This window comes from Nocardia sp. CY41 (assembly GCF_009829325.1).
GTDB lineage: Bacteria > Actinomycetota > Actinomycetes > Mycobacteriales > Mycobacteriaceae > Nocardia.
Genome location: NZ_VUOS01000001.1, coordinates 57672 through 113404, shown reverse-complemented (window position 1 = coordinate 113404; position 55733 = coordinate 57672). Strand labels below are relative to the sequence as shown.

General features: G+C 69.2%; 57 protein-coding genes and 1 pseudogene (2 of these 58 cut by a window edge). 38 read left to right on the top strand and 20 right to left on the bottom strand.

Annotated elements, in window-relative coordinates:
• From GVY64_RS00510 to GVY64_RS00470, 9 genes are all read left to right on the top strand, one after another.
• On the top strand, window positions 1–984 hold the 3' portion of the coding sequence (locus GVY64_RS00510; protein WP_159837605.1) for a zinc-dependent alcohol dehydrogenase. 36 nt of this gene lie to the left of the window's left edge; 984 of the gene's 1020 nt are visible here — the last part of the coding sequence; its start codon lies beyond the left edge, outside the window; it ends in the stop codon at window positions 982–984.
• A 294-nt stretch (window positions 985–1278) separates the two neighbouring features.
• Complete coding sequence (locus GVY64_RS00505) at window positions 1279–2088, top strand: helix-turn-helix transcriptional regulator (RefSeq protein WP_159837603.1); 810 nt, start codon at window positions 1279–1281, stop codon at window positions 2086–2088.
• Window positions 2085–3521, top strand: a complete 1437-nt coding sequence (sufB, locus tag GVY64_RS00500) for a Fe-S cluster assembly protein SufB (RefSeq protein ID WP_043727016.1) — start codon at window positions 2085–2087, stop codon at window positions 3519–3521. Before GVY64_RS00505 ends, sufB begins: the two co-directional genes overlap by 4 nt.
• Window positions 3521–4699 carry a Fe-S cluster assembly protein SufD gene (sufD, locus tag GVY64_RS00495; protein ID WP_159837601.1) on the top strand — a complete coding sequence of 393 codons (1179 nt, stop codon included), beginning with the start codon at window positions 3521–3523 and terminating at the stop codon, window positions 4697–4699. Before sufB ends, sufD begins: the two co-directional genes overlap by 1 nt.
• A 38-nt stretch (window positions 4700–4737) precedes the next feature.
• Window positions 4738–5514, top strand: a complete 777-nt coding sequence (sufC, locus tag GVY64_RS00490; protein ID WP_159837599.1) for a Fe-S cluster assembly ATPase SufC — start codon at window positions 4738–4740, stop codon at window positions 5512–5514.
• A 1-nt stretch (window position 5515) separates the two neighbouring features.
• Window positions 5516–6769, top strand: a complete 1254-nt coding sequence (locus tag GVY64_RS00485) for a cysteine desulfurase (RefSeq protein WP_159837597.1) — start codon at window positions 5516–5518, stop codon at window positions 6767–6769.
• 3 nt (window positions 6770–6772) lie between these two features.
• Window positions 6773–7240, top strand: coding sequence for a Fe-S cluster assembly sulfur transfer protein SufU (gene sufU / locus GVY64_RS00480; protein ID WP_159837595.1), 468 nt, complete (start codon window positions 6773–6775; stop codon window positions 7238–7240).
• 28 nt (window positions 7241–7268) lie between these two features.
• Window positions 7269–7661 carry a metal-sulfur cluster assembly factor gene (locus GVY64_RS00475; protein WP_159837593.1) on the top strand — a complete coding sequence of 131 codons (393 nt, stop codon included), beginning with the start codon at window positions 7269–7271 and terminating at the stop codon, window positions 7659–7661.
• Window positions 7662–7951: 290 nt separating this feature from the next.
• Window positions 7952–8380, top strand: coding sequence for a DUF4189 domain-containing protein (locus GVY64_RS00470; RefSeq protein WP_159837591.1), 429 nt, complete (start codon window positions 7952–7954; stop codon window positions 8378–8380).
• A gap of 1 nt (window position 8381) precedes the next feature.
• Here GVY64_RS00470 and GVY64_RS00465 read toward each other — a convergent pair.
• The 3 genes and pseudogenes from GVY64_RS00465 to GVY64_RS00455 form a co-directional block, all read right to left on the bottom strand.
• Window positions 8382–8534: pseudogene (locus GVY64_RS00465) on the bottom strand (ABC transporter permease); the annotation flags it as partial.
• Between the two features lie 179 nt (window positions 8535–8713).
• Window positions 8714–9298 (bottom strand): hemerythrin domain-containing protein, encoded by a 585-nt coding sequence (locus GVY64_RS00460; RefSeq protein WP_159837589.1) that lies wholly within the window; start codon window positions 9296–9298, stop codon window positions 8714–8716.
• Between the two features lie 118 nt (window positions 9299–9416).
• Window positions 9417–9602, bottom strand: coding sequence for a DUF2795 domain-containing protein (locus GVY64_RS00455; protein WP_159837587.1), 186 nt, complete (start codon window positions 9600–9602; stop codon window positions 9417–9419).
• Window positions 9603–9792: 190 nt separating this feature from the next.
• Here GVY64_RS00455 and GVY64_RS00450 point away from each other — a divergent pair, with 190 nt between their 5' ends.
• The 4 genes from GVY64_RS00450 to GVY64_RS00435 all read left to right on the top strand — a co-directional run bounded on the left by GVY64_RS00450 (window position 9793) and on the right by GVY64_RS00435 (window position 13192).
• Window positions 9793–11121 carry an NAD(P)/FAD-dependent oxidoreductase gene (locus GVY64_RS00450; RefSeq protein ID WP_236566513.1) on the top strand — a complete coding sequence of 443 codons (1329 nt, stop codon included), beginning with the start codon at window positions 9793–9795 and terminating at the stop codon, window positions 11119–11121.
• Between the two features lie 349 nt (window positions 11122–11470).
• Window positions 11471–11593, top strand: a complete 123-nt coding sequence (locus GVY64_RS38595; RefSeq protein ID WP_268895571.1) for a hypothetical protein — start codon at window positions 11471–11473, stop codon at window positions 11591–11593.
• A gap of 29 nt (window positions 11594–11622) precedes the next feature.
• Window positions 11623–12435, top strand: coding sequence for an SDR family NAD(P)-dependent oxidoreductase (locus GVY64_RS00440; protein WP_159837585.1), 813 nt, complete (start codon window positions 11623–11625; stop codon window positions 12433–12435).
• A gap of 145 nt (window positions 12436–12580) precedes the next feature.
• On the top strand, window positions 12581–13192 hold the full coding sequence (locus GVY64_RS00435) for a hypothetical protein (RefSeq protein ID WP_236566512.1): 612 nt from the start codon (window positions 12581–12583) through the stop codon (window positions 13190–13192).
• 35 nt (window positions 13193–13227) lie between these two features.
• On the opposite strand, the gene ku is transcribed toward GVY64_RS00435, so the two are convergent.
• Window positions 13228–14208 carry a non-homologous end joining protein Ku gene (gene ku / locus GVY64_RS00430; protein ID WP_159837581.1) on the bottom strand — a complete coding sequence of 327 codons (981 nt, stop codon included), beginning with the start codon at window positions 14206–14208 and terminating at the stop codon, window positions 13228–13230.
• Entirely contained in the window at window positions 14205–15374 is a 1170-nt protein-coding gene (locus tag GVY64_RS00425) for a lycopene cyclase family protein (protein ID WP_159837579.1), read from the bottom strand. The genes ku and GVY64_RS00425 overlap by 4 nt, the downstream gene beginning before the upstream one ends.
• A 448-nt stretch (window positions 15375–15822) precedes the next feature.
• Here GVY64_RS00425 and GVY64_RS00420 point away from each other — a divergent pair, with 448 nt between their 5' ends.
• Together GVY64_RS00420 and GVY64_RS00415 are read left to right on the top strand one after the other, a co-directional pair.
• On the top strand, window positions 15823–18033 hold the full coding sequence (locus GVY64_RS00420) for an MMPL family transporter (RefSeq protein ID WP_159837577.1): 2211 nt from the start codon (window positions 15823–15825) through the stop codon (window positions 18031–18033).
• A 102-nt stretch (window positions 18034–18135) separates the two neighbouring features.
• A complete protein-coding gene (locus GVY64_RS00415) occupies window positions 18136–18933 on the top strand; it encodes a hypothetical protein (RefSeq protein ID WP_159837575.1) in 798 nt (265 codons plus the stop codon).
• 16 nt (window positions 18934–18949) lie between these two features.
• Here the strand turns inward: GVY64_RS00415 and GVY64_RS00410 are convergent, their stop codons facing one another.
• Window positions 18950–19714 (bottom strand): SDR family oxidoreductase, encoded by a 765-nt coding sequence (locus GVY64_RS00410; protein WP_159837573.1) that lies wholly within the window; start codon window positions 19712–19714, stop codon window positions 18950–18952.
• 167 nt (window positions 19715–19881) lie between these two features.
• On the opposite strand from GVY64_RS00410, the gene GVY64_RS00405 reads away from it, so the two are divergent.
• Together GVY64_RS00405 and GVY64_RS00400 are read left to right on the top strand one after the other, a co-directional pair.
• Entirely contained in the window at window positions 19882–21513 is a 1632-nt protein-coding gene (locus tag GVY64_RS00405; RefSeq protein ID WP_159837571.1) for an ABC-F family ATP-binding cassette domain-containing protein, read from the top strand.
• Between the two features lie 81 nt (window positions 21514–21594).
• Window positions 21595–21825 (top strand): helix-turn-helix domain-containing protein, encoded by a 231-nt coding sequence (locus GVY64_RS00400; protein ID WP_159837569.1) that lies wholly within the window; start codon window positions 21595–21597, stop codon window positions 21823–21825.
• A 321-nt stretch (window positions 21826–22146) separates the two neighbouring features.
• Here GVY64_RS00400 and GVY64_RS00395 read toward each other — a convergent pair whose 3' ends face one another.
• The 3 genes from GVY64_RS00395 to GVY64_RS00385 form a co-directional block, all read right to left on the bottom strand.
• Window positions 22147–23076 (bottom strand): hypothetical protein, encoded by a 930-nt coding sequence (locus GVY64_RS00395; RefSeq protein ID WP_236566511.1) that lies wholly within the window; start codon window positions 23074–23076, stop codon window positions 22147–22149.
• A 44-nt stretch (window positions 23077–23120) separates the two neighbouring features.
• Entirely contained in the window at window positions 23121–23504 is a 384-nt protein-coding gene (locus GVY64_RS00390; protein WP_236566510.1) for a hypothetical protein, read from the bottom strand.
• Between the two features lie 445 nt (window positions 23505–23949).
• Entirely contained in the window at window positions 23950–24453 is a 504-nt protein-coding gene (locus tag GVY64_RS00385) for a cupin domain-containing protein (protein ID WP_159837563.1), read from the bottom strand.
• A gap of 70 nt (window positions 24454–24523) precedes the next feature.
• Between GVY64_RS00385 and GVY64_RS00380 the strand changes: the two genes are divergently transcribed.
• Together GVY64_RS00380 and GVY64_RS00375 are read left to right on the top strand one after the other, a co-directional pair.
• The gene (locus GVY64_RS00380) at window positions 24524–25030 is read left to right on the top strand and encodes a MarR family winged helix-turn-helix transcriptional regulator (protein WP_201297844.1); all 507 of its coding nucleotides are present in this window, start codon (window positions 24524–24526) and stop codon (window positions 25028–25030) included.
• Between the two features lie 161 nt (window positions 25031–25191).
• The gene (locus GVY64_RS00375) at window positions 25192–25986 is read left to right on the top strand and encodes a hypothetical protein (RefSeq protein WP_159837561.1); all 795 of its coding nucleotides are present in this window, start codon (window positions 25192–25194) and stop codon (window positions 25984–25986) included.
• Between the two features lies 1 nt (window position 25987).
• On the opposite strand, the gene GVY64_RS00370 is transcribed toward GVY64_RS00375, so the two are convergent.
• Both GVY64_RS00370 and GVY64_RS00365 read right to left on the bottom strand, forming a co-directional pair.
• Window positions 25988–26554, bottom strand: coding sequence for a TetR/AcrR family transcriptional regulator (locus GVY64_RS00370; protein ID WP_067801764.1), 567 nt, complete (start codon window positions 26552–26554; stop codon window positions 25988–25990).
• A gap of 113 nt (window positions 26555–26667) precedes the next feature.
• Entirely contained in the window at window positions 26668–29487 is a 2820-nt protein-coding gene (locus GVY64_RS00365) for an aconitate hydratase (RefSeq protein WP_159837559.1), read from the bottom strand.
• 286 nt (window positions 29488–29773) lie between these two features.
• On the opposite strand from GVY64_RS00365, the gene GVY64_RS00360 reads away from it, so the two are divergent.
• From GVY64_RS00360 to GVY64_RS37120, 9 genes are all read left to right on the top strand, one after another.
• A complete protein-coding gene (locus GVY64_RS00360; RefSeq protein ID WP_236566509.1) occupies window positions 29774–30367 on the top strand; it encodes an Rv1476 family membrane protein in 594 nt (197 codons plus the stop codon).
• Between the two features lie 423 nt (window positions 30368–30790).
• Window positions 30791–32209, top strand: a complete 1419-nt coding sequence (locus GVY64_RS00355) for an NlpC/P60 family protein (protein WP_159837557.1) — start codon at window positions 30791–30793, stop codon at window positions 32207–32209.
• A gap of 134 nt (window positions 32210–32343) precedes the next feature.
• Window positions 32344–33528: an AAA family ATPase gene (locus tag GVY64_RS00350; RefSeq protein ID WP_159837555.1), complete on the top strand. Its 1185-nt coding sequence runs from the start codon at window positions 32344–32346 to the stop codon at window positions 33526–33528.
• A gap of 32 nt (window positions 33529–33560) precedes the next feature.
• Window positions 33561–34514: a DUF58 domain-containing protein gene (locus tag GVY64_RS00345; protein ID WP_159838222.1), complete on the top strand. Its 954-nt coding sequence runs from the start codon at window positions 33561–33563 to the stop codon at window positions 34512–34514.
• Window positions 34511–35512, top strand: a complete 1002-nt coding sequence (locus GVY64_RS00340) for a VWA domain-containing protein (protein ID WP_159837553.1) — start codon at window positions 34511–34513, stop codon at window positions 35510–35512. The genes GVY64_RS00345 and GVY64_RS00340 overlap by 4 nt, the downstream gene beginning before the upstream one ends.
• A 191-nt stretch (window positions 35513–35703) precedes the next feature.
• On the top strand, window positions 35704–36420 hold the full coding sequence (fabG1, locus tag GVY64_RS00335; RefSeq protein ID WP_159837551.1) for a 3-oxoacyl-ACP reductase FabG1: 717 nt from the start codon (window positions 35704–35706) through the stop codon (window positions 36418–36420).
• An 80-nt stretch (window positions 36421–36500) separates the two neighbouring features.
• Window positions 36501–37337, top strand: coding sequence for an NADH-dependent enoyl-ACP reductase InhA (inhA, locus tag GVY64_RS00330; RefSeq protein WP_159837549.1), 837 nt, complete (start codon window positions 36501–36503; stop codon window positions 37335–37337).
• Between the two features lie 9 nt (window positions 37338–37346).
• Window positions 37347–38420 carry a ferrochelatase gene (locus GVY64_RS00325; protein WP_159837547.1) on the top strand — a complete coding sequence of 358 codons (1074 nt, stop codon included), beginning with the start codon at window positions 37347–37349 and terminating at the stop codon, window positions 38418–38420.
• 70 nt (window positions 38421–38490) lie between these two features.
• Entirely contained in the window at window positions 38491–38922 is a 432-nt protein-coding gene (locus tag GVY64_RS37120) for a hypothetical protein (RefSeq protein WP_201297843.1), read from the top strand.
• 19 nt (window positions 38923–38941) lie between these two features.
• Here GVY64_RS37120 and GVY64_RS00315 read toward each other — a convergent pair whose 3' ends face one another.
• The 3 genes from GVY64_RS00315 to GVY64_RS00305 form a co-directional block, all read right to left on the bottom strand.
• The gene (locus tag GVY64_RS00315; protein WP_159837545.1) at window positions 38942–39688 is read right to left on the bottom strand and encodes a S1 family peptidase; all 747 of its coding nucleotides are present in this window, start codon (window positions 39686–39688) and stop codon (window positions 38942–38944) included.
• Window positions 39689–39710: 22 nt separating this feature from the next.
• Window positions 39711–40526: a hypothetical protein gene (locus GVY64_RS00310; RefSeq protein WP_159837543.1), complete on the bottom strand. Its 816-nt coding sequence runs from the start codon at window positions 40524–40526 to the stop codon at window positions 39711–39713.
• Window positions 40527–40655: 129 nt separating this feature from the next.
• Window positions 40656–41501 carry a DUF3097 domain-containing protein gene (locus tag GVY64_RS00305; protein ID WP_159837541.1) on the bottom strand — a complete coding sequence of 282 codons (846 nt, stop codon included), beginning with the start codon at window positions 41499–41501 and terminating at the stop codon, window positions 40656–40658.
• A gap of 130 nt (window positions 41502–41631) precedes the next feature.
• Here GVY64_RS00305 and GVY64_RS00300 point away from each other — a divergent pair, with 130 nt between their 5' ends.
• Window positions 41632–42063: an NfeD family protein gene (locus GVY64_RS00300; protein ID WP_159837539.1), complete on the top strand. Its 432-nt coding sequence runs from the start codon at window positions 41632–41634 to the stop codon at window positions 42061–42063.
• A complete protein-coding gene (locus tag GVY64_RS00295; protein WP_159837537.1) occupies window positions 42063–43343 on the top strand; it encodes an SPFH domain-containing protein in 1281 nt (426 codons plus the stop codon). The genes GVY64_RS00300 and GVY64_RS00295 overlap by 1 nt, the downstream gene beginning before the upstream one ends.
• Window positions 43344–43409: 66 nt before the next feature.
• On the opposite strand, the gene GVY64_RS00290 is transcribed toward GVY64_RS00295, so the two are convergent.
• Window positions 43410–44252 (bottom strand): SGNH/GDSL hydrolase family protein, encoded by an 843-nt coding sequence (locus tag GVY64_RS00290; RefSeq protein ID WP_159837535.1) that lies wholly within the window; start codon window positions 44250–44252, stop codon window positions 43410–43412.
• 116 nt (window positions 44253–44368) lie between these two features.
• Between GVY64_RS00290 and GVY64_RS00285 the strand changes: the two genes are divergently transcribed.
• The gene (locus GVY64_RS00285; RefSeq protein WP_159837533.1) at window positions 44369–45046 is read left to right on the top strand and encodes an O-methyltransferase; all 678 of its coding nucleotides are present in this window, start codon (window positions 44369–44371) and stop codon (window positions 45044–45046) included.
• 10 nt (window positions 45047–45056) lie between these two features.
• On the opposite strand, the gene GVY64_RS00280 is transcribed toward GVY64_RS00285, so the two are convergent.
• Together GVY64_RS00280 and GVY64_RS00275 are read right to left on the bottom strand one after the other, a co-directional pair.
• Window positions 45057–46049, bottom strand: a complete 993-nt coding sequence (locus tag GVY64_RS00280; RefSeq protein ID WP_159837531.1) for a zinc-binding dehydrogenase — start codon at window positions 46047–46049, stop codon at window positions 45057–45059.
• 47 nt (window positions 46050–46096) lie between these two features.
• Window positions 46097–46771, bottom strand: a complete 675-nt coding sequence (locus GVY64_RS00275) for a TetR/AcrR family transcriptional regulator (RefSeq protein ID WP_159837529.1) — start codon at window positions 46769–46771, stop codon at window positions 46097–46099.
• 60 nt (window positions 46772–46831) lie between these two features.
• Between GVY64_RS00275 and GVY64_RS00270 the strand changes: the two genes are divergently transcribed.
• Window positions 46832–48304 (top strand): MFS transporter, encoded by a 1473-nt coding sequence (locus GVY64_RS00270; protein WP_159837527.1) that lies wholly within the window; start codon window positions 46832–46834, stop codon window positions 48302–48304.
• A gap of 12 nt (window positions 48305–48316) precedes the next feature.
• Here GVY64_RS00270 and GVY64_RS00265 read toward each other — a convergent pair whose 3' ends face one another.
• Complete coding sequence (locus GVY64_RS00265; RefSeq protein WP_159837525.1) at window positions 48317–49045, bottom strand: hypothetical protein; 729 nt, start codon at window positions 49043–49045, stop codon at window positions 48317–48319.
• Between the two features lie 166 nt (window positions 49046–49211).
• On the opposite strand from GVY64_RS00265, the gene GVY64_RS00260 reads away from it, so the two are divergent.
• From GVY64_RS00260 to GVY64_RS00240, 5 genes are read left to right on the top strand one after another with little or no spacing between them, the layout of a single operon-like run.
• Window positions 49212–49655 (top strand): hypothetical protein, encoded by a 444-nt coding sequence (locus tag GVY64_RS00260; RefSeq protein WP_159837523.1) that lies wholly within the window; start codon window positions 49212–49214, stop codon window positions 49653–49655.
• A gap of 49 nt (window positions 49656–49704) precedes the next feature.
• Window positions 49705–50574, top strand: coding sequence for an SDR family NAD(P)-dependent oxidoreductase (locus GVY64_RS00255; protein WP_442939490.1), 870 nt, complete (start codon window positions 49705–49707; stop codon window positions 50572–50574).
• A gap of 51 nt (window positions 50575–50625) precedes the next feature.
• Window positions 50626–51291 carry an urease accessory protein UreF gene (locus GVY64_RS00250; protein WP_159837521.1) on the top strand — a complete coding sequence of 222 codons (666 nt, stop codon included), beginning with the start codon at window positions 50626–50628 and terminating at the stop codon, window positions 51289–51291.
• 25 nt (window positions 51292–51316) lie between these two features.
• Window positions 51317–52030 carry an urease accessory protein UreG gene (gene ureG, locus GVY64_RS00245; protein ID WP_159837519.1) on the top strand — a complete coding sequence of 238 codons (714 nt, stop codon included), beginning with the start codon at window positions 51317–51319 and terminating at the stop codon, window positions 52028–52030.
• Between the two features lie 9 nt (window positions 52031–52039).
• Window positions 52040–52720: an urease accessory protein UreD gene (locus GVY64_RS00240; RefSeq protein WP_159837517.1), complete on the top strand. Its 681-nt coding sequence runs from the start codon at window positions 52040–52042 to the stop codon at window positions 52718–52720.
• Between the two features lie 211 nt (window positions 52721–52931).
• Here the strand turns inward: GVY64_RS00240 and GVY64_RS00235 are convergent, their stop codons facing one another.
• The gene (locus GVY64_RS00235; protein WP_236566508.1) at window positions 52932–53786 is read right to left on the bottom strand and encodes a hypothetical protein; all 855 of its coding nucleotides are present in this window, start codon (window positions 53784–53786) and stop codon (window positions 52932–52934) included.
• Between the two features lie 100 nt (window positions 53787–53886).
• The gene (locus GVY64_RS00230; RefSeq protein WP_159837515.1) at window positions 53887–55320 is read right to left on the bottom strand and encodes an NAD(P)/FAD-dependent oxidoreductase; all 1434 of its coding nucleotides are present in this window, start codon (window positions 55318–55320) and stop codon (window positions 53887–53889) included.
• 229 nt (window positions 55321–55549) lie between these two features.
• Between GVY64_RS00230 and GVY64_RS00225 the strand changes: the two genes are divergently transcribed.
• Window positions 55550–55733, top strand: partial view of a cytochrome P450 gene (locus tag GVY64_RS00225; protein WP_159837513.1) — the 5' portion only. The gene runs 1313 nt beyond the window's last position; only the first 184 of its 1497 coding nucleotides appear in the window; the start codon lies at window positions 55550–55552; the stop codon falls past the right edge of the window.

The following is a 55733-nucleotide window of genomic DNA, read 5'->3' as shown; positions in this document are numbered from 1 at the left end:
CGCTGGGAAGAACATCCCGAACCCGCGCTGAGTGGGCCCGGTCAGGCGCTGGTGCGACCGGTCGCGTTGGCCACCTGCGACCTCGACCCGGCCGTCCTGCGCGGCGCGTTCCCACTGCCCGGGCCGTATCCGTTCGGGCACGAGGGAGTCGCCGAAGTGGTCGAGGCCGGGCCGGAGGTCCGCGGCGTCGCGGTGGGCGACCTGGTGGTGGTGCCGTTCCAGATCTCCTGCGGCGTGTGCCCGTCCTGTGCGCGTGGGCGGACCGGGAACTGCGCGAGCCATCCGCGCCTGTCCAGTTTCGGTCTCGGCCCCATGGGCGGGTTGGATTGGGGCGGGCTGTGGGCCGACCTGGCGCTGGTGCCACACGCCGACGCCATGCTGGTGCGGTTGCCCTCCGGCGTCGACCCGGCCGCGGTAGCCAGTGCCAGCGACAACATTCCGGACGCCTATCGCTCGGTGGCGCCGCAGTTGGCCGCCGATCCCGGCGCCGAAGTGCTGGTGATCGGCGGTCCTGCCGCACCGTCCATCGGTTTGTACGCCGCCGGGCTCGCGGTCGCGCTCGGCTCCGCCCGCGTCGTCTATCTCGACGACTCCGTCGAGCGGCTGAACATCGCGAAATCTTTCGGCGCGGAGGCGATCGAAGGTCCGCGCGATGCGCGGGTCGGGCGTTTCCGGATCGTGGTGGAGGCGGCGGGTGAGCCGAAGGCGCTGCGCGCGGCCATCGATGCCACGGCATACGACGGCTGGTGCACGAGCGTCAGCGTCCAGTTGCAGGACGTGGCCCTGCCGATCCTGGACATGTACACCCGGTGCTGCACCTTCCACACCGGTCGCGCGCACGTGCGCCCCGTCATCCCCGAGGTGCTCGAACTCGTCGCGGCAGGTCGCTTCGATCCGTCGCTGGTCACCACCGCGACGGCGGTGTGGGACGAGGCGGTGGACGCGCTGCTGGAGACGCCGATGAAACTGGTCGCGGTGCGCTGAGCGCCTGTGACGAACAGCACTGCGGGTCGTCGCCGTCCTGCGACGACCGCGCCGCGGATGTGGTGGCGGGAGCCGGAGCTTTCCCGAATGCCCGGCGATCGATTCCGATCGACGTTTTCTCTGCGCAGGTCAGCCGGGGGAGATGGGCGCGGAGTGGGCGTTTCCACGGGTGGACACTTGTCCGGGCCTGCGCGCGCGCCTGTCCGCTGTGCCGGAATACCCGCAGGTCGGTCGGGCCGCTGACTCAGGGCACCCTTATTAGATTTCGGGAACGAATTCCGCCACACTGATGTTGTGAAAACCGTGGGTTTGCGGAGGAACGACGAAGGGGCCGGCCGCCGGGCCGGTGCCGGGTCGGCTGCTGCCCCCGCGACGGTCGGCGGCGAAGGACACACCCGAGCGGCCATCGTCCAGCTGCTGCTGGAGGAAGGACCGATCACCGCCACCGCGATCGGGAACAGGCTCGGCCTGGCACCGGCGGGTGTGCGCAGGCATTTGGACGCCCTGATCGACTCCGGTCAGGCACGAGCCGGCCGATCGGCGCCCTGGCAGCAGAAAGGCCGGGGCCGCCCGGCCAAGCAGTACCAGCTCACCGCCGCCGGGCGAGGCCAGCTCGGTCACGCCTACGACGATCTGGCGGGGGCCGCGATCCGGCAGCTCGGGGAGATCGGCGGCGAACAGGCCATCACCGAGTTCGCCCGCAAACGAGCACGCACTATCGTGGCCGGGATCGAACCGGTCGGCGAGCACACCACGGAACAGACCGAGGCCAAAGCCGAGGAGATCGCCGAGGCGTTCACCGACGCGGGGTTCGCCGCCACCACCCGCAAGGTGGGCGCGGGTGTGCAGATCTGCCAGCACCACTGCCCCGTGGCGCACGTCGCCGAGGAGTTCCCGCAGCTGTGCGCGGCGGAACTCGAGGCGTTCCGGGAGCTGCTCGGCACCCACGTGCAGCGGCTGGCCACGATCGCCAACGGCGACTGCGCGTGCACCACGCACGTGCCGCTGCTCGTGCTGCCCCCCGACCGCACCAGAACGTCAGCACCAACCGCTGCACAGCCCGCAGCGGTACGAACGAACGACTCCGGAAGGAGTGCCGAATGACGACGACCACCGACCAGGTGCAACCGCTCACCCAGGAAGAGGCCATCGCCTCACTGGGCAAATACGGTTACGGCTGGGCCGATTCGGATGTGGCCGGCGCCAGCGCGCAACGAGGTCTGTCCGAGGCGGTTGTCCGCGACATCTCGGCGAAGAAGAACGAGCCGGAATGGATGCTCGAACAGCGGCTGAAGGCCCTGCGCATCTTCGATCGCAAGCCGATGCCGCTGTGGGGCTCCAACCTCGATGGCATCGACTTCGACAACATCAAGTACTTCGTCCGCTCCACCGAGAAGCAGGCCGCTTCCTGGGACGAGCTGCCCGAGGACATCAAGAACACCTACGACAAGCTGGGCATCCCCGAGGCGGAGAAGCAGCGGCTGGTCGCCGGTGTGGCCGCGCAGTACGAGTCCGAGGTGGTGTACCACCAGATCCGCGAGGACCTGGAGGCCCAGGGCGTGATCTTCCTGGACACCGACACCGGGCTCAAAGAGCACCCGGAGATCTTCCAGCAGTACTTCGGCTCGGTCATCCCCGCGGGCGACAACAAGTTCTCCGCGCTGAACACCGCCGTGTGGTCGGGCGGCTCGTTCATCTACGTGCCGCCGGGCGTGCACGTGGATATCCCGCTGCAGGCCTACTTCCGGATCAACACCGAGAACATGGGCCAGTTCGAGCGGACCCTGATCATCGTCGACGAGGGCGCGTACGTGCACTACGTCGAGGGCTGCACCGCGCCGATCTACAAGTCCGACTCGCTGCACTCCGCGGTGGTGGAGATCATCGTGAAGAAGGGCGGCCGCTGCCGCTACACCACCATCCAGAACTGGTCGAACAACGTCTACAACCTGGTCACCAAGCGGGCCAAGGCCGAGGCGGGCGCGACCATGGAGTGGATCGACGGCAACATCGGCTCCAAGGTCACCATGAAGTACCCCGCGGTCTGGATGACCGGCGAGTACGCCAAGGGCGAGGTGCTCTCGGTGGCGTTCGCCGGCGAGGGCCAGCACCAGGACACCGGCGCCAAGATGCTGCACCTCGCGCCGCACACCTCCTCGACCATCGTGTCGAAGTCGGTGGCGCGCGGCGGCGGCCGGGCCTCCTACCGCGGCCTGGTCCAGGTGAACAAGGGCGCGCACGGCTCGAAGTCGACGGTGAAGTGCGACGCGCTGCTGGTGGACACGATCAGCCGCTCGGACACCTATCCCTACGTGGACATCCGCGAGGACGACGTGACCATGGGGCACGAGGCGACCGTCTCGAAGGTCTCCGAGGATCAGCTGTTCTACCTGATGAGCCGCGGCCTCACCGAGGACGAGGCGATGGCGATGGTGGTGCGCGGCTTCGTCGAGCCGATCGCCAAGGAACTGCCGATGGAGTACGCCCTCGAACTGAACCGCCTGATCGAACTGCAGATGGAAGGAGCCGTCGGCTGATGGCCGTGGACAACGTCGCCGAAGCCGCCGAGGCTCGTACCCCCGCGATCAACAAGGGCGAGGTCTTCACCTCGTTCGACGTCAACGCCTTCGAGGTGCCGTCCGCCAAGGACGAGGCGTGGCGGTTCACCCCGTTGCGCCGCCTGCGCGGCCTGCAGGACGGCACCGCGGTCCGCGACGGCCGCGCGACCGTCGAGGTCGCCGTGTCCGAGGGCGTGACGCTTGAGACGGTCGACCGCTCCGACGCGCGGCTCGGCGCGGGCGGCGTGCCGTCCGATCGTGTCGCCGCGCAGGCCTACTCGGGCTTCGAGCAGGCCACCGTCGTGTCGGTGGGCAAGGAGGTCGAGGTCGCCGAGCCGGTGACCGTCACGATCACCGGCCCCGGCGAAGGCAAGACCGCCTACGGCCACTTGCAGATCCGGCTGGACCGCTTCGCCAAGGCGACCGTGGTCATCGACCAGCGCGGCAGCGGAATCTACGCCGAGAACGTCGAATTCGTGCTCGGCGATTCGGCCTCGCTGACCGTCGTCGCCGTCCAGGACTGGGCCGACGACGCCGTACACGCCACCGCCCATCACGCGAAGCTCGGTCGCGATGCCACCCTGCGGCACACCTCGGTCACCCTCGGCGGCGACCTGGTGCGCCTGACCGGCAACGTCCGCTACGACGGCCCCGGCGGCGACGCCGAACTGCTCGGCCTCTACTTCGCCGACGCGGGTCAGCATTTCGAGCAGCGCCTGCTGGTCGACCACGCGGTGCCGAACTGCAAGTCGAACGTGCTGTACAAGGGTGCGCTGCAAGGCGACCCGAACTCGTCGAAGGGCGACGCTCGCACCGTGTGGGTCGGCGACGTGCTCATCCGCGCCGCCGCCGAGGGCACCGACACCTTCGAGGTGAACCGCAACCTGGTGCTCACCGACGGCGCGCGGGCGGACTCGGTGCCGAACCTGGAGATCGAGACCGGCGAGATCGTCGGAGCCGGACACGCTTCCGCGACCGGCAGGTTCGACGACGAGCAGCTGTTCTACCTGCGTGCCCGCGGCATCCCGGAGGATGCCGCCCGCCGCCTGGTGGTGCGCGGTTTCTTCCACGAGATCATCCAGAAGATCGCGGTGCCCGAGGTCCGGGAGCGGCTGGAGGCGGCCATCGAGGCCGAACTCGCCGCCATCGGCGCCTGATCAACGACCCCCATACCTGGCAAAGGAATCCGAATTCGATGACCACCCTGGAAATCAAGGACCTGCACGTCGAGGTCGCCAACCCCGACGAGTCCGGCGAGCCCATCAAGATCCTCAAGGGCGTGAACCTCACGGTGAAATCCGGTGAGACGCACGCCATCATGGGCCCGAACGGCTCCGGCAAATCGACGCTGTCCTACGCGATCGCCGGTCACCCGAAGTACACGGTGACCTCCGGCACGATCACCCTGGACGGCGAGGACGTGCTGGCGATGTCGGTGGACGAGCGTGCGCGTGCGGGCCTGTTCCTCGCCATGCAGTACCCGGTCGAGGTTCCCGGCGTCTCGATGTCGAACTTCCTGCGCACCGCCGCCACCGCCGTGCGCGGCGAGGCCCCCAAGCTGCGGCACTGGGTCAAGGAGGTGAAGGAGTCGATGAGCGAGCTGGAGATCGACGCCGCCTTCGCCGAGCGCAGCGTGAACGAGGGCTTCTCCGGCGGCGAGAAGAAGCGCCACGAGATCCTCCAGCTGGGCCTGCTCAAGCCGAAGATCGCCATCCTGGACGAGACCGACTCCGGCTTGGACGTCGACGCGCTGCGCATCGTCTCCGAGGGGGTCAACCGCTACAAGGAGCGCGAGAACGGCGGTGTCCTGCTGATCACGCACTACACCCGCATCCTGCGCTACATCCAGCCGCAGTTCGTGCACGTCTTCGTCGGTGGCCGCATCGTCGCCGAGGGCGGCCCCGAGCTCGCCGAGGAACTCGACGCCAACGGCTACGTCCGCTTCACTCAGACCGCTACCGCTGGAGCCTGATATGACCGCTACGGTCCGCACCCTCGACGTCGCCCGCATCCGGGCCGACTTCCCGATCCTGAACCGCACGGTCCGGGACGGGAAACCGTTGGTGTACCTGGACTCCGGCGCGACCGCGCAGCGGCCGATCGAGGTGCTCGAAGCCGAACGCGACTTCCTGATCACCAGCAACTCGGCGGTGCATCGCGGCGCGCACCAGCTGGCCGAGGAGGCGACCGACGCCTACGAGGGCGCGCGGGCCGACATCGCGCGGTTCGTCGGCGTCGACGCGGGCGAGATCGTGTTCACCAAGAACGCCACCGAGTCGTTGAATCTGGTGACCTACGCGTTCGCCGACGACCGGTTCCCCCACCACGTGGGCCCGGGCGACGAGATCGTCGTCACCGAGCTGGAGCATCACGCGAATCTGGTGCCCTGGCAGGAGCTGGCCCGCCGCACCGGCGCCACGCTGAAGTGGTACGGCGTGACCGACGACGGCCGGATCGACCTGGACTCGCTGGAATTGTCGCCCGCCACCAAGGTGATCGCTTTCACCCACCAGTCCAACGTCACCGGCGCCGTGTCTCCGGTCGAGGAACTGGTCCGCCGGGCGAAGGCGGTGGGCGCGCTGGTCGTGCTCGACGCCTGCCAGTCGGTGCCGCACATGCCGGTCGACTTCCGTTCCCTCGGTGTGGATTTCGCCGCGTTCTCCGGTCACAAGATGCTCGGTCCCTCCGGCGTCGGCGTGCTCTTCGGCCGCCGCGCGCTGCTGGAGGACATGCCGCCGTTCATCACCGGTGGTTCCATGATCGAGACGGTCTTCATGGACCACAGCACCTACGCGCCGCCGCCGCAGCGCTTCGAGGCCGGTGTGCCGATGACCTCGCAGGTGGTCGGATTGGGCGCGGCCGTGCGGTATCTCGAAGAGATCGGCATGGACGCCGTCGCGGCGCACGAGCACACGTTGGTGGGCGCGGCGCTGGAAGGACTGGCCGGGATCGACGGCGTGCGGGTGATCGGGCCCACCGAGAACCTCGATCGCGGCGGTGCGGTCGCGTTCGTCGTCGACGGCATCCACGCCCATGACGTCGGGCAGATCCTGGACGACGAGGGCGTCGCCATCCGGGTGGGCCACCACTGCGCGTGGCCGCTGCACCGGCGTTTCGGCGTCGCCGCCACCGCGCGCGCCTCCTTCGCGGTCTACAACACCCTGGCCGAGGTGGACGCGCTGGTCGCCGCCGTGCGGAAGGCACAGAGCTTCTTCGGAGTTGCATAAGACATGCGCATGGAGCAGATGTACCAGGAAGTGATCCTGGACCACTACAAGCACCCGCATCACCGGGGGCTGCGCGAGCCGTTCGGGGCCGAGGTACACCACGTGAACCCGACCTGCGGCGACGAGGTGACCTTGCGCGTGCAGTTGAACGACAACGGTGACATCGCCGATGTCTCCTACGACGGCCAGGGCTGCTCGATCAGCCAGGCCGCCACCTCGATCCTCACCGACCAGGTCATCGGGCTGCCGGTGCAACAGGCGCTGAAGGTGGTCGACTCCTACAGTGAGATGATCTCCAGCCGCGGCACCGTCGAGGGCGACGAGGACGTGATCGGCGACGGCGTCGCCTTGGCGGGTGTCTCGAAATACCCCGCGCGGGTGAAGTGCGCGCTGCTCGGGTGGATGGCGTTCAAGGACGCCGTCCTCAGGATCGGCCCCGCGCAGCCCGCCGGCGCCGCGGAAGAGAACTGACACCGTCCGATGGGAAACGGGGAAGCGCATGAGTGACACACCGGCCACCGACACGACCGAACCGGCCGCGCCGGCCGCCGAACCGGCCGAGCTGTCCGCGGAGGACATCAAGCTGCTCGAGGACATCGAAGAGGCGATGCGCGACGTCGTCGACCCGGAACTGGGCATCAATGTGGTCGATCTCGGCCTGGTCTACGGGTTGCGCGTCGAGGAGGAGAACATCGCGGTCCTCGACATGACGCTGACCTCGGCGGCCTGCCCGTTGACCGACGTCATCGAGGACCAGTCCCGCAACGCGCTGGTGCGCAGCGGGCTGGTGGAAGACCTGAAGATCAACTGGGTCTGGATGCCGCCGTGGGGGCCGGACAAGATCACCGAGGACGGCCGCGAGCAGCTGCGCGCCCTCGGGTTCACGGTGTAATAGCCGGAGTCGGAAACAGCCGCCGGACAGCGCCCGAACAAGGTGCTCCGGCGGCTGAGTCATATCCGCCGCGTGCAGTGGTGGTGGGTGCCGGTCACCAGCGGCCCTTCCGGTCACTACCCATCCGCACGGCCGCATCGCCCGGTACTCGGCGCGAAGGGCTCTCGTCAGGCGAGCGCCTACCGCGCCGGTATCACGGACCCGCCCACGGTGGGAAGCCCGCTTTGGACAAAGCGTACGAGTCCGGCGATGATCTGACCCCACAGACGAGAGACGGGGAGGATCCGCACATGTCGGTGCCGCACAAGGCTGCCCTCGGGCTCGCGGCGGTGTCGGCCGCCACCTGCGCCGTGGTCGGCGCTCCTGCGGGTGAAGCGCGTGCGGCGACCTATTATGGCGCGCTGGCGTTTTCCTCCAGCACGGGTGCCGTCACTTCGGCGGTGGACTATGCGAGCGCCGCCGCCGCGGACACCGCGGCTCGCGCTCAATGCGGTGTTGCCGACTGCCGGACGGTGGTGCAGTTCTGGAACGCCTGCGGGTCCGTGGTGCGCGGCGCCGACGGCAGGCACGGATGGGCGTGGGGCGCCACCCGAGCCGAAGCCGAACGCCGGGCCATCGAGGTCCTCGGTCCCAGCGCTCCGCCGTTCCCCGACCTCGGCAGCGCGATTCCCCGTGCTGCGAGCGTGCGATTGACCGCCTGCACCTCGACCGCTGGATAGCTCAGCGGCGCAATACTTTCCGGTCCGGCCAGTTGCCGGAGAACTGGATGCACTGCACGCCCGCGATGATGATCAGCGTCGCGACGAGCGTGACCCGCCAGGCGAAGCGCTGGTAGCCGTAGACCAAGGCGAAGTCGCCGAGACCACCGCCGCCGGCCCCTGCTCGCCCATCCGGAGGTCGAGGCCGCGGTGCGCGCGGAAGCCGGTTCCCAGGGGATCTTCAAGACCGATCTGCGAGCGACGCTCGCCGAACTGGAGTCCCGGTTCCGGAAATAAGCGTGCCGAGTCGCCGCGACCGCCGGTCGCGGGCACGTCGGCGCTTTTGCGCCGGGGTCAGGACGGGGGCGCGGTCGGCGGGTAGTGGGAGCGCCTGCCGCTGATCAGGTCGCGGGCCTTGTCCACGAGCGCGGATACCATGCCCACGGTCTTCAGATATCCGGGGCTCGACGGGGCGCTCGGATGCGGCCGGGTCGGCGCCATGGCCTTGGCCGCGGCCATTTTGCGCCCCAGTTCGTTGGACGTCTCCGGTGGTATCGCGTCCGAGAACGCGGGCCATACCTCGGACTGCTCGAACTCGATGTGGGCGCGCGCGGCGGGAATGAACTCGGTCAGCGCCCGCTCGAATTCCGAGCTGCCCGCCTGCGAGTTCTTCAACTGCTGAAGCAATTTCTTGGCCCTGTCCTCCTGGCCGATCGCCCGATCGGCGAGTTCGTCGCCGTCCGGGACCGTCCGACGGACTTCGGGCCAGAAGAACTGCTCCTCGATCGCCTCGTGCTGCGATTCCGCGATCACCAGGGTGGTCACCAGATCGCCGCGAGCGCGAACCTCTGCGTCGCCGCTGCCCCGGCCACGTTCGAGGGACTCGAGAATCCCGAGTACGCCTTCGTGGTCGGTGCGCAGAAATGTCAATGCGTCCACAGCGTTCCTCCTTCCGAGTGCCCGGCTGTGCGGGTCCGCAGCGGGCTCAGGGGTCGTGCGAGCGACCACGGGTCCGGCACGGCCTGAGTCAGTGGTCCGGGCCCGTGGTCGCGGCGGTTCACGAGACGGCTTGGCTGACCGCGTTCGGGCCGTCGTAGGTCCGGTCGGGAATTCCCTCGAGCGCGTCGATGATGTCTCTGTCCGCTCCGTTGTCCCGGGCTGCCGAGACAATGCCCTCGCGGTCGCACGGATAGTCGACGCCGGAGAGGTACTTCTGTACCTGGATCGGATTGACCTGGCCCATGCTGTGCTCCTTTCGCGCAATCGCCGATTCGAGCAACTGACACCGACGCACTACCACCCCCTCGGACCGCCAAACCATCGGTGGCTCTCGTGTCCCGGCGGAGTCCGCCGGGACACGAGAGGCCGGTGGCGCGGTTTCGGGCGGATCTGGGCGGGAATCGCGTCGGGGAGCTGACGCCGAGGAGGTCTCCGTGCCGGAACGGAATACTGTGAGCCCGCAGCGGGTCGTGATCGTCGGAAGCGGGTTCTCCGGGTTCACCTGCGCCCAGAAGCTCTGCCGCATCGTGGCGAAGGCGAACCGGGACGTCGAAATCGTGCTGGTCACCCCGAACGACTACATGCTCTACACCCCGCTGCTGCCGGATGTGGCGGGCGGACTGATCGACCCCCGGTTCGTCGCCATCTCACTGGCCGATTCGCTGCCGCAGGTCCGGCTCGTGGTCGCGCACGTCCGGTCGGTGGACCTGCAGAACAAGACGATCACGGTGGCCGGTGAGCAGTACCCGCCGCGGCAGTTGTCGTGGGATCGGTTGGTGCTCACACCCGGATCGGTCACCCGGCTGTTCGACATACCGGGATTGGCGGAGCACGCGCGCGGGCTCAAGACCGTCGCCGAGGCGCTGTACCTGCGCGAGCAGTTGCTGCGCCAACTCGAACTCGCCGACGACGAAGAGGACGACGACGTCCGGCGGGCTCGCCGCACAGTGGTCGTCGTGGGGGCGTCGTACGCGGGTACCGAGCTGATCGCGCAGTTGCGCGCCCTCGCCGACGCCTACGCCGCGCGTCGCGGATTCGACCCCGCCGAAGTGCGTTTCCTGCTGCTCGACATGGCGCCCAGGGTGATGCCCGAAGTCGGCGAGCGGCTCAGCGACAAGGTGCTGAAGGTGCTGCGCAAACGGGGGATCGAGATCCGGTTGGAGACCTCGCTGAAGAAACTCGACGAGAACTCGGTGGTGCTCACCGACGGCACGGTGGTCCCGACGCACACCGTCGCCTGGGTGACCGGTGTGACCGGCGCGCCGGTGCTCGGCACGCTCGGCCTGCCGTTGGAGAAGGGTCGCTTGGTCGTCGACGCGAAACTGACCGTGCCCGGTCACCCCGACGTCTTCGCGGGCGGGGACGCGGCGGCCGTGCCCGACCTCACCAAGCCGGGGCGGATCACGCCGCCCACCGCACAGCACGCCTCGCGGCAGGGCAAGACGCTGGCCAGGAACGTCGCCGCCAGCCTCGGCATCGGCACCGCCGCCGACTACAAGCATCGCGACCTCGGTCTGGTCGTCGACCTCGGGCCGGGCTTCGCCGTCGCCAACCCGATGGGCATTCGCCTCTCCGGTCTGCCCGCCAAGGCGGTGACGCGCGCCTATCACACTTTCGCCGTGCCGAGAGCCGTCAACCGCTGGGCGATCACGGTCTCCTACCTGACCATCGCGGTGACCCCCCGGCCGCTGGCGTTGCTCGGACTCGTCAGCCACGAGGAAGCCAGCTTCGGCAGCAGCGAAGGCATCACCCGGCCCTCCTGACCATCACGACGCCTTCACGCCGGCTTCCACGCCCGCGTCCGCGTTGCCGGAGGGACACCCCTGTGGCGGTGGGGCCCGTGATGCCGATCTGGTGTGAACCGGGGGCCTTGAGCTCGCGCCTGAAGCCGCCGAAGGGCAGCATCCGCGGCGCTGATGGACAAGCGCGCGTCAGTCGCCGCCGCAGTTTCGATCGAAGTTCGCCGTGGCTTGGTCCAGCCTGTGTCGACCGCGCGAGCATTGCGCAACAAGAGGTTGCGGATTGTCAGGACCTTCGGTTAGGATGATACGCAACCAATGGTTGCGTATCGGTCCTGAGGTTGCAGAGCTACGCCACTTCCGTGGTGCCGCGATGACCGTTGCGGTCGCCGACGAGATCTGGTCGGCGAAGGGGGACCCGATCAGGCGCCGTCTGCTCGACCTGCTCGTGGAACGGGTCGGCACGCTGACCAGCTCGAGCCATCGGCTTGCGTAACCATCGGAAATCGATCACCCGGAGGACACATGAGTGGATTGCTGCTCGAGGACAAGAACGCTGTGATCTATGGCGGCGGGGGCGCTATCGGCGGCGCGATCGCACGGGTATTCGCCCGAGAAGGCGCGAGGGTGTTCCTCGCCGGGCGAACGCAGGCGAAGCTCGACGCCGTGGCGCATGACATCGCCGCCACGGGCGGGACAGTCGAGACCGCGCGCGTCGACGTTCTCGATCAACAGGCGGTCGAAAAGCATGCCAACGCGATCGCGGTGGCGGTCGGGAGCATCGACATCGCCCTCAACGCCGTGAGCGTCATGCACGACCAGGGGACGGTGCTGGCGGACCTCTCTCTGGCGGAGTTCATGCGGCCGATCGACGGCTTTCTGCGGACGCTGTTCATCACGAGCAAGGCTGTGGCACCGCACATGGGTCGCGAGCGTCCTGGCGTCATTCTGACCTTGTCCGAGCCAGGCGCCAAACTGGCTGCGGGCGGCATCCTGGGGCACGCCGTGAGCGCGGCAGGCAAGGAAGCCTTTGCGCGGGGGCTGGCCGCGGAACTGGCACCCCGCAACATCCGGGTCATCGACATCCGTCCACACGCTGTCGTCGACGCCCCGGCGGCGGGGTCCTACACCAAGGATCTCTTCATCCAGATCGCGGCAGCGGCGGGGGAATCGGTCCAGGAGTTGCTCGAAGGCGGGGCGATGGCGCAGGGGACGCTCCTGAAAAGGCTGCCCACGCTCTCCGAAGTCGCGGAGACGGCCGCGTTCCTTGCTTCGGATCGCGCTGGAGTCATGACCGGAACCGTTGTCAATCTGTCGGGCGGTGCACTTGTCGACTGAGGCCACTGTGTCCTGCGGGAAGGCGGGTCGCTAGGTGAGGCGTTCCCCGGTCGGCATCCGGTAGTGATGGGCGAAGCCGGGCGCCACCCGTCGGAAATGCCTGCGCGAGGCCTGGGACAGCGGAGATGATGCGGAGGTGGACGAGGTGACGTATCGGCGATCGCGCGTCGGGTTGCACGCGGTCGCGGAGTTGTTGATCGCTGGGCCGCAGTTCCGGGAGTTCGGCACTATCCGCTTGGGTGTCGTGCGGGGAGGCTTCGGGGGCGTGCGGTGGCCGGTCTCGGTTGTCGGAGAGGAATTGGTCTGGCCGGAAGGGCGGGTCCGGCTGGAGGGGACCTATCGAGAGGTCGCCATGGCTGCGGGTTTCGAACCGGGGCCGCCGGAGGGTGTGTACACGGACACCACGGGTGTAGACCCCGATGCGGCGATCGAGGTGGACTCCTCGGCGGCCGGGTTGATCGAAGACTGGCTCGCGGTAGGGGACAAGGCGTTGCGCTGCCTGGCTTCCAGCGTGACGCCGGTGCTGTGGCCGGAGCATTTCGATCTGTCGAGCACGCTCGACGAAGTGAACTACGGGGTTTCACCGGGAGACGACGCACATCCCGGCCCGTACGCCTATATCGGGCCGTGGACCCCACGAACCGGCGATTTCTGGAACGCGCCGTTCGGCGCGCTCAGGCCACGTGGCGCGGTGAACACCGTCGCGGCCCTGCTGGAGTTCTTCGAGGAGGGCAGGCAACTCGCGGCCCAGGGCTGACCTGCCGCCGCCCTGCGGTTCCGAGACCCCGGTTGTCAGGCGCCTTTGCGCGTCGGGGCCTTCTTGGCCGCCTTCTTCGCAGGCGTCTTCTTCGCCGCGCTCTTGGCGGCCGCGCTCTTGGACGCGCTGCTCTTGGACGCGGTGCTCTTGGCTGCGCTCTTGCCCCCGGCGCTCTTGGCCGCGGTCTTCTTCGCGGTCTTCTTCGGCTCGGCGCCGTCGCCACCCGCGGTCCGGCGTCCGCTCGCCTCCAGGCTGCGCTGCAGCGCGGCGACCAGGTCGACCACCTCGGCGTCCATCCCGCTGGGCGCGAGCTCCGGCTGCTCGGGCACTTTGCCGGTGCCGCTGGCGATCGCCTCGTCGAGCAGGCGCTTCAATTCGATCTGGTACTCGTCGGTGAACTGCTCCGGATCGAAGTCGTCGGACATGGCCTCGACCAGCGTCTCGGCCATCTTGATCTCCTGCGGCCTGGGGTCGGCGACCCCGTCGAGGGACTCGAAGTCGACCGAGCGGACTTCGTCCGGCCACAGCAGCGTCTGGACCACCAGAACGCCCTCACGGACGCGCAGCGCGGCCAGCCGCGTCTTCTGCCGCAGAGTGAAATACACCAGGGCGGTGCGCTCGATCTTCTCCAGGGTCCGCGCCAGCAGGACGTAAGCCTTCGGCGTGCTCGAATCAGGTTCCAGGTAGTAGCTCTTCTCGAACAGGATCGGGTCGATCTGCTCGGACGGGACGAACTGGAGCACCGGAATCTCATGCTTCTCGGCCACCGGCAGTTTCGCGAAGTCCTCGTCACTGAGGACGATCTTGTCGCCGTCCGGGGACTCGTAGGCCTTGTCGATCTCGGTGTACTGGACGGATTCACCGCACACGGTGCACACGCGCTCGTATTTGATCCGGCCTCCATCCTTGGCGTGCACCTGATGGAACCGGATGTCGTGGTCCTCGGTGGCGGTGTACACCTTCACCGGAACGTTCACCAGCCCGAATGCGATCGAGCCCTTCCAGATCGATCTCATACACCCATCATGGCCGAAGCCCCTCGACCTCGCGAGGGAACCGGAACCCCGAGTGTCGCGGCCACGACACGCCGCCGCAGCCGCCCCGGCAACGCCACGAAGAGCGCGCTCATCGCCGCGGCCGTGCCCGCGAGGTCGGTGCGGCCCGACAGATACGCGCGTTGCGTCGCCGGGGGCAGCGCGAAGAAGGTGTCGAAGAACAGCGGGAGATCCTCGGGCGGCAGCGCGAGCAGGGCGCGCAACCCGGCACCGCGCAGCCGGTGGACGACGCGTGCCGCGGCAGGCCAGACGTCTTGTCCCGCCGCCACGGCATCGGCCGAGGCCAGCGCGGCGCCGATGCTGTACCCGGTCGCCTGGTGCAGGAACCCGCCCGCCGCCCCGAACCTCCGCGGACCGGGACGGCCGCCCTGCACCGGGAATCGGACGTGTTCCACGGGCTCCTCGCCGGTGTATCGGATGCCCCTGGCGTCGAGCCGGTGCCGCAAGCGTGCGCGCAGTTGCGCACCGGTCAACGCAGGACGGCCGGCCAGACAGGTTTCCTCGAGCAGCATCCGCCTGTCGTCCAACGGGACGGCGTAGAGGAACGAGCGCGGCGCGCCGGGTGCGGCGCCGTTGTCCGGCCGCCAGTCCATGAACAGCGGGTCGAGTCCACCGCAGCGTTCCGCGTCCACGATGACGCCGTAGGCGGTCTGCTCGGCCCGGGCGGGCGAGCGAGCGAGTCCGCGCGCGTCGATCACCCTGGCGCCGGTGATCGACGCACCGGAAGCCAAGGTCACCCGTTCGGGAGCGATGTGGGCGGCGCGGTCGGTGAGGACGTTCGCGTCGGCCGGCGTCAGCGCGGTCTGCAATCGACCGGTGTCCAGCACGACGTACGGGCGGTCCACCTGGTACGCGCGCGTTCCCCATGCCAGCGGCCGGGGCACCGTGGCCGCGACGACCCCCGGCGCCAGCCACTCCGGCAGTTCGTCGGCCCACATCGCGTAGGTGGCCGTCCACCTGCGCTCCGGCGCGGGATCCACCACGGTGACCGTGAGTCCGCGCGCCACGGCGCGGTGTGCGAGGGCGCGACCGGCCGGGCCGAGACCGCAAACGACCAAGTCGGGTGTCACGTCACGGGCCCGAGATTTTGCGGGGATGCGATGCGAGGCATGGTGGGAGCCTCTCATCTGCGCACTCGACGCGGGTACCGCCCACACCGAAGGCGCGGAGGATCCGGCTTCGCGGTGCTCCCGAGTGCCGAGCTCGCGTGCCGGACCGTGACCGGCGCGGACCGGTGTCCAGACCGCAGCCGGTGACCACGAAGAGGGGGCGACTTCGACGCGCCCCGCGCGGCCGGTCGGTGTGGGCCGAGCCTCCCCGGTGGGGCAGTCGCGCCTCGGCAGCTCCGGTCGCGTCCAGGCCGTGTGCCGATGGAATGTGTTCGGGCTCACCGTAGTTTGTCGCGCGTTGCTAGGATGCCGGGGCGCTGGCGCACGCATCCGGCTCCGGTGCCGAGTGTCAGGTGTCGGCGCACCCGGTGCGCCGCGGATGGCGCGCCGGGCAGGTTGCCGACCGGCGACCGCTGGCGTCCGAGAGCGAAAGCGGCACGACCGGAACGAGTTAGGGGTAGACGGAGTGTTCGAACTGACCAGGCGGCGCAGCCGGTGGATCCTCGCCGTGTTCGTGGTGCTCGCACTGGCGATGGGCACGCTGAGCGCGACGCTGTTCGACAAAGTGCAGGGCGGCGGCTACATCGACCCCGACAGCGAATCGAGCCGGGCGGCCGCGGTGCTGCGCGACACCTTCGGCGAGGCCACCCCGAACTTCGTGCTGCTGGTGCAGACTCGCCGCTCGGTCGACGACGACGCCGCGGCCACCGCGGCGACGAACCTCGCCACCGAGCTGAAGTCGCAGACCGGCGTCGCGGGCGTCACGTCCTACTGGACCGACAAATCGCCCGCGCTGCGCAGCACCGACGGCACCAAGGGGCTGATCGTGGCCAGCATCCTCGGCGAGGAGGCCGAGGTGGACAAGCGGGTGGGCGACCTCGCCGACCGGTTCGGCGGCACGCACGGCCCGCTCGAGGTGCGGGTCGGCGGCTACGCGATGCTGCTGCACGAGACGGTGCAGCAGAGCGAGAAGGACGTCGTGCTCGGCGAATCCATCGCCTTTCCGATCACGCTGGTCGCCCTGCTGCTGGTCTTCGGTGGCCTGGTCGCGGCCAGCCTGCCGCTGGTGGTCGCGATGATCACGGTGATGATCACGATGGGCGCGCTGTGGCTGATCGCGAGCGTCACCGATCTCGCCGCCACCGCCACCAACGTCGCCACCCTGCTCGGGCTCGGCCTGGCGATCGACTACAGCCTGCTGATCATCAGCCGCTACCGCGACGAACTGGTCGCCGGTCAGCAGCCGGGCGCCGCGGTGGCCGCGACCATGCGCTCGGCGGGCCGGACCGTCCTGTTCTCCGCCGTCACCGTCGCGGTCGCCCTGTCGGGGCTGCTGTTCTTCCCGCTGCTGGCCGTGCGGTCGATGGGTTACGCGGGTCTGGCCGTCGCGGTGATCGCCGCGACGGTGTCGCTGACCGTGCTGCCCGCGATCCTGTTCCTGCTCGGCACCAAGATCGACAACGGCCAATTGTGGTGGTTCCTGCGCGCCGCCCGTCCCGCGCCCGGCGAGGGCGCCTGGCACCGCCTGGCGCGGTTCGTGATGATGCGGCCGGTGCCCATCGGCCTGGCGGTGACCGCCCTGCTGCTCGTGCTGGGCGCGCCGTTCCTCGGCGTCCAACTCGGCTTCCCCGACGAGCGGTCGCTGCCGGAGTCGATGAACAATCGCCAGGTCACCGAGACCATTCAGCGCGACTTCTCGGCCACCGAGCAGAACGGGCTGTTCGCAGTACTGCCGGAAAGCGCCTACAGCGCGGCCGGATTGGACGCCTACGCCCGGGAACTGTCCGAGATCGAGGACGTCCGCCGGGTCGACACCGCCACCGGCAGTTACAGCCACGGCGGGCTGCTCGCCGCGCCCACCGAGGCCAACGGCCGCTTCCGCGCCGCGAACGCCGCCTATCTCGCGGTGGTCCCGGACACCACCGACCCCACGGTGCTGGACCGGATCGCCGATGACGTGCGCGCGACGCCCGCCGCGTCGCCGGTGCTGGTCGGCGGCGTGGCCGCGGCCAACGCGGACGCGATCGGCTCGGTGATCTCGGCGCTGCCGTACGCGCTGGCCTTCGTCGTGCTGATCATGGTGGTGGTCTTGTTCCTGCTCACCGGCAGCGTCGTGCTCCCGCTGCTGGCGGTCGTGCTCAGCTTCCTGAGCCTCACCGCGACCTTCGGTGCGCTGGTCTGGATCTTCCAGGACGGGCACCTGTCCGGGCTGCTCGGTTTCACCGTCACCGGCGACTTGCCGCCGACGGTTCCGGTCATGCTGTTCGGCGTCGCGTTCGGTCTCGCCATGGACTATCAGGTGTTCCTGCTGGCACGCATTCGTGAGGAGTACCAGCGCACCCGATCCAACGCGCTGGCCGTCACCTCCGGGCTGGAGCGCATCGGCCGGATCGTCACGGCCGCGGCGGTCCTGATCTCGCTGGTCTTCCTCGGCTTCCTGGCCTCCGACATCACGTTCATGAAGGCGTTCGGCATCGGGCTGCCGCTCGCCGTCCTGGTGGACGCGACGCTCGTGCGTGGCTTCCTGCTGCCCGCGGCGATGGAATTGCTCGGCCACTGGAACTGGTACGCGCCCGGCCCGTTGCGCGCACTGCACCAGCGCTTCGGCATCGAAGAGGAGCCTGCCGCTACCGCGGTCGCGGGACGGGAGGACTGGCTTCAGCCCGCGCGGCTCTGAGGGCACCGACCGTACGCGCCCGATCCGGTAGGGTCGTTCCGGCACTTCCGGGGAGGCCCACACCGGGTGGGACGGCTGCGTGGAGTGTGGAGGGCGACCGCGATGACCTACCCGTCCGGTTCCGGATTCGGCAGCGGCCGAGCGGATTACGGGAAATCGGACGAGGCGCGGCCCGCGCCGGACTGGGGAAGCATGTCCCCGCCGAGCGCGTACCCCCTGCAGGCGTGGGAGGCGCCGCCCATGCCTCCGCCGCCCGAGCGCGGAGCCGGCGTGATCGTCGCGCTGGCGGTCGGCGTGGTCGCCGTGCTGGCGGCGGTCGTAATCGGCGTGTCGGCGCATTCGCGTGTGCCGGGGCACGCCAAGGCCGCGGCCACGTCCGCCGAGGCGACCACCCGCGCGGGTGGCGTCACGAGCACGCGACCCACGCCTGGCGGTACGCGCCCTTCGTCGGGAAGACTGAGCTACACGGAATACGCGAAGGACTGGGACTTCCGGTTCGATCGCGTCGAGTTACACGCCGACTGGGTCGACGGCCGTGATCACGCCGATTGCCATCCGATCGAAGCGGCGGGCAAGCTCACCGGTCTCGGCTGCGTCTACGCGGCGGAGCTGGTGTATCGCGCCGAGGGCGGCGCGCTCATGCTCACTCAGTTCGTCCTCGGCATGGCCGACCAGGGCAAGGCGGCCGCGGCGAAAGACCGGTTCACCGACGCGGACCTCACCCTGCGTCCCGGCACGTACATCAAGGGCTACGCGACCGGGAAGTGGAAGGACGGCAGCGAGAAGGAATTCGTGGTGGTGACGCTGGCGACGGCCACCGGCGCGGTCGACGCTGCGACCGTGGAGAAATACCTGCGCTACCGGCACGCCGACACGCTCGGCGCGCTGGCGTTCCGGTAGCGCCGCTCGTCGCCGGTCAGATACCGCCGGTGGAGAGCAATCCGCCGTCCACGCGCACCGTCTCGCCGGTGATCCACGCAGCCTCGTCCGAAACCAGGAATCCGATCAGGCGCGCCACATCCTCCGGGCTGCCCAACCGCTTCATCGGATACACGCTCGCGGCGCGGTCCTCGTCTGCCGAGTACAGCGCGTCGGCGAACTTGGTCTTGATCACGCCGGGGGCGACCGCGTTCACCCGGATCTTCGGCCCCAGCTGCCAGGCGAGTTCGCCGGTGAGATGAATCAGCGCCGACTTCGACGCGCCGTAGGCGGCGATCACGCCGGTCGAGCGGATGCCCGCCACACTGGCCACGTTGACCACGGCGCCGCCGTGGTCGCGCATCCACGCCTTGTACGCCTCCTGGATGTAGCCGAGAGCCGCGACCACGTTCACGTCGAAGATCTTGCGCACCGCGTCCAGGTCGGCGTCCATCAGGGCGCCGTAGACCGGGTTGATGCCGGTGTTGTTGATCAGCACGTCCAGCGAACCGAACTCCGTGACCGCGCGCTCGACCGCGGCCGCCCGATCCTCGGCGACACCCGAGTTGCCGGCCAGGGCGACGACCTGGCCCTGGTGACCCAGTTCGCGCAGCTGGGCGGCGGCCTCCTCCAGCGGATCCTTCTTCCGCGCGGTGATCAGCACGTTCGCGCCGCGGCCGAGCAATTCCGCCGCGACCGCCTTGCCGATGCCACGGCTGGCCCCCGTGACCAGAGCGCTCTTGCCCAATAGATCGGTACTCATGGCATCGCACGCTAGCGCAGCCGATCGGACGTGCCGTTACCGCCGTCACATGCGGGGAGCTGGGATGGGGCAGCACCACCGGCCCCAGGTAAAATCGGTGGTTCTTGTGCGCGTCGGGTCGCACAATCGAGCACGCGTCCAGCACCACGATCCGCGAGGAGAAGTTTGTGATCACCGCGACCGACCTGGAGGTCCGGGCCGGAGTCCGCACCCTGCTGTCCGCTCCGGGACCGGCGCTGCGGGTGCAGGCGGGCGACCGGATCGGGCTGGTCGGGCGCAACGGCGCGGGGAAGACCACCACGCTGCGCATCCTGGCCGGTGAGGGTGAGCCGTACGCCGGGAAGATCCTTCGCTCCAGCGACATCGGTTACCTGCCGCAGGATCCGCGCGAGGGCAATCTGGACGTGCTGGCTCGCGACCGGGTGCTGTCCGCCCGCGGCTTGGACACGCTGATCCGGGAGATGGAGAAGCAGCAGGCGCTGATGGCCGAGGTCGCCGACGACAAGGAGCGCGAGAAGGCCGTCCGCAAGTACGGCAGGCTCGAGGAGCGCTTCTCGGCGCTGGGCGGCTACGTCGCCGAGAGCGAGGCCGCGCGCATCTGCCACAGCCTCGGCCTGCCCGACCGGGTCCTCGGCCAGCCGTTGCGCACCCTCTCCGGTGGTCAGCGGCGCCGAATCGAATTGGCGCGCATCCTGTTCGCCGCTTCCGACGGCAGTGGCGGGCGCTCCGACACCATCCTGCTGCTGGACGAGCCGACCAACCATCTCGACGCCGACTCGATCACCTGGCTGCGTGGCTTCCTGCAGAATCACGACGGCGGACTGATCGTCATCAGCCACGACGTCGACCTGCTCGCCGACGTGGTGAACAAGGTGTGGTTCCTGGACGCGGTGCGCGGCGAGGCCGACGTCTACAACATGGGCTGGAAGAAGTACCTCGACGCGCGCGCGACCGACGAGCAGCGCAGGCGCCGTGAACGCGCGAACGCCGAGAAGAAGGCCAGTGCGCTGCGCGCCCAAGCGGCCAAGCTCGGCGCGAAGGCCACCAAAGCGACTGCGGCGCAGAACATGGCCAAGCGCGCCGATCGCCTGCTGGCCGAGCTCGACGACGTGCGCGTCGCCGACAAAGTCGCCCGGATCAAGTTCCCCGAGCCCGCTGCCTGCGGCAAGACTCCCCTGATGGCCGAGAACCTGACCAAGGTCTACGGCTCGTTGGAGATCTTCACCGGCGTCGACCTCGCGATCGACCGCGGCAGCCGGGTGGTCGTCCTCGGACTCAACGGCGCGGGCAAGACGACACTGCTGCGCCTGCTGGCCGGCGTCGAGCAGCCGACGGCGGGCGGGCTGGTGCCGGGGCACGGCCTGAAGGTCGGCTACTTCGCTCAGGAGCACGACACCCTGGACGACAACGCCACCGTGTGGGAGAACATCCGCCACGCCGCGCCGGACGCGGGCGAGCAGGATCTGCGCGGTCTGCTCGGCGCCTTCATGTTCTCCGGTCCGCAGCTCGAGCAGCCGGCGGGCACCCTGTCGGGTGGTGAGAAGACCCGGCTCGCGCTGGCCGGACTGGTCTCCTCGGCGGCGAACGTGCTGCTGCTGGACGAGCCGACGAACAACCTCGACCCGGTGTCGCGGGAGCAGGTGCTCGACGCCCTGCGCACTTACGCGGGCGCGGTGGTGCTGGTGACCCACGACCCCGGCGCAGCGGAGGCGCTGTCTCCGGAACGCGTGATCCTGCTTCCGGACGGGACAGAAGACCACTGGTCGGCCGAATATCTGGAACTTATTCAGCTTGCGTGAGTTTCATCACAGGAACCCGTTGATCACGGCCTGCTGAGTGCTTAGCCTGGAAAGACGCTGCTCGGCGACTCGGAGGAAGCCATGAGCGACAGGCCACAGAGCAAGGCCCCATTGGGTAAGGGCACACGCGTCACCGGGAAGTCACGCGACCGCCTACAAACCCAGCTGAAGAAGCAATACGAGGCGGGTGCGAGCATCCGGTCCTTGGCGCGGTCCACCGGCCGCTCCTACGGCTTCATCCACAACGTGCTGGTGGAGTCGCATGTGCAGCTCCGCAGCAGGGGTGGAGCCAATCGCCGCAAGGGGCAATAGCGCCGTCACGGCGAGCGGATTTTGCGCCGCGAGCAACCGTCGCACGGTGCACACCGGTGGCCGACGGAAGCGGCCTCGCGGTGCGGAGCCCGCTGTCGTGGACGATGGTCCGCCGTCGTTTCCTGCGGAACCGCCATCGCCGCCACCCGCGGGTCGGCGCGGACTCTGCCCGGGGTCGCGGGCGCAAGAGCAACCCCGGCAGGCCGGTGACGGTGTCGGCGCGTGCCCGGGCGGGCGCGGTAGATGTGCGGCCTCGAGGCGGTGAATGCCTCTCGGCTACCAGGGTTTCGGCTGGCTGCGGCGCGCGATGGGCGGTTGCGCTCAGTAGCCCGCCACCATGCCGTCGCCGTCCACCAGCAGGTTGGCCAGGCTGCGAAAGATCGGCAGTCCGGTTTTGATCTCCAGGTAGGCGAACTGGCCCTGTGGATTGACCTCGAGGAAGTAGTACTCGCCGTCGCGGCCGAGCCGAATGTCGAGGACGCCGAAGGACAATCCGAGCGCGCCCATCAGCGTGGCCAGCGACTTGCTCACCGAGGCGGGCAGATGGTCGGGCACGAAATCGACCGAGGTGTCCAGGCGCGAGTCGACCTTGCCGACGCCCGCCTGCGAGTCGATGCGCACGGTCCATTCGACCCCGTCGACCCACACCACGCGCAGATCGCAGGTGGCGTCGACGTAGTCCTGGAAGGTGGTCGGAGCCGAACGGATCGCAGCCAGTCTGCCGAAATCGTCCTTGGAGATGATCCTGGTCTCGGCGAACTCCGCCCGGCTGGTGCCCGTGCGCTTGTAAACGACGGGGCCGGGCCGGGATTCGACGAAGCTGCGCGCCTCGTCCGGATCATTGGTGATCAACGTCTCCGGTACCGCGAACCCGGCCCGCAACGCCGTCTCCAGTTGCACGATCTTGCGTGCCGCGGTGCGGTCGGCGCCCGGGTCGTTGACCCAGTAGGCCGGGATGGACCAGAGCAGGCCCTGGATGAATCCGTCGCACTCGGCCTGGCGAAAATCGTTGTCCGAGGCGCGGACACTCGCGGGCACCCGCGCCGGGTGCGGTCGTCGCCACCACACCGACCGGACATCGTCGAGACCGATCAGGTGCGACAGCGACCGCGTGGTGCCGAGCCGATCCAGCCGGAAGCTGCCGGACTCCCGGGGGAAATCCCGCAAGTCGAGGTGGATCGGGCCGAGCCCGTGGTGTTCTCGCAGGGTCGCCGCCATCGCGGTGGCGTGTAGATCATCGGATTCGGACACGATCAGGACCGAACCGCGCCGGCGTGCGGCCATCGACCTGCCGCTCAGTCGAGGCTGTCGCAGTTGATGCCGTCGTCGCTGCCGTTGATCGATTTGGTCTGGCAGTAGGTGTACGTCGCTCCGCCCGCGCCCGGGCAATCGACGAGTTGCAGCCGGTCGGCCCAGGTTTCGGTGAGCTGACGCAGCTGCTCGTCGCCGAGCGCCGCCGACGGTGACTCCGGAATGGTCATCGGCCGATCGACCAGATCGATGCGCAGCCTGCGGGTGAAATCGGCGGTGGCGCCGGCGCGGATGTCCACCAGCACCGGGCGGCCGTCCTGATCGGCGTGCGGTGCCGCGGAATCGATCACGCGCAGCACATCGGACCGACTGAAGGTCCACGTTCCCTCGGCGACGCGCACGCTGATCTGCCGGTCGGATTCCCCCACCAGCAAACCCTGGAGCGGAGGAACACGGTCAGCCTTCGGCGTCGAACCGGGAGGGTGGATTGCGTCGGTCATAGCCGTTTCTCCGATCTGCTCACGATTTGCCACGACCCCCGAGCGTGTGAGCGATCATATCGCGATGAGGGGCGCTATCGGCTCGGATCGCGAGATTTCCCAGCCCGTGGCAAACCGAATTCCGATCCAAAAGGGGCGAGCGCCGAAAGTTTTCCGGTAGGCTGGAAATACCTCCATCGCAATCAAGGAGCTAATCGCACGCGGTGCGCAGACGGTGTCCATAGCCCGATATTGGCGGCTGTGCATCTGTACATTCGCGCAGCTCGGTGGGTCGTGGCGACCTGGTGCGCACGACAGCGCACGTCTTCCACCGCGTCATGATCGGCTTGCCCGAATCCGGTTGCGCGCACGAGGATCCGAGCTTCGCCGAAAGTCAGCCCCGGTTCGCGTTGCGCTCCGCCCACCAGGCGGGAGCGTCGACGAAGTGGTTGTCGAACTCTTCCTGCGCGGCGGCGAGCTCGGCCATAGTGGATTCTCCCGCGGCGATCCGCTCCAGCAGCCGGAAGTACTCGAATCGCTGCACGCCCGGGGTGAGCGCGATGAGGACGCGCGCCGTGCTGCCGGCCGCGGCGCCGAAAGCGTGCGGCATGAATTTCGGGACAACGATCGACCCGCCCGCGCCGACGGTGACGATCCGGTCGCCGGCCAGCAGTTGCAGCTCCCCGTCGGCGACGTAGAAGAGCTCGTCGGAACGCGTGTGGTAGTGCGGCGCCGCGCCGTCCGCGCCGCGATCCATGCTGACCTCGAGTGTGCTCAGGCCGCCGCCCGCCTCCTCGGCGTCGATCAGCAGGCGCAGGGTGACCGACGTGGTGCGCAGAGTCTCCGCGTCCTGCGGCTGGCGGATCGCGACGTCCTTGCGGGCAGTGGGAGTGCTCATGGCAGGCTCCATTAATTCGATGGTTGATAATTCGCTAACAAACTATATCTTGCCGAATAGAATCTTGTCCATGACCGAGCGGAAGACCGACGCCGTGGACGCGATCGTGGCGCAGTGGGAACGGGAACGACCCGACCTCGATCTCGAGGCGATGGCCGTGGTCGGCCGGCTGGGCCGGCTGCTGGTGGTGGCCCAGCGGGAGATCGAAGCGGTGTTCGGCAAGCACGGCTTGCAACGCGGCGAGTTCGATGTGCTTGCCGCGCTACGCCGTTCGGGCGAGCCGTTCGAGCTCAACCCCTCGGCCCTCGCCGACACGTTGATGCTGTCGCGTGCGGGCATGACCGGACGGCTGGATCGCCTGGAGTCGGCGGGCCTGGTGCGGCGCGTGGCCGACGCGCACGACCGGCGGGCGGTGCGCGTCGCCCTGACCGAACCGGGGCGCGAACTGGTCGACACCGTGGTCACCGAGCACACCGCGAACGAGACCCGGCTGCTTTCGGTGCTCACCGCGAGCGAACGCCGGGAACTGGACCGCATCGCGCGAATCCTGCTGAGCAGCATGGAACCGGACGCGTAATCGCGATAGCTCCCGCATCCGTCTTCGTGCCGAATCGCGCTCTACATGGGAGAACTCATGCCCCGGTGAGGTAGCCCGATACTCGTGTCAGCGCGCCTCCTTCGGGTCTACCTTGAGATTCCGTGCCGAAGGGGTCGGCGCGGTTGTGCAAGGAGGACACGATGATCGACATCATCACGCTCCGCGGCACCGGCGAGCCGCGCAACTCCGGCGGAACGCCCGCGGGCATGCTGCACGACGTCACGAAACTACTCGACACCAGCAGGTTCAGCTGCTTCGAACCGGATTGGCCCGCTTCGGTCGGCCCCGTACCGGAGGCGTGGGGGCCTTCGCTGGAGACCTCGGTACGGCTCGGAGTCGCCGCAGGGGTGCAGGCGATCCAGGACTCGCCGAACGTCTGCGGTCTGCTGAGTTATTCGCTCGGCGGCATCTGCGCCAGCCGCATCCTGGAGGGTGTCCAGTCCGGGAAGTACAAGAACACCGACGGCACCCCGCTGGAAATCGCCTTCGTGGTGAACCTCGCCAACCCCCTGCGCCGCGCCGGGCAGTCGGTGGCGAATCTCTGCCCCGCGAACACATTCGGCTTGCACGGGCAGCGGGGCGCGTGGCCGGCCTCGGTGGCGGTCCGCGAGTACGCCAACCCCGGCGACATCATCACCGCGTCACCGGGCAATTCGCCGTTGCGCGTCATCGACGTGGGCATCTCGCCGTTCTCCTTCGTGGAAGGCGCCCGCGTCGGCGACGTCGCGCCGCTGATCTTCGCCGAACTACTCGAAGTCCTGCTGCGCGACCCGATCGCGAACCTCGCGCGCTACACCGCCGCGGTACGCGGTGTCATCGGCTATCTGACCCCGTGGCCCGACGGGCAGCACGTGCGCTATTCCGGACGGAACATGCCCGGAACGGACGTCCTGTGGACCACCCACGCGGCGGAGTACATCAACGCGACGTTCTGACTCACTGCTTGCGACGGACCGAGGCCTCGACCAAATCCAGCACGGCCGAGAGGTTCTCGTTGGTGTGCCCGGAGGCGATCCGGGCGATGAGTCCGTCGAGGACCAGGTCCAGGTAGCCGAGCAGGACATCGGTGGGCACGTCGTCGCGCAGCGCGCCCGCGGCCTTGCGGCGTTCCAGGCGGGCCAGGGTGGCGGCGGTGAGTTCGGCCGAACGCTGCGTCCAGCCCGCGCGGAACTCGGGATCGGTGCGCAGCCGTCGCGCGATCTCCAGACGCGTACCGAGCCAGTTGAACTGCTCCGGGTGCGCGAGCATGTCGCGCATCACCTGCACGATGCCCTGGTTGGCCGCGACGTCGGCCATGCGTTCGGCGTCCTCCTGAGCGAGGGCGAAGAACAGCGCGTCCTTGTCGCGGAAGTGGTGGAAAATGGCGCCCCTGGATAGCCCGATCTCCTCCTCGAGGCGGCGCACCGTGGCGCCGTCGTAGCCGTACTCGGCGAAGCAACGGCGTGCTCCGTCGAGAATCTGGCTGCGCCGGGCGGCGAGGTGATCGTCACTGACCTTGGGCACGGAATCCTCCAGTGGGGAAACACGGACCCCCGCATCGGCGGTCCACCGATGCGGGGGTTCTCGCGAACACTAGACCTCAGCGGCGCGGACGCGCGCCGCCGAAGGTGGCGCGATCAAGCACCGATCATGTTGCGCAGCACGTACTGCAGGATGCCGCCGTTGCGGTAGTAGTCCGCCTCACCGGGGGTGTCGATCCGCACCACCGCGTCGAAGGTGATCTTGTCACCGTTCTCCTTGGTGGCGGTGACCTTCAGCGTCTTCGGGGTGACACCCTCGTTGAGCTGGGTGATGCCCTCGATGTCGAAGGTCTCGGTGCCGTCCAGCTTCAGCGACGCGGCCGACTCGCCCGCCGGGAACTGCAGCGGGATGACGCCCATGCCGATGAGGTTGGAGCGGTGGATGCGCTCGAACGACTCGGTGATGACGGCCTTCACGCCCAGCAGGCTGGTGCCCTTGGCGGCCCAGTCGCGCGAGGATCCCGAACCGTACTCGTTGCCACCGAGCACGACCAGCGGAATGCCGGCGGCCTGGTAGTTCTGCGAGGCGTCGTAGATGAACGCCTGCGGGCCACCGGGCTGGGTGAAGTCGCGGGTGTAACCACCCGAGACGTCGTCGAGCAGCTGGTTGCGCAGCCGGATGTTGGCGAAGGTGCCGCGGATCATCACCTCGTGGTTGCCGCGGCGCGAGCCGTAGGAGTTGTAGTCCTTGCGCTCGACGCCGTTGGCCTCCAGGTACTGGGCGGCCGGGGTGCCGGGCTTGATGTTGCCCGCCGGGGAGATGTGGTCGGTGGTGACCGAGTCGCCGAGCAGCGCGAGCACCCGGGCGCCCTTGATGTCGGTGACCGGCTCCGGGGTCTGCGGCATGCCCTCGAAGTACGGAGGCTTGCGCACGTAGGTCGACTCGGCGTCCCACTCGAAGGTCTTGCCCTCCGGCGTGGGCAGGCTGCGCCAGCGCTCGTCGCCCCGGAACACGTCCTTGTAGTCCTCGAGGAACATGTCGCGGCTGATGACCCGGTCGATGGTGTCCTGGATCTCCTGCGGCGACGGCCAGATGTCCTTCAGGAAGACGTCGTTGCCCTCGGTGTCCTTGCCCAGCGGGTCGTTCTCGAAGTCGAAGTCCATGGTTCCCGCGAGCGCGTAGGCGATGACCAGCGGCGGGGAGGCCAGGTAGTTCATCTTCACGTCGGGGGAGATACGGCCTTCGAAGTTACGGTTGCCCGACAGCACCGCGGTGACGGTGAGGTCGTTGTCGTTGACCGCCTTGGAGATCTCCTCCGGCAGCGGCCCGGTGTTGCCGATGCAGGTGGCGCAGCCGAACGCGACCAGGTTGAAGCCCAGCTTGTCCAGGTACGGCCACAGACCGGCCTTCTCGTAGTAGCCGTTGACGACCTGCGAACCCGGCGCCATGGACGTCTTCACCCACGGCTTGCGGGCCAAGCCCTTCTCCACCGCGTTGCGGGCGAGCAGGGCCGCGCCGAGCATGACCGACGGGTTGGAGGTGTTGGTGCAGGAGGTGATCGAGGCCACCACGACGGCGCCGTGATCGAGCACGAAGTCGCCGTACTCCTCGCTGCGCACCGTCACCGGCTTGGACGGACGGCCCTCTGCGCCGTTGGCGGCCGACACCAGCGACTCGGCGCCGTCGTCGGCGAACGACAGCACCGCCGGGTCGCTCGCCGGGAAGGATTCCTCGACGGCCTCGTCCAGCTTGCTGTGCGGGGTGTCGGCCGCGGGGCCGCTCTCCGCGTCACTGGTGTAGTTGTGGATGTCCTTGCGGAACGCGATCTTCGACTCCGACAACAGGATCCGGTCCTGCGGGCGCTTCGGGCCCGCGATGGACGGCACCACGGTGCTCAGGTCCAGCTCGAGGTACTCGGAGTAGGCGGGCTCGGTGTCGGGATCGTGCCAGAGGCCCTGCTCCTTGGCGTAGGCCTCGACCAGCGCGACCTGCTCGTCGGAGCGGCCGGTCAGGCGCAGGTAGTCGACGGTCACGTCGTCGATCGGGAAAATCGCCGCGGTGGAACCGAATTCGGGGCTCATGTTGCCCAGGGTGGCGCGGTTGGCCAGCGGCACCTCGGCTACGCCCTTGCCGTAGAACTCGACGAACTTGCCGACCACGCCGTGCTTGCGCAGCATGTCGGTGACGGTGAGCACCACGTCGGTCGCGGTCACGCCCGGCTGGATCTCGCCGGTCAGCTTGAAGCCGACGACGCGCGGGATCAGCATCGAGACGGGCTGGCCCAGCATGGCCGCCTCGGCCTCGATGCCGCCGACGCCCCAGCCGAGCACGCCGAGGCCGTTGACCATGGTGGTGTGCGAGTCGGTGCCGACACAGGTGTCGGGGTAGGCCTGGCCGTTGCGGACCATGACGACGCGGGCCAGGTGCTCGATGTTGACCTGGTGCACGATGCCGGTGCTGGGCGGGACGACCTTGAAGTCGTCGAACGCGGTCTGGCCCCAGCGCAGGAACTGGTAACGCTCGCCGTTGCGCTGGTACTCGATGTCGACGTTGCGCTCGAAGGCGTCGGCGCGGCCGAAGACGTCGATGATGACGGAGTGGTCGATGACCATCTCGGCGGGGGCGAGCGGGTTCACCTTGTCCGGGTCGCCGCCCAGGGTGGCCACGGCCTCGCGCATCGTGGCCAGGTCGACGATGCACGGCACGCCGGTGAAGTCCTGCATGATGACGCGGGCGGGCGTGAACTGGATCTCGGTGTTCGGCTGCGCCGAGGGATCCCAGCTCGCGATGGCGCGAATGTGATCGGCGGTGATGTTGGCGCCGTCCTCGGTGCGGAGGAGGTTCTCCGCGAGGACCTTCAGTGCGTACGGGAGTTTCTCGGTGCCGGGCACGGCGTTGAGGCGGAAGATCTCGTAGGAGTTGCTTCCCACCTCGAGGGTGCCCTTGGCGCCGAAAGTATCGATACTTGTCGTCACGTCAGCTCCACTCGTCTGTGAGGGCGGCCACCGGCGGGGCTGTGCCGGCGGCCGAGTCTTCGGAGGTGCTCCGGCGCCGCTCGAGCGCCGGTTCCTCGCGCCTACGACCTTAACAGTACGCTTGTCCTGTGAAACACCAGGGGGCGGTTCGGCGTGCCGTGCGCGCGGGATGCGACACTCCGTCGCGTACTGTGCTTTCGAGCCAGCAAGGGGGGTCTTGCTCGCCCTGCAGTGTTGGATGCCCGTCGCTTCGGTTGCCGATGCGGCTCGACAGACCGGATGGAAGATGACCGCCCCGCACAACTCGGTTTTCACCCCCATGGCCGCCGAATTGCCGCCGAATGTCACCACCGACACCGTGCGCTCGCTCAACGCCGATCTGGCCGACGATCACGTCGCTACGCTGACCGGGAAGAACAAAGCGGAACTGGCGGCCATCGCCGCGGAGGCACGCTCGCAGGGAATTCCGTTGAGCATAGTGGTAGTCCCCGGCAATCCAGGACACGACTCGAGCCTACGCGACCTGGCCACCGAGGTGGGCAAGACGCAGCACGGCACCGTGGTCGTCTTCAGCGACGACTGGGTCGGCACCTACAGCGACTCGATCAGCCGCGTGCGGCTGGAATGGGCGGAGGACGCCGCCAAGGGCACGCAGGGACGGAGCGGAGAAGCCGCAAGTATTTTCGCGGCCCGCTTGGAGACGCCGGAGTCGATGTCCTGGACCGCGATCACCTGCGCGCTGCTGGGTGGGACGGTGGCGGTCATCGCGGGGTTGTACTGGGTCAAGACCCGGCGTGCGGGGGACGACGCGGGTTCGATGCGTACGGGTAGTGATCGGCGTGCCTCGGAGGGGGAATCGTCCGACGCCCGCACTCTCTGAGGTCGCGCGACGCCACTCGGGTGAGTCGCTTCGGCCGAGTCGGTTCTCGAGGCCGCGCGGATGCCGTAGCCGCGCCGCGTCCTGACGCCTGGGGTGAGGGGGCGCGCCTTCGCTCGATGCGAAGACGCACGGCACCCCACCTGGGGGGTGAACGGGCCGGTGGTATCCGGGCAGCCAACTTCCGGGGCGGTTGGTCTGTTATGCGGCCTGTAAATCTATGCCGCATCTAGCAAATTTCAAGCAAACGGAGAATGCCGCGCGCCCGGGTGTCGGATGCCGTTTCGTCGGTGACGTAAGTGTCGTACGGTTCGAATGGTCCCTGATGGGGAATATGTGTTTCCAGAGGCCATCTGTCGACCACAGTGCGTGATGGTTCGCCTGATGCCGTAGAGGATTGCCGGAATCCGGTCCCTTGGAGGTGTGATGCGCAACATCGGCGGGCTGACCCACCGGCGCCGACTATCGATCGCTGTGGGATTGCTGAGCTTGGTCGCCGTCGTGGTCACGACCGGGCCGGTCGCTGCTGTTCCGCCGCCTCCGCCAAATCCCAGCGACGCCCAGATCGCGCAGGCGGGCGCACAGGTCGACGCCGGGGTCGCCGAGATCGGCACCCTGATCAACCAGGTCGCCGTGGCCGACCACGAGCTGGGGCGGCTCGACGACGCCGTCGCGCAGCGCCGGGAAGACGTCAACAGGGCGTTGGTGGATCTGCAGGCCGCGCGTGACGCCGCCGACGCGGCCGCCGCCGTGGTGGTCGACACCCAGCTGGCCCTGGCCGACGCCGCGGTCAGGGTGGGTCAGGCGCGCCGCAATTTCGATCAGTTCGCCACCCAGGTCTACACCCGCCCCGGCTCCGACTCGATGGTCACCTACCTCGCGGCGGCCACGCCTGCGGTCGCGCTGGATCGGGCCCAGCTGTTGGAATCGGTCTCCAAGAACCGTCAGCAGGTGCTGGACAGCCTGCGGCGCGCCCAGATAGACCAGGGCAACAAGAACTCCACCGCCCGGCGGGCGAAGGCGGACGCCGATGCGGCCGCCGCCACGGCCGCCGCGCGCAAGACCGACGCCGAGCACGCCGTCGCCGCGGCCGAAGCCGAACTCGACCGGCAGGCCGCCCAGCGCGACGACCTGCTGCGGCAGCGTCAGGACGCGCAGGGCCGACTGGATCAGGCGCGGCAGAACGTGGCGGGTCTGCAGGGTCAGCGCGACGCCTTCCTGGCCTGGGACGCGATGCGCAAGGCGGAGGAGGCCGCGGTGCGGGCAGCTGCCGCCGCGGCCGCGGCCCGCGCGGCCGCCGACCGCGCCGCCCTCGACCGCGCCGCGGAACTGGGCGCAGGCAAACGCCCGCACACCCAGCTGGAGGACACGCCGCCGCCGCGGCGCAGCATGCCCCGGCCGAAATCGCCCCCGGTCGGGGGCTCGTCGGCAATCGAGATCGTGGTCGATCGCGCCATGTCGCAGCTGGGCGTCACCTATGCCTGGGGCGGGGGCGACGAAGACGGCCCGACTCTCGGGATCCGCGACGGCGGCGTCGCCGACAGCCACGGCGACTACACCAAAGTGGGCTTCGACTGCTCCGGCTTGATGGTCTACGCGTTCGCGGGCATCGGGGTCGCGCTGCCGCACTACAGCGGCTACCAGTACAACGCGGGCACGCGAGTGCCGGTCGGCGACCGCGAGCGCGGCGACATGTTGTTCTGGGGACCGAACGGCAGCCAGCACGTGGCGTTGTATCTGGGCGACGGGCAGATGGTCGAGGCCCCGGAAAGCGGCGACGTGGTCAAGGTGTCCCCGGTCCGTGAGGGCGGCATCATGCCGTTCGCGGTGCGCATCGTCTCCTGATCGGCGGACATTCCGGGTGCCCAGCCGGGGCGCGGGACCGTCGAATTCCCATTCTGTCGGGTCCGGTTGCGGCACCGGCCGCGATTACCTGGAATAGTTGTGGCAGCACGCACAGGACCAAGGCGAAAGCGGGGATGTTGGTGACTTCGACGGACGGTGTGAGCGGAGCGAACTCGGCGAAGGATGCGCCGGTCTCCACGCCCAGCACCCTCGAGCGTGACGTCCAGACCCTGGAGAAGGCGATCTATGAGGTCAAGCGGGTGATCGTGGGCCAGGATCGCCTGGTCGAACGCTTGCTCGTCGGCGTACTCGCGCGTGGTCACGTCCTGCTCGAAGGCGTTCCCGGCATCGCGAAGACCCTCGCCGTGGAGACCTTCGCCAAGGTGGTCGGCGGCTCGTTCGCCCGGGTGCAGTTCACGCCGGACCTGGTGCCCACCGACCTGATCGGTACCCGCATCTACCGGCAGGGCCGCGAGGAGTTCGACACCGAGCTCGGCCCGGTCGTCGCGAACTTCGTGCTCGCCGACGAGATCAACCGCGCGCCCGCCAAGGTGCAGTCGGCGCTGCTCGAGGTGATGGCCGAACGGCACGTCTCGATCGGCGGCAAGACCTACCCGATGCCGGACCCGTTCCTGGTCATGGCGACGCAGAACCCGATCGAGAGCGAGGGCGTGTACCCGCTGCCCGAGGCGCAGCGCGACCGCTTCCTGTTCAAGGTGGTCGTCGACTACCCCTCGGTGGAGGAGGAGCGCGAGATCATCTATCGGATGGGCGTCACCCCGCCGGAGGCGAGCCGCATCCTGCAGCCGGAGGATCTGATCCGCTTGCAGAAGGTCGCGGCCAACACCTTCGTGCACCACGCTCTCGTCGACTACGTGGTCCGGGTGATCGCCGCGACCCGCAAACCGGCCGAGTTCGGCATGCAGGACGTGGCCGGCTGGATCTCCTACGGCGCCTCGCCGCGCGCCAGCCTCGGCATCATCGCCGCGGCCCGTGCGGTCGCGCTGATCCGCGGCCGTGACTACGTGGTGCCGCAGGACGTTGTCGAGGTGATCCCGGACGTGCTGCGCCACCGCCTGGTGCTGTCCTACGACGCGCTCGCCGACGAGATCAGCCCGGAGGACGTCATCAGGCGCGTTCTGCAGACCGTCGGCCTGCCGCAGGTCGCCCCGCAGGCCGTCGCGCCCGGCGTGCCCGCCGCCCCGGCGCAGGGCGCGCCGCAACAGGTTCCGCAGCCGCCGTCGCCGCAACAGCAGGCCGTTCCCCAGCCGCCTAACGGGCAGCAGTCGCAGCCCGCGGGCACCCTCCCGCCGAAGTGACCTCGGCCTCGGATCCGGTCGCACCAGTGCCGATGTCGCCGTCCCACGCACCGCCGTCCTTCCACGCGGGGGAGCTGACCGACCCCAGGCTCACCGTCGCGCTGAAGACCCTCGAACTCACCGTGCGCCGAAGGCTCGACGGCGTGCTGCACGGCGATCACCTCGGTCTGATCCCCGGACCCGGCTCCGAGCCGGGCGAGGCGCGCGCCTACCAGCCGGGCGACGACGTGCGCCAGATGGATTGGTCGGTCACCGCCCGCACCACCCATCCGCACGTGCGGCAGATGATCGCCGACCGGGAACTGGAAACCTGGATGGTGGTGGATCTGTCGGCCAGTCTCGACTTCGGCACCGCCGCCTGCCAGAAGCGGGATCTGGCCATTGCCGCTGCGGCCGCGATCACCCACCTGACCAGCGGCGGCGGCAACCGGATCGGCGCGGTCGTCGCCACCGGCGAACGGTTGACCCGTATCCCCGCGCGCGGCGGGCGCGTGCACGCGCAGTCGCTGCTGCGCGGCATCGCGACCACCCCGCACGCGCGCGACGGTGTGCGCGGCGACCTGCGCGGCGGCATCGAGTCGCTGCGCCGCCCGCAGCGCAAGCGCGGACTCGCGGTGATCATCAGCGATTTCCTGGGTGACATCGATTGGCAGCGTTCGCTGCGCGCGATCTCGGCCAGGCACGATCTGCTCGCGGTCGAGGTGCTCGACCCGCGCGACCTGTCGCTGCCCGACATGGGCGACGTCGTGCTGCACGATCCGGAGACCGGGCGCACCCGCGAGTTCAGCGTGACCTCCACTCTGCGCGCCGATTTCGCGGCCGCCGCGCAGCGCCACCGTCAGCAGGTCGAACAGGCCCTGCGTAGTTGCGGCGCTCCGGTGCTCACCTTGCGAACCGATCGGGACTGGATCGCCGACGTGGTCCGGTTCGTGTCCACCCGGCGCCACAGCTTCGGCGCCCCGACCGGGCGGGTGCCACGTCAGTGAGTATTTCGCATTTCACCGCACAGATCTGGCTCGGATTCCTCGCCGTCATCGCGCTGATCGCGCTCGGCTACGTGCTGGTCCAGCGCAACCGGCGCAAGCACATGTTGAAGTTCACCAACATGGAGCTGCTGGAGAAGGTCGCTCCGTCGCGCCCGAGCCCGTTCCGCCACGTTGCGGTCGCGCTCCTGCTGGTCGGTCTGGTGTTCCTCACCGTCGCCGCCGCGGGACCGACCGCGGTCAAGAAGGTGCCGCGCAACCGCGCGACCGTCATGCTGGTGATGGACGTGTCGCTGTCGATGGAGGCGACCGACGTCGCCCCGAGCCGCATCCAGGTCGCCAAGAAGGCGGCCAAGGAGTTCGTCGACGGTCTGCCCGAGGGCGTGAACATCGGTTTCGTCACCTTCGCCGGCACCGCCTCGGTGATGGTGTCGCCGACGACCAATCACGAGGGCGTGAAGGCCTCGATCGACAACGTCCGACTGGCCGAGCGCACGGCGACGGGTGAAGGCATCCTCACCGCGCTGCAGGCGATCGAGACGCTCGCGACGGTGCTCGGCGGTGCGCAGGAGCCGCCGCCGGCGCGCATCGTGCTGATGTCGGACGGAAAGCAGACGGTTCCGGCGTTCGAGGACGTCGACAATCCGCGCCACGAGTACGTCGCGGCCCGGCTGGCCAAGACCAAGAACGTCCCCATCTCGACGATCTCGTTCGGCACCAGCTGGGGCGAAGTGGAGATCCCACGGGAAGACGGCAGCAAGGACCGGGTGCGCGTCGCGGTGGACGACGACGCCATGCGCGAGCTCGCACGGCTGTCCGGCGGGGAGTTCTACACCGCCTCGTCGCTGCAGGAGCTGACCAAGGTCTACGACACCTTGGAGCAGCAGATCGGGTACGAGCTGACCAGAGGCGACGCCAGCCGCCCGTGGCTGTTGCTCGGACTGCTGGTGATCGCGACGGGCGTCATCACCGGTCTGTTGTATCGCCAGCGGCTGCCGTAGCGGTACCTATCGCGCAGGACCATCGCCCGGCCGGTGGCCTCCCCTCGGGGCGGTCCCGGCCGGTCGGCGTTCGTGCGCCGAGTCGTGGTGTCGTTGTGGCGTTTCACCAATGGTCCGGCACGTCGGTGTCGGTTCGACAGAGGGGGCAGCCCGCTCGTGAGCGATCGGTCCGACCAGGTAGGTTGAACCCCATGTCGAACCTCACATCCCGGTCGGTCCTGGTGACCGGCGGTAACCGCGGCATCGGACTCGCGGTCGCGCAGCGTCTGCTTGCCGACGGTCACAAGGTGGCTGTCACGCATCGTGGGTCGGGGGTGCCGGACGGCTTGTTCGGTGTGAAATGCGATGTGACCGACAGTGAGTCGGTGGACGCCGCCTTCACCGAGGTGGAGGCGCATCAGGGCCCGGTCGAGGTGCTCGTGGCCAACGCGGGCATCACCGACGACACACTGCTCATGCGGATGACCGAGGAGCAGTTCACCAAGGTGCTCGACGCCAACCTGACCGGCGCGTTCCGGTGTGCCAAGCGGGCCAACCGTGCCATGTTGCGTGGGCGCTGGGGCCGGATGATCTTCCTCGGCTCCGTGGTCGGCATGAGCGGGCAAGCCGGCCAGATCAACTACGCCTCCTCCAAGGCCGGTGTGATCGGCCTGGCCCGCTCGATCACGCGTGAGCTCGGCTCGCGCTCGATCACCGCGAATGTCGTCGCCCCGGGTTTCATCGAGACCGACATGACCGCCGACCTGCCCGACGAGATGCGCGACATGGCCAAGAAGTTCATCCCCCTGCAGCGGCTCGGCCAGCCGGAAGACATCGCGGCTGTCGTCAGCTTCCTCGCCTCCGAGGATTCCGCCTACGTCTCCGGCGCGGTGATCCCCGTCGACGGCGGCATGGGCATGGGCCACTGACCATTCCGAACGCGTAGCGCGGCCGGTCACGGCCGCCCGCAGCCAACCCCACATTCGAATTTCAGGAGAACCGAGAACTCATGGGCGGACTGCTCGAAGGCAAGACCATCCTGGTCACGGGCATCATCACCGATGCGTCGATCGCGTTCCGCGCGGCGGCCGTCGCGCAGGAGCAGGGCGCGAAGGTGATCATCACCGGCATCCCGGAGCGGCTGCGGCTGATCGACCGGATCGCCAAGCGTCTGCCCCAAGAGGTCCCGCCGGCCATCGGGCTCGACGTCACCAGCGAAGACGACCTCGCCGGTCTCGCCGACAAGCTGCGGGAACTGGCTCCCGAGGGGATCGACGGAGTGCTGCACTCGATCGCGTTCGCGCCCCGCACCCTGATGGGCCCGGAGGCCCGGCCGTTCCTCGAGGGTCCGGGCCCCGACGCGGCCAAGGCGTTCGAGATCTCGGCGTGGAGCTACGCATCGCTGTCGCGCGCGGTGCTGCCGGTGATGAACGAGGGCGGCTCGATCGTCGGCATGGACTTCGATCCGCGCACCGCGATGCCCTACTACAACTGGATGGGTGTGGCGAAGGCGGCGCTGGAGTCGGTGAACCGGTACGTCGCGCGAGAAGTGGGCACCGCCAAGAAGATTCGCTCCAACCTCATCGCGGCAGGGCCGATCAAGACGCTGGCCGCCAAGGCGATCGCGGGCACCGCGACCGACGACGCGGCCAAGCTCAACCAGCTCAACACCTACTGGGACGGCGCGTCGCCGATCGGCTGGGACGTCGACGACCCCACGGTGGTGGCGAAGTCGATCGTGGCGCTGCTGTCGGACTGGCTGCCGGGCACCACCGGCTCGATCATCTACGTCGACGGCGGAGCCAGCCACAACACCTGGTTCCCGGAGAACATGGCGATCAACTGAGCCGATCGGATGGGAGAAACCGTGGTCCGGACCGCCGACGCGCTGCTGCTGCTGTCCTTCGGAGGTCCGGAGCGGCCCGACGATGTGATGCCCTTCCTGGAGAACGTCACCCGGGGTAGGGGAGTGCCGCGCGAGCGTCTCGAAGCGGTCGCCGAGCACTATCTGCACTTCGGCGGTGTCTCGCCGATCAACGCGCTCAATCGCGCCATCATCGCGGCGGTCGAGACCGAATTGGCCGGCGCGGGCCTCGAACTGCCGGTGTACTTCGGCAACCGCAACTGGCATCCGATGGTGGAGGACACCGTGGCGCGGATGGCCGCCGACGGCGTCGAGTCCGCCTTGGTCTTCCCGACGTCGGCGTGGGGCGGATACTCCGGCTGCCTGCAGTACCATGAGGACATCGCCAGGGCGCGTGCGGCGTTCGGCGCGGGGGCGCCGGAGCTGCTGAAGCTGCGCCAGTACTTCGACCATCCGCTGCTGATCGAGGCGTTCGCCGACGCCATTCGCGCGGCCCTGGAGCGGCTTCCCGCCGGGCAGCGCGCCGCCGCGCGACTGGTGTTCACAGCGCACTCCGTCCCGCTGTCGGCCGACGCCGCCGCGGGCCCGCCCGCCGACGGTGGGCGGCTCTACAGCCGTCAGGTCGCCGAGGCCGCCCGATTGTGCGCCGCGGCAACCGGGTTCACCGACTACGACGTCGTCTGGCAGTCTCGTTCCGGTCCACCGCAGGTGCCGTGGCTGGCGCCGGACATCGTCGACCATCTCGACGACCTCGCCGCGAAGGGTGTCGAGGCCGTGGTCGTCTGTCCGGTGGGCTTCGTCTCCGATCATCTCGAGGTCATCTGGGATCTGGACAACGAGGCCGCGCAGAAGGCCGCGGAACTCGGGATGGGCTTCGCGCGGGCCGCGACCCCCGGAAGCGACCCGCGTTTCGCGAAGCTGGTCGTCGAACTGGTCTCCGAACAGTTGCGCGGCGCCGAACCGCGGCGGCTCGGAGCGGTCCCCGGTTACGGCTGCACGCGCGACGGCGCGCCGTGCGTCGTCGGTTGTTGCGCGGCGCCGCGCCGTCCCAGCACTGGGAATTGAGCGGAACCAGGCCCGGTAGCATCGCCTGCGACCTTTAGCCGAATCGACTTCTCCGGGGGGAGAACTCTCTATGACTTATGCCGACGTGCTGACCAATGCCGCCGTGCTCGATCCGCATGCCTGGTCCGACTCCAACGTATGGACCGTGGCTCTCGACACCACCGAGGCCAGGCGCCGCAGCCGCAGCAGAGGCGGTGGTGGCTTCTCCCTCGGTGGTCTGCTGTTGTGCGTCGGGGTGGTTGCCGTCGTCATCGGCCTGATCGTCTGGCTGAGCAAGCGGGGCAAGAACCAGGCCCAGCAACAGCAGCATCAGCAGTATCCGCAGGCACAACAGTATCCGCAGCCCTATCCTCCGCAACAGGGTCTGCCAGGGCAGCCGCAGTATCCTGCCCCGCCGCAATATCAGCAGCCTTACCAGCCGCAGCAGCAACCGCAGTATCAGCAGTACCCGCAACAGCAGCAGTATCCTCCGCAGCAGCAGTACCAGCCGCCGCAGCAGTGAGTCTCGCGGTGCCGGCCACTCAGAAATCGGTGGTGTTCACCCGGGTGTAGACCGTGGGGAAACCGGGGCGCGCCGCACCGACGCCCCAGGACGTGAGGCCGGTGAGCCGCCCGTCGACGAGAAGCGGTCCGCCGCTGTCGTACTGGGCGGTGTCGGCGGCCGGAGTGCCCGCGCACAGCATGGTGTGCGGGTCGAAGGCCGAGCCATAGGCGGCGGCGCACTCTCCGTCGGTGGCCAGTGGGACGTCCGCGGCGCGCAACCGGGTGTTGGCTTCGTCGGTTTCCGAAGTCGCGCCCCAACCCAGGATCGTTCCGGTGCCCGAAGCCGCGGCGGCGACGGTGATCGTGGGACCGGGCTGCGGCTCGTCCAGGGTGAGGATCGCCATATCGTTCTGATAGGCGGTCGTGGTGTCGAGAACGGTCGCCCGGAAACCCGGATGGATACGAATGTCCTTGACGTGCACCGTGTTTCCCTCGCGCCCGCGCAGGTCGTCGCGGCCGAAGGTGGCGGTGAGCGTCTGCGCCAGCGGCTGCGCGAGGGCCACGCAGTGTGCCGTGGTGATCACCTGATCCGGCGCGATGAGCGCGCCGCCGCAGAATTGGCCGGAAGCGCGGGTGAGGAACAACGGTGTGCCGATGGCCGCCAGCCACGGATACTCCGCGGTCGTCGCTGTGGCGCCGCCCACGATCGCCGACGCCGGGGCATGCAGCGTCAGACCGAGCAGAACAGCGAGGGCGGCCGTGCGGCGACGACGGGAGCAGCGCATGTCACACCGCCCGCGACATGGCTCAGCGACTTCCGCGCGCGGAGGCGTGCACGGCGACCAGACGCGCGGCGCGAATCGCGTCCCACAGCGGCCGCAGCAGTGATTCCTGCGCGCCGATCGCGCTGGCGGAGGTGGGTGCGGACGCGGGCTCTCGCTGCGCCACCGTGAGGATGGCCGCGACGTGATCGGCGGTGTCCAGGATGCGCCTGGCCCGCAGCGGGATCGACTCGGGATAGTCGTGCCGCGAGTAGTCGGCGAGTTCGGCTTCGATGAGCTCGCGCGGATCGGAATCGACCGTGCCGAGCGAGGTCGTGTGCAGTTTCATCAACGCGTCGGCGGCCTCGCGGACCGCTTCGCGCATCGCGTATTCGGCCTCGCCGAGCGACATGTCGGAGCCCGGCTCCGCGGGGACGGGCGTGCTGTAGACGGTCCACTGCAGGGTGTCGTCGTCGGCCCACTGGGGGATGAGTCCGGTGCCGTCGGCGCCCGGCACGCCGATCAGGATGCCCTCCTCCGCCTCGATCGCGTCGGCGGCGAACGCCGTGCCCGCGGGGACTCCGCGCACGTCGCCGGGGACGGGGAGCACCAACCGCAGTTGTGCCCCCGGTTGGGCCATCGTCTCGCGAATCGCCTTGAGCAATGCCATGACTCCGCTGCCCGGCAGGTTGCCGTGCGCGGACCAGGGTAGGTCGGTGCGTCCGCCGGTGAGCGGGTCGCCCGCCGCGATCGTGTGCTTCGGCGCCCACGCGTGCAAGGCGGCCAAAACGTCGTCGGGCGCACTGCGGCCGGCCAGCCAGGAGCTCGCCCACACCGTCAGCGTCGCACTTGGAGAGCACATAATTATCGAGCATAAAGGGTGGGCGCTACCGGTGGGCATCCATGCGCAAGGGCATTGGTGAGCAGCATGGAAACCTGCGGGCGCCGCGCGGCCGGCGACGAGCGGGTCCGCGCGGACACCGCCCGGCAGCTACCCTTGCCCGCCGCCGCGCTGGTCCGGCTCGGTCACGAAATCGATGAGACGCTCCACCGCGCCGATGAGCGGAGCCTCCATATCGCGGAAGGAGGTCACCGCGCCGTACACCCGCCGCCAGCCGTCCTGCGGGGTGCCCCAGCCCAGACGGGCGCAGACGCCGGTCTTCCAGTCCTCGTCCCGGGGCACTTCGGGCCACCGGGCGATGCCGAGAGTATCCGGGCGCACCGCCTGCCAGACGTCGACGAACGGGTGACCGGTTACCAGCACGTGCGGTCCGAGGCCGGTGGTCAGCTGGGTTTCCTTCGATCCGGTCACCAGGTGGTCGACCAGGACGCCGACCCGTCTGCCCGGGCCCGGCTCGAACTCCGTGAGGCGCGCGGCCAGGTTGTCCAAGCCTTCCAGCTGCTCCACGACCACGCCCTCGACGCGCAGATCGTGCCCCCACACCCGCTCGACGAGCGCGGCGTCGTGGACGCCCTCCACCCAGATCCGGCTGCCGCGGGCGACCCGGGCGCGCAAGCCCTCGACCCGGGTGGACCCGGAGGCGGAGCGGGTGGGCGTCTTCGGCGGGGCGGCCGACGGCCGCACCAGTGTCACCGGCTCGCCGTCGATGAGGAACGCGGCCTCGCGCAGTGCGAACAGGCGCACCGCGCCGCGGGCGTCCTCCAGTTTCACGAACTCGCCGTCGTAGCTGCGATCGAATCCGACCACCGCGCCGCAGAATCCGGTCGCGGCGTCCTCGACGACCAGGTCGCGTTCCGCGGTGACCGTGGGCACCGCCCTTTTCTTCGATCGAGGATGTCCGGAGAAGATGTCGCCATACCTGTCACGCCCGCTCACCCGCCTGAAGCTAGCACCGCCGCTGCGGCTTTCGCCGCACCCGGGTGGCCGCGCGTCCGCGCGCGGAATTCCTCCGGAGTACTCGCCGAGGTCGCGCCCGATATCATGATCGGCGCACTACAGTGGTCGTGTGGCCGCAATTTTTTGGCTGGTCGCGGGCGTTCTGCTCGCGGCGGCGGAGATGCTCACCGGCGATTTCACGCTGCTGATGCTCGGTGTCGCCGCGTTGGGCACCGCGGGCGTGAGCGCGGCGGCGGACACCTCGCTGGTGGTGGACGCCATCGTCTTCGCGGTGATCTCGGCGGTGCTGTTCCTCGGGGTGCGCCCGATGATCCGGCGTCGCTTCGGAACTCCGCCGCCGACGCCGACGAACGTGGACGCCCTGCCGGGGAAGACCGCACTGGTGCTCGAACAGGTGGCGGAGCACTCCGGTCAGGTGAAGCTGGGCGGGGAGGTCTGGACCGCGCGGCCGATGGATACGAGCGAAGTCTATGAACCGGGTACGACCGTGTATGTCATGAAGATCGACGGCGCTACCGCCGTCGTCTGGAAGGGGCCTTGATGGCTGTACTGATCGTTGCCGCCGTCCTCGTGTTGCTGGTCGTGGTGGTGGTCTTCAAGTCGATCGCGCTGGTGCCGCAGGCCGAGGCGGCGGTGATCGAGCGGCTGGGCCGGTATTCGCGGACCGTGTCCGGCCAGCTGACGTTCCTGGTGCCGTTCGCCGACCGGGTCCGCGCCAAGGTGGATCTGCGGGAACGGGTGGTGTCGTTCCCGCCGCAGCCGGTGATCACCGAGGACAACCTGACCCTGCACATCGACACAGTGGTCTATTTCCAGGTGACCAGCCCGCAGGCGGCGGTGTACGAGATCAGCAATTACATCGCCGCCGTCGAGCAGTTGACGGTCACCACGTTGCGCAACGTGGTCGGCGGCATGACGCTCGAGCAGACCCTGACCTCCCGCGACGCGATCAACGGCCAGCTGCGCGGCGTGCTGGACGAGGCGACCGGGCGCTGGGGTCTGCGCGTCGCGCGCGTCGAGCTGAAGAGCATTGATCCGCCTCCCTCGATCCAGGAATCGATGGAGAAGCAGATGAAGGCCGACCGCGAGAAGCGCGCCATGATCCTCACCGCCGAGGGCCAGCGCGAATCGCAGATCAAGACGGCCGAGGGCTCGAAACAGGCGCAGATCCTGTCCGCCGAGGGCGCCAAGCAGTCGGCGATCCTGGCCGCCGAAGGCGAACGGCAGAGCCGCATCCTGCGGGCGCAGGGTGAGCGCGCCGCCGCCTACTTGCAGGCGCAAGGCCAGGCCAAGGCCATCGAAAAAGTCTTCGCCGCCATCAAATCCGGCAAGCCGACGCCGGAACTGCTTGCCTACCAGTACATGCAGACGCTGCCCATGGTGGCGCGCGGTGACGCCAACAAGGTGTGGCTGGTGCCCAGCGACTTCGGCAAAGCGCTGGAAGGGTTCGCCAAGAGTTTCGGCACGCAGGGCGAGGACGGCGTATTCCGGTACGAGCCGCCCGCCTCCGACGGCGCGGAAGTCAAGCCCGAGGACGACTCCGACGTCGCGGACTGGTTCGACACCGCGCCCGATCCGACCATCGAGCGGGCCGTGCGGGCCGCCGAGGCGACGGCGCGGACTCCGGTCGAGGGGCTGACTCCGACACCGCCGCCGCAGAGCTTCGAACCGTCGCCGCACCAGCCGGTCATCCCTCCGCACGAGGCTTTCCCGGCCCAGCAGCCGCCGCAACAGCAGCAACAGCCGCAGCAACCTCCGGCCCAGCGCCCGGACGACCCGCACGGCCGTCCTTGGCAGCCGCCGGAGAACTTCTCGAAATAAGCCCGCATCCCAGCCGCCCCGGACTCGCCCGAGTCCGGGGCGGCCGCGTCGGTACCGCCGAATCGCTCAGCCGGGCAGTCCGGCGGCGCGGATCGCCGGGAGCATGACGTCGGCGACGCCACGCATGCCCTGCGGGGTGAGGTGGTAGGGGATGAGCGTCTCGGTGGCGACCACAGGGTCGATCCAGCGAACGCCGACCGGCGCGCACGCATCGCGGCCCGCCGAGGCGGCGCGAGTGTCGACGTAGGTGGCGCCGTGCGCCGTGGCCACCCGGGCCACCACGGTATCGAGGCGATCGAAGGCGGCCTGGATGGGCGCGGCATCGGACGGGCGCAGACCGACCAGCTCCGGACAGCCGCCGTCGCGCACATAGGTCGGCCAGCCGTCGACCACGATCAGCGCCCGCGGCGCCAGGGACGAGATCTGTTGCAAGGCGGTGGCATAGGATGTCGCGATCGCCTCGATGTCGGCGTCCCAGTCCGGACCGGCGCACCCGCCGATACCGGAGAGGCCGTAGACATGACAGGCGACGATGTGCTCGGCCATCAAGGCGTCGTTGGCGCCGATGTGCACTGTGACCAGCCTGGTGGCCGGGCCGAGGGCGTCGAACTGCGGTGGGATGCCCGGCCCTTGCGCGGCGGTGAGATCCGGGATGCGCGCGGAGTTGCAGGTACGGTCGTCGATCCGCAGACCCAGGTCCGCGGCGATCAATTTCGGGGTGTTCGCGGTCGAGCGGAGGCATCGAGGCGGGGACGTGATGTCGTAGTTCCGCACGCCCGTGGTGGCCGCCCCGGAGTCACCCAGCGCGACGTATTCGGCTCCGCCTGCGGGAGCGGCCTCGGCGGGGGCGGTGGCGCCCAAGGCGATCAGGGAGGCGATGACCACCACGGCCCGCGCGGGATTCGTCATGTCAGGTCCTGTCCGTCCCATGGTCGGCGCGATCACTGGACACGTACCTCTCGCTGTGCCGAACGCTACTCGGCGCGCCGAGCCCGCGGGCGCGATCGGGTGGCAGACTTCCAGCTATGACGACATCTGGATGGGCCGACGTGGACCGCTATCTGGTGGAGACACTGGTGGCGGACCCCGATTCCGACGCGGCGCTGGACGCGAACAAGGCGGCAGGCCTGCCCCCGATCGACGTGTCCCCGCCGCAGGGAAAGTTCCTGCATCTGCTGGCCAGATCGGCCGTGGCGCGGCGCGTGCTGGAGATCGGCACGCTCGGCGGGTACAGCACGATCTGGCTCGCCAGGGCAGTCGGTCCCAAAGGCCGGGTGATCACGCTGGAGTTCTCCGCCCAGCACGCGGAGGTGGCGCGAGCCAATCTGGAGCGCGCCGGTGTCGGCGACCGGGTGGAGATCCGGGTCGGCGCCGCGCTGGACAGTCTGCCCGTGCTCGCGGAGGAGGACCCGGACCCGTTCGACTTGGTGTTCATCGACGCGGACAAGGTGAACAATTCCAACTACGTCCTGTGGGCGCTGCGGTTGACCCGGCCCGGCTCGGTGATCATCGTCGACAACGTGGTCCGCGGCGGCAGAATCGCCGAGGAGCATTCCGAGGATCCCAACGCACAGGCAAGCCGGGAGCTGGTCGAGTTGCTCGCCTCCGAACCGAGCCTGGACGCGACCGTGGTCCAGACCGTCGGCGGCAAGGGCTGGGACGGCTTCGCTTATGCCGTGGTGAACGGAGACGGCGTCGAATGACCGGCCTCGGCTAGGGTTCCAGCACCACTTTTCCGGTCGTTCCGCGCGTCTCCAGCGCGCGGTGCGCGGCGGCCGCGTCGGCGAGCGCGAAGCGATGCAGGGCGGGGCGCAACCGGCCCGCGGCCGCCTCGGCCATCGCGCGATCCTCGAGGACGCGCAGATCGCCACCGGCTCGCGCGAGCATCGGCGGGCCGATCACCATCTCCGACGTGATCCCGCGTGCGGCCAGGTCGTCGGCGGAAAGCCGCACCGGCCCGTCGTCCACCGACCTACCGGACCAGCCGTAGACCAGATGCCGCCCACCGCGGGTGAGCAGATCGATGCCGGTGCGAGCGATGGCACCGCCCACCGAGTCGAACAACACGTGCACCCCGGCATCGCCGACGAGCGCACGCACCCGGTCGGGCCAGTCCGGCAGCAGGTAGTCCACCGCGAGGTCGGCGCCGTTGCGGCGCACCAGATCCACTTTCGCGGGGCCACCGGCGGCGCCGATCACCGTGGCTCCGGCGTTCTTCGCGTACTGCACGACCAGGGTTCCGATGCCGCCCGCCGCGGCCGTCACCAGGACGACGCTGCCGGGCTCCAGCTCGGCGAACTGAAGGATGCCCATGGTCGTGCGCCCGGTGCCGATCATCGCCACCGCCTGCGCGGAGTCCAGCGCGGCGGGAATCTCGTGCAGTCGGGCGGCGTCCGTGACGGCCAGTTCGGCGTATCCGCCGGGCACCGCGCCGAGATGGGCGACGACGCGTGCGCGCAGCAGATTCGCGGGCACGCCGTCGCCCACCCGGTCCACGGTGCCCGCGACTTCACGTCCGGGAACGGTCGGCAGCTCGGGCAACGGAAACGGCCCTGGCTCGCCTCTGCGCAGCGCGGTGTCGATCAGATGCACACCGGCGGCCGCGACCGCGATGCGCACCTGCCCGGGGCCTGGCACCGGATCGGGAACGGTCTCGTAGCGAAGGTTCTCGGCCGGGCCGAAGGCATGAAGGCGAATGGCGTGCACGGCGACTCCTGTTCGTGAGCTGTCGCCGGCCAGCCTGCAACATCAAGTCAGCTCGAGGTCAATTCGTCGCGTCGTGCTGCTCTGACCTCGAATCCGTCGCACAGCGCGGTGAGCCCGTCGTAGAGCAGTTCCTCCTGGGTCAGGTCGCGCACGCCGCTGCCCGCGAGATCGGTCAGGGCGGTCGGGACCGGTCCCTCGGCCGTGCCGTTCAACAGCGTCCGCAGCGCGTTGTCCCCGCCGGGATCCATGCCTTTGCGCGCCATCAGCTCGGCGCTGATCTCCGGCAGGGTCGCGCCGGAGATGTAGTTCCACACGGTGAAGGACATGCCGGTCGCTTCGCGGGTGGACACGCCGAGTTCCAAGAAACCGTCCACCAGCCACGCCAGGCAGGCCAGGCTCTGCGGTCCGAAGCTGTAGCGCGGAGTGGCGAAGGTGAGCAGCACCCAGGGGTGCTGCCGGTAGAGGGCCCAGTCGACCTCGGCGGCGATGCGCACCCGGTCGCGCCAGGTCCACCGCTGTCCTTCGGGGGAGGGATACGGATTGCGCCGGGCCACTTCGTCGGTCATCAGCGCGAGCAACTCGTCCTTGTTCGCGACGTGGCGGTACAGCGACATGGCGCCCACTCCGAGACGATCGGCGATGCGCCGCATGGACAGCGCGTCCAAACCCTCGGCGTCGGCGAGCTCGATCGCGGTGTCGACAATGGCGGCGCGGTGCAGCATGCGTACACTGTACCCGGAGTCGTGCGTACGACGTACGCGTCAGTGAGAGGATGTCGGGTGATGACAGAGGTGCAGGCAGTGCGAACCGCGCCGTCCACTACGGGTTCGCGCCGCGCCTGGCTGGGCCTCGCGGTCCTGTTGCTGCCGGTGCTGCTGGTGTCGATGGATATCTCGGTGCTGTTCCTCGCGCTGCCGACGTTGACCCTCGATCTCGACCCGTCGGCGGACCAGCAGTTGTGGATCCTGGACATCTACGGCTTCTTGATCGCGGGCCTGCTGATCACCATGGGCAATCTCGGCGACCGGATCGGGCGGCGCAACATCCTGCTGGCGGGCGCGGCGGTCTTCGGCATCGCGTCGGTGATCGCCGGGTTCGCCCCCAGCGCGGGCGTACTGATCGCGGCGCGGGCGCTGATGGGCATCGGCGGCGCGACGCTGCTGCCGTCCAGCTTGGCGCTGATCTCCAGCCTGTTCCCGGACGCCAGGGAGCGCGCCGCCGCGATCGGCGTCTGGACCGCGTTCTTCGCCGGTGGTTCGGCCGTGGGGCCGGTCATCGGGGGCGTGCTGCTGCACCATTTCTGGTGGGGGTCGGTGTTCCTCATCAACATCCCGGTGCTGCTGGTCCTGCTCGTTTTCGGTCCACTCGTGCTGCCGGAGCACCGCGCCGGGGCGAGGGGGCCGCTGGACCTGCCGAGCGTCGCCTTGTCGATCGGCGGCATCCTGCCGGTGGTGTACGGCATCAAGCACGCCGCCACCGAAGGCATCGATGCGCAGGCGATCGTCGTCGCGCTGATCGGCGCGGTGATCCTGACCGCCTTCGTGCGCAGGCAGCGGCAGCTCGACGAACCGCTGCTGGACCTGCGGTTGTTCGCCCGGCCGCAATTCTCGGTCGCCATCGGCGCCAGCCTGACCGGCATGATGTCCCTGGCCGGGCTGAGCTACCTGACCAGCATCTATCTGCAGTCGGTGACCGGGCGCACGCCGCTGGCGGCGGCACTGCTCGGCATTCCGATGGCGATCGCGGTGTTCGTCTGCTCGGTGGGCGGCGCCCGGGTCGGGCATCGCTTCGGCGCGCGCGCCACCTTCGTGTTCGCCCTGCTCGCCTCCGCGGTGGGCAATCTGATGCTGCTCGGCGTCGGTGCGCACGACGGACTCTGGTGGTATCTGACCGGATCCGCGATCGCCGGAGTCGGCTACGGCCTGGCATTCACCCTGGTGTCCGAGGTCGCGGTGTCCTCGGTGCCGCCGGAGCGGGCAGGGTCGGCGGTCGGCATTTCGGAGACCAGCTTCGAATTGGGCAACGCGCTGGGCCTGGCGCTGCTCGGTTCGCTCGCCGCGCTGATCTTCCGGTCCGGAGGCCACTACGCGGAGACACTCGGCGAGACCATCCAGCAGGCCGGCGGCGACGCGGCGTTGATCGAGGCGGCGCGCGGGTCTTTCGTCGACGGCATGCACGTCGCGGTGGCCGTCGGCGCGGCGGCGCTCACCGCGATGGCGCTGATCGCGCGCTTCGCTACGCCCCGCCCGCGCTGAGCCCGGCCGGGGTCAGCGGCCGAACACCGTCGCCACGACCTCGGCTGCCCAGCGGTTCATCGGCCGGATGATCGCGCCGTGCACCCAGCGGACCGGGCGCACCACCAGCGCGCGCCAGACGACCGCCAGCGCGGCGAACAGCGGGCGCAGCACAGAGCGGTACACCGCCCGGCACGGCGCCACCACGAGGACGCCCACGACGAGGGTGGCCACGCGCCACCCGTATCGTGCGGTCGTGCGCAGCACGCCCCACAGCGGGCGCAGCACCCAGCGCCACAGTTGCGTCAGCGGCCGGACGATCAACCACTCGACGGTGCGATGGCACACCCACGCGATGGCATAGACGACCGGGTAGACCACCCACCGCAGCAGCCAAGCCCCGAGAGGACGAATGACTCTGCGCCACAGAAAGATCTCCACTGCCCGCCGCAGCGGTCGCAACAGGTACTCGAGCAGAAAGGACAGCAGCGGCGTGAGCAGCGAACCCCACAGCAGGTGCTGGATCACCCAGCCCCACAAGAAGTCCTTCACGACGATCCAGGCGGGCCGCAGCACCCACTGCCGGATCAGCTCGGCCGCCGGAACCAGCAGGTACCGCGCGATGTACCCGAGCACCGCTCCGGTGACGCGGCCCAGCAGGCGAATGCCCTCCCACAACAGGCGAATCGGGACCAGCACGACGATCGCGATGCCGCGCGCGATCCATTGTGCGATCGATACCTGCGTATCCGGCGTCGACACCGTGTTCCCCCTCGGCTGACCACCTGAGCAAAGCCCTGGCGAAGCGATCTGTGCGATCCCACATTCGATCACACGGCCGCCCACGGGCGCGTGAGTAGAAATGCTCGAGCCGCGCATCGGCGCGCCTCCCGCAGGGCGAACGCCGTTCGTGATATTTTTAGATGTCATGTTTTCACATGACAACCCCACCGCCGACGGCTCTTGTGGGCCTGGCATCGATGCGGTCCAGGCGTTCCTCCGCCGCTACGACGACAGCGTCGCCGCGTCCTACTTCGACTCGCTGCCAGACTTTTTCGATCCGCAGATCCTGGTCGTCACGCCGACGACGAGCCGATGCGTCACCCGCGAGGAGTTCATCGCCGCCGCCCGCGCGCGTGCCCGCGGACTCGCCGCTGGGCGCGCGCCGGTGGCCGCGCAGTCCACGATCGACCTGGGCGGGCACTACTGGCTCACCTCGACGCACTGGACGCTGACCCTCGCGGACGCGGCCACGCTCGACCTCTACAGCGATTTCCTGGTCCGGCACGCCGACGGGGAGCTGCGCATCGCCGCCTATCTCACCCGCCAGGACCTGCCGCGGCTCGTCCGGGACATGTCGCGCACGGACTGATCGCGCGAAGCCCGGGTGGGCACCCCGAACAACGCCTACAGTCGAATTCGTGCATCGACCCCGTGCCGCGAGCAACGGTCGTCCGGTCGCCGAACTCGTGGCGACGCGACTGCTGTACCCCACGTCGCGTCCGCGGGACGAGGCGTTGCGCCACGCGGTGGGCGGCAAGATCGTGCTGGTCACCGGTTCGTCGCACGGTATAGGCAAGGCCAGTGCGCGCAAGCTGGCCGCGGCGGGCGCGACCGTGCTGCTCGTGGCCCGCTCCGGCGGCGAACTCGAGCGGCTGGCCGCGGAGATCACCGCCGCGGGCGGCATCGCGCACACCTACCCCACCGATCTCACGGACATGGATGCCGTCGAACGGCTCGGCCGTCTGCTCCTCGACGAACACGGCCACCTCGACGTGGTGATCAACAACGCGGGCAAATCGATCCGCCGCCCGATCGACGATTCCTATGACCGGTTCCACGATTTCACCCGCACCATCGAGGTGAACTACCTCGGGCCGGTGCGCCTGCTGCTCACGTTGCTGCCCGCCATGCGCGCGCGGCGCCGTGGGCACATCGTCAACGTGTCGACCTGGGGTGTGCGCATGCCCCCCGCGCCGCGCTGGGCCGCCTACGGTGCGTCCAAATCCGCCTTCGACGTCTGGTTGCGCAGCGTGGCGGCGGAGGTGGCCGCCGACGGCGTCACCACCACCTCCATCTACCTCCCGCTCGTACACACCAGGATGAGCGCGCCCACGGACTTCAGCCGTGTCCCCGGGCTCACCGTGGCCGAGGCCGCCGATCTCGTCTGCCACGCGGTGACCGCGAAGCCGCGAGAGATCGCCCCGTGGTGGTCGGGGCCGGTACAGGCGTGGACCGATCTGACCCGCGGCCGCGCGCAGCGATTCATGGAACGCGCTTTTCGTCGCTGACCGGAAACGAGCGGGACCTCCGGGTCGACACGACGGGCATAGGATCGACGGATGCCTGAACCCGCCGCGACCGGTCCCGATGCGTCCGGCTTGACGACGCTGCTCGCGCTCGCCGACTCGCGGCTGCCCATCGGCGGGCACGTGCACTCCGGCGGGGTGGAGGAAGCCGTCGCCTCCGGCGTGCTCCGCGACGTCGCGACGGTGGAGCTGTACCTGCGCCGCCGGATCCGGACGTCGGGGCTGGTGGCCGCGTCGCTCGCCGCGGCGGTGTGCGCGGGCGAACTGGATCCGGCGCGGGCGGAGACCGAAGCCGACGCGCGCACGCCCGCACCCGCGGCACGGACCGCGTCCCGGGCCCAAGGCCGCGGCCTGACGCGACTGGCGAATCAGCTGTGGCCCCGGCACGATTGGTCGCCACTCGGGACGACACCGCATCTGTCCACGGTGTTCGGGATGGTCGGCTCGGCCGCCGCAGTGCCGCCACGGGAGATCGCGGGCGTGGTCGTCTACACGACGCTCACCGGGGCCGCCACCGCGGCACAGCGTTTGCTGGCCCTGGATCCCGCCGCGATCGCCGCGTGCACGATCCGGCTGGCCTGCCTGTGCGACCGCGTCGCCACGGAGGCCGCGACCGGTCTCGCCGCGCTGTCCGACCCGCTGCAGGATGTGCTCGCCGAGCGCCATCGGCAGCGGGACATGCCCCTGTTCGCGAGCTGAAGCCCCGGAAGAAGGAGACCGCGCCATGCCCCCGCACCTGATCGACGGTGAGCCGCACGACCACGGTCACGATCGGCCGAAACGTCATCGCACGCCCGGGGAGGCGCTGCGCATCGGGATCGGCGGCCCGGTCGGCTCGGGGAAGACCGCGTTGGTGGCCGCGTTGTGCAGGCAGTTGCGCGACGAGCTGTCGCTGGCGGTGCTGACCAACGACATCTACACCACCGAGGACGCCGACTTCCTGCGCAGGCACGCGGTCCTGCCGGACGAGCGGATCACCGCCGTGCAGACCGGCGGCTGCCCGCACACCGCCATCCGCGACGACATCACCGCCAACCTCGACGCCATCGACGATCTCGTCGCCGCCAATTCGCCGCTGGATCTGATCCTGGTCGAATCCGGCGGTGACAATCTCACCGCGACCTTCTCCTCCGGCCTGATCGACGTGCAGATCTTCGTGGTGGACGTGGCGGGCGGTGACAAGGTGCCACGCAAAGGCGGCCCGGGCGTGACCTTCTCGGATCTGCTGGTGGTCAACAAGACCGATCTGGCGCCGCTGGTCGGCGCGGACCTCGATGTGATGGAACGGGACGCGGCGCGGGTGCGTGGGGACCGGCCGACGGTGCTCGTCTCGCTCACCGAGGATCCCGCGGCGACGCCGGTGCTGGCCTGGGTGCGCGAGCAACTGCGCGCGGTCGCCGAGCGGGACCGCGCGGGCGAATCCGCCACCGCGCACTGAATGCCGCTGGTGCGCACCGAGTTACGAATAGTCGCCCACCCGGCGGCCCTTCCGGAGATCCGTGCATGTGGCGGTTTGTCGGCCCGCCGCACAGGCCCGCGAACGGTCCATCTGATCGGCACGGCCGCCACACCACTGGGCGGCGACGAACTCGACGTCGTGATCGTGGTCGCACCCGGCGCCGAACTGGTGGTGCGCTCGGTCGCGGCGACTCTCGCGCTACCGGGCTCGGCGACGCCCCTGTCGTCCGGGCGCTGGCACCTGGAGGTCGGCAGCGGGGGCGTGCTGGATTTCGATCCCGAGCCGATGATCGTCGCAGGTGGCGCGCGGCACCATACGGTCACCACGATCCGGCTGGCCTCCGGCGCCCGGCTGCGCGTGCGCGAACGTGTCCAGATCGGCCGCGTGGGGGAGGACGGCGGCGAGTGGCAGGGAGACCTCATCGCCGACGTGGACGATCTGCCGCTACTACGCCACCGGCTGGCGTTGGGCGCGGGCACGCCGGCCGATGACGCGCTGTCCGCGCCTCGGGCGCTGGAGAGCGAACTCGTCTATCCGGACGAGAGCGCGGCGGCGACCAGCGGTTTGACGCAGAGCCGGTTGCCGCTGGCGGCGGGCGGCAGTTTGTCCACCCGCACGGGATCGGTGCTGCGCCTGCCCGGCGTGGAACGCGCCGAGATGAAGAGCTGATCAACGGCGGATCGGCAGTGCAGCCCACGGTCCGCGACCTGCCCGCATCCCGGGCGGGCTGTCGGGATCGGTTATGCGTGGTCCGCGCGGTATGTGGGATTCGTTCCGTACAGGTGTAATCCGGTGCGGCCTGGAGAAAGAAAGGATGGGAGCTCGACAGCGTCGTCGGGTTCCCACCCCTTCCGGCTCGCTTCTCGGAAAGGTCATCCGATCAGCCGTCGGCCGTATCCGCGGCCTCCGGAGCGGGGTCGGTGACTTCCGGGGCCGGGGCGACCGCATCGGGCGTACTGAGCGCCCGCGGCGGCGCGCTGAGCGCGTGCACCGCCCCGAGTCCCGCGCCGATGCCCGCACCGATGGCGGACAGCGGGGCGGCCATCAGAGCCGCACCGTAGGCGGCCCCGATCGGACCCGCGGCGAGGCCGATCGGCGCGAACGGCAGACCGATGGCCAGGGCGAGACCGCCGCCGACGGCCGCCCCGAACAGCGCGAACGGGCTGGCGAACACGAAGCCCGCCGCCGCACCGATCGCGGCGGCGCCCATGGTCTGGCCGGCGACGCGGTCGGATCTCGTGCGCTCCATCCCGATCGAATCGAAGAACGTCGCCATGTTCGCCTCGGCCATGGCGGCGGTGTCGTTGATCTGGATCGCCTGCTCCCGGTAGAGCCACTCCGGTGCGTCGACCTGCACGTCGCCGAAGCGCAACTTGCCGGAAGGCGGCGCGATCGGCGGTACCGGGGCCACCGGAACCGGCGCATGCAGTCCTACCAGCGGAGCCAGGTACTGGTGATCAGGCAGTGGACGTGCCCATTGCAACGAACTCAGTATGTCGTCCGGAATCCGCAGACCCTCGTACGGGCGCACGTTCGGCGCCTCGGCGGCGGGCCACTGGGCCGCTTCGGCCTGATCGGCGGAGTCCGTCCTGGTCACCGGAACGGGGTGATCGGGCTCGGCGTTCGCCGTGCCGGTTCCCACCAGCGCGAGAACGAGAGGAACCGTCCCCACGGCGACCAGGGAGCCCAATTTCGGCCGGTGCGGTTTGGGTGCTCGGTGCTTGCCCGTGCCCATAGATCACCTTTCATCCGAAGGAGACGTCGACGCCTCACATTCGGATCCGTTGGCGACCTGGATTGGTCGAACGCGCTACAACAAGCGCGCACAACACCTGTCAGCCGGCTTTGGCGTCGGTATGCGCCTTGTCCACGGCGACCCGGCTGTTGGTGGAGGCGCCGAGCGCGGCGGCCAGTTGTTCGGCGTCTTCGTCGTCGCCGGTGCTGATCGCCTCCAAGGCCAGCCGGGCGAACACCCACTGCTCGGTGGCCGCCATCTGCCCGCGGCTGCGGCCGAGGAAGGTGACGAACCACTGGATCACCGTGATGATCCGGCTGCGGTAACCGACCAGGTAGTACAGGTGCAGCGCGAGCCAGGCCAGCCAGGCGATGAACCCGCCGAACTCCAGCTTGCCCACCTGGCAGACGGCGCTGAACCGCGAGATCGTGGCCATGCTGCCCTTGTTGAAGTACTTGAACGGCTTGCGCTCCTGGGGCGTCTGACCCTTCAGTCCCGCCTTGATCTGCTTGGCCGCGTAGGTGGCGCCCTGGATGGCGCCTTGCGCCTGCCCGGGCACGTTCGGCACCGACATCAGGTCGCCGACCACGAAGACGTTCGGGTGGCCCTTGACGGTCAGATCCGGTTCCACCACGACCCGGCCCGCGCGGTCGACCTCGGTGCCGTCGGACTGGTCGGCGATCAGCTTGCCGAGCGGGCTGGCCTGCACGCCCGCCGACCAGACCTTGCATGCCGACTCGATCCTGCGGATCGTGCCGTCGGAATCCTTCACCGTGACGCCGAATGCGTCGACATCGATCACCATGGCGTTGAGCTGGATCTCCACGCCCATCTTCTCCAGCCGACGTTCGGCCTTGCCGCCGAGCTTCGGACCCATCGGCCCGAGCACCGCACCCGCGCCCTCGATGAGCACGACCCGCGCGTCGCGCGGATCGATGTTGTGGAAGGTGCCCTCCAGCGTGCGGTCGGACAGCTCGGCGATCTGCCCGGCCAACTCCACGCCGGTCGGTCCGGCGCCGACGATGACGAAGGTCAGCAGCCGGTCACGTTCCTCTTGAGTGGTGGCCAGTTCGGCCTGTTCGAAGGCGCCTAGGATCCGGCCGCGTAGCTCGAGCGCGTCATCGATGGTCTTCATGCCGGGTGCGTAGGTGGCGAACCGGTCGTTGCCGAAGTAGGACTGCTGGGCGCCCGTCGCGACGATCAGGCTGTCGAACGGAGTGACCGTGTCCTGGTCGAGCAGGCGCGAGGTCACCGTGTTGTTCGTCAGGTCGATGTCGGTGACCTCGCCGAGCAGCACCTGCGCGTTCTTCTGCTTGCGCAGCACCAGCCGGGTGGCGGGCGCGATCTCGCCGACCGAGAGGATGCCGGTGGCGACCTGGTAGAGCAGCGGCTGGAACAGGTGGGTCGAGGTCTTCGAGATCAGCGTGACGTCGACGTCGGCGCGCTTGAGGTGCTTGGTGCCGAACAGGCCGCCGAAGCCCGAGCCGATCACCACCACCCGGTGCCGGCCGTTCTCGACAGTCTGAGTGCTCATCGTCCTGCTCCTCGATGGACCTTGGGGGTCGTCCCCGGCGGCGGTTCCTGACAGCTAAACCGTAGCCGTCGCGCCGGGCAGCGTCACGACGAGATCCCCGTTCCTGGCGTGTTGCGGTGCGACGTCTCACCGTCGCCGGGGCGGTGCGGGGAGGTTCGTCGCGGCCGAACCGGCCGAGCGGGGGAGGTGGAGAGCCTACGATGGTAGCTGTCGCTCAGGGAGGATTGCCATGGTCGCCGGTGACCGTGCGGTCGGCCGAAAGCCCAGCGTGCAGGCCGATTCGGAGAATATCGCGCTGATCGAGGTACCGCACGGCCATCTGATCGACCGGGCGCTCGGGTTGCTGCCGGAACGCCGCCAGGTGCTGGCCACCCCGCCGCGGGGCAGCGACACCGTCCCGGTGCTCGGCGATG

Bases quoted from the DNA above. Each gene is read 5' to 3' on its own strand.
- sufU (WP_159837595.1), top strand. From the start codon at position 6,773: ATGCGCATGGAGCAGATGTACCAGGAAGTGATCCTGGACCACTACAAG.
- fabG1 (WP_159837551.1), top strand. From the start codon at position 35,704: ATGTCGAACCTCACATCCCGGTCGGTCCTGGTGACCGGCGGTAACCGC.
- GVY64_RS00485 (WP_159837597.1), top strand. From the start codon at position 5,516: ATGACCGCTACGGTCCGCACCCTCGACGTCGCCCGCATCCGGGCCGAC.
- GVY64_RS00475 (WP_159837593.1), top strand. From the start codon at position 7,269: ATGAGTGACACACCGGCCACCGACACGACCGAACCGGCCGCGCCGGCC.
- sufC (WP_159837599.1), top strand. From the start codon at position 4,738: ATGACCACCCTGGAAATCAAGGACCTGCACGTCGAGGTCGCCAACCCC.
- sufD (WP_159837601.1), top strand. From the start codon at position 3,521: ATGGCCGTGGACAACGTCGCCGAAGCCGCCGAGGCTCGTACCCCCGCG.
- GVY64_RS00295 (WP_159837537.1), top strand. From the start codon at position 42,063: ATGGCTGTACTGATCGTTGCCGCCGTCCTCGTGTTGCTGGTCGTGGTG.
- GVY64_RS00410 (WP_159837573.1), bottom strand. From the start codon at position 19,714: ATGAGTACCGATCTATTGGGCAAGAGCGCTCTGGTCACGGGGGCCAGC.
- GVY64_RS00235 (WP_236566508.1), bottom strand. From the start codon at position 53,786: ATGGGCACGGGCAAGCACCGAGCACCCAAACCGCACCGGCCGAAATTG.
- GVY64_RS00385 (WP_159837563.1), bottom strand. From the start codon at position 24,453: ATGAGCACTCCCACTGCCCGCAAGGACGTCGCGATCCGCCAGCCGCAG.
- ku (WP_159837581.1), bottom strand. From the start codon at position 14,208: ATGAGATCGATCTGGAAGGGCTCGATCGCATTCGGGCTGGTGAACGTT.
- GVY64_RS00440 (WP_159837585.1), top strand. From the start codon at position 11,623: ATGAGTGGATTGCTGCTCGAGGACAAGAACGCTGTGATCTATGGCGGC.
- GVY64_RS00275 (WP_159837529.1), bottom strand. From the start codon at position 46,771: ATGCTGCACCGCGCCGCCATTGTCGACACCGCGATCGAGCTCGCCGAC.
- GVY64_RS00355 (WP_159837557.1), top strand. From the start codon at position 30,791: ATGCGCAACATCGGCGGGCTGACCCACCGGCGCCGACTATCGATCGCT.
- GVY64_RS00425 (WP_159837579.1), bottom strand. From the start codon at position 15,374: ATGAGAGGCTCCCACCATGCCTCGCATCGCATCCCCGCAAAATCTCGG.
- GVY64_RS00315 (WP_159837545.1), bottom strand. From the start codon at position 39,688: ATGCGCTGCTCCCGTCGTCGCCGCACGGCCGCCCTCGCTGTTCTGCTC.
- GVY64_RS00350 (WP_159837555.1), top strand. From the start codon at position 32,344: ATGTTGGTGACTTCGACGGACGGTGTGAGCGGAGCGAACTCGGCGAAG.
- GVY64_RS00260 (WP_159837523.1), top strand. From the start codon at position 49,212: ATGTTTTCACATGACAACCCCACCGCCGACGGCTCTTGTGGGCCTGGC.
- GVY64_RS00375 (WP_159837561.1), top strand. From the start codon at position 25,192: ATGATCGACATCATCACGCTCCGCGGCACCGGCGAGCCGCGCAACTCC.
- ureG (WP_159837519.1), top strand. From the start codon at position 51,317: ATGCCCCCGCACCTGATCGACGGTGAGCCGCACGACCACGGTCACGAT.
- GVY64_RS00380 (WP_201297844.1), top strand. From the start codon at position 24,524: ATGACCGAGCGGAAGACCGACGCCGTGGACGCGATCGTGGCGCAGTGG.
- sufB (WP_043727016.1), top strand. From the start codon at position 2,085: ATGACGACGACCACCGACCAGGTGCAACCGCTCACCCAGGAAGAGGCC.
- GVY64_RS00345 (WP_159838222.1), top strand. From the start codon at position 33,561: ATGTCGCCGTCCCACGCACCGCCGTCCTTCCACGCGGGGGAGCTGACC.
- GVY64_RS00270 (WP_159837527.1), top strand. From the start codon at position 46,832: ATGACAGAGGTGCAGGCAGTGCGAACCGCGCCGTCCACTACGGGTTCG.
- GVY64_RS00455 (WP_159837587.1), bottom strand. From the start codon at position 9,602: ATGGGCCAGGTCAATCCGATCCAGGTACAGAAGTACCTCTCCGGCGTC.
- GVY64_RS00400 (WP_159837569.1), top strand. From the start codon at position 21,595: ATGAGCGACAGGCCACAGAGCAAGGCCCCATTGGGTAAGGGCACACGC.
- GVY64_RS00290 (WP_159837535.1), bottom strand. From the start codon at position 44,252: ATGACGAATCCCGCGCGGGCCGTGGTGGTCATCGCCTCCCTGATCGCC.
- GVY64_RS00360 (WP_236566509.1), top strand. From the start codon at position 29,774: ATGACCGCCCCGCACAACTCGGTTTTCACCCCCATGGCCGCCGAATTG.
- GVY64_RS00415 (WP_159837575.1), top strand. From the start codon at position 18,136: ATGACCTACCCGTCCGGTTCCGGATTCGGCAGCGGCCGAGCGGATTAC.
- GVY64_RS00285 (WP_159837533.1), top strand. From the start codon at position 44,369: ATGACGACATCTGGATGGGCCGACGTGGACCGCTATCTGGTGGAGACA.
- GVY64_RS38595 (WP_268895571.1), top strand. From the start codon at position 11,471: ATGACCGTTGCGGTCGCCGACGAGATCTGGTCGGCGAAGGGGGACCCG.
- GVY64_RS00230 (WP_159837515.1), bottom strand. From the start codon at position 55,320: ATGAGCACTCAGACTGTCGAGAACGGCCGGCACCGGGTGGTGGTGATC.
- GVY64_RS00310 (WP_159837543.1), bottom strand. From the start codon at position 40,526: ATGTGCTCTCCAAGTGCGACGCTGACGGTGTGGGCGAGCTCCTGGCTG.
- GVY64_RS00325 (WP_159837547.1), top strand. From the start codon at position 37,347: ATGGGAGAAACCGTGGTCCGGACCGCCGACGCGCTGCTGCTGCTGTCC.
- GVY64_RS00250 (WP_159837521.1), top strand. From the start codon at position 50,626: ATGCCTGAACCCGCCGCGACCGGTCCCGATGCGTCCGGCTTGACGACG.
- inhA (WP_159837549.1), top strand. From the start codon at position 36,501: ATGGGCGGACTGCTCGAAGGCAAGACCATCCTGGTCACGGGCATCATC.
- GVY64_RS00470 (WP_159837591.1), top strand. From the start codon at position 7,952: ATGTCGGTGCCGCACAAGGCTGCCCTCGGGCTCGCGGCGGTGTCGGCC.
- GVY64_RS37120 (WP_201297843.1), top strand. From the start codon at position 38,491: ATGACTTATGCCGACGTGCTGACCAATGCCGCCGTGCTCGATCCGCAT.